The sequence below is a fragment of the Curtobacterium sp. 22159 genome (assembly GCF_052045775.1).
Taxonomy (GTDB): domain Bacteria; phylum Actinomycetota; class Actinomycetes; order Actinomycetales; family Microbacteriaceae; genus Curtobacterium.
This window is the reverse complement of record NZ_JBQEPN010000001.1, coordinates 154,885-211,196: the sequence shown is the minus strand read 5'-3', so window position 1 is coordinate 211,196 and position 56,312 is coordinate 154,885. Positions and strand designations below refer to the sequence as shown.

The 56,312-nt window shown below is 71.8% G+C and carries 52 protein-coding genes (1 of these 52 running past the window's edge); 22 read left to right on the top strand and 30 right to left on the bottom strand.

Features of this window, described 5'->3' with window-relative positions:
- The 7 genes from ACTJKO_RS01060 to ACTJKO_RS01030 form a co-directional block, all read left to right on the top strand.
- Positions 1–898, top strand: partial view of a zinc-binding dehydrogenase gene (locus tag ACTJKO_RS01060; RefSeq protein WP_440684784.1) — the 3' portion only. The gene continues 47 nt to the left of window position 1, outside the view; 898 of the gene's 945 nt are visible here — the last part of the coding sequence; the start codon falls outside the window, past its left edge; its stop codon occupies positions 896–898.
- A gap of 109 nt (positions 899–1,007) precedes the next feature.
- Positions 1,008–3,896 (top strand): Na+/H+ antiporter subunit A, encoded by a 2,889-nt coding sequence (locus ACTJKO_RS01055; protein WP_440684782.1) that lies wholly within the window; start codon positions 1,008–1,010, stop codon positions 3,894–3,896.
- Positions 3,893–4,351, top strand: a complete 459-nt coding sequence (locus ACTJKO_RS01050; RefSeq protein WP_440684780.1) for a Na(+)/H(+) antiporter subunit C — start codon at positions 3,893–3,895, stop codon at positions 4,349–4,351. The genes ACTJKO_RS01055 and ACTJKO_RS01050 overlap by 4 nt, the downstream gene beginning before the upstream one ends.
- On the top strand, positions 4,348–6,096 hold the full coding sequence (locus ACTJKO_RS01045) for a Na+/H+ antiporter subunit D (protein WP_440684778.1): 1,749 nt from the start codon (positions 4,348–4,350) through the stop codon (positions 6,094–6,096). Before ACTJKO_RS01050 ends, ACTJKO_RS01045 begins: the two co-directional genes overlap by 4 nt.
- Positions 6,093–6,680, top strand: coding sequence for a Na+/H+ antiporter subunit E (locus ACTJKO_RS01040; RefSeq protein ID WP_440684776.1), 588 nt, complete (start codon positions 6,093–6,095; stop codon positions 6,678–6,680). The genes ACTJKO_RS01045 and ACTJKO_RS01040 overlap by 4 nt, the downstream gene beginning before the upstream one ends.
- Positions 6,677–7,018 carry a monovalent cation/H+ antiporter complex subunit F gene (locus tag ACTJKO_RS01035; protein ID WP_440684774.1) on the top strand — a complete coding sequence of 114 codons (342 nt, stop codon included), beginning with the start codon at positions 6,677–6,679 and terminating at the stop codon, positions 7,016–7,018. The genes ACTJKO_RS01040 and ACTJKO_RS01035 overlap by 4 nt, the downstream gene beginning before the upstream one ends.
- The gene (locus ACTJKO_RS01030) at positions 7,015–7,371 is read left to right on the top strand and encodes a cation:proton antiporter (RefSeq protein ID WP_440684772.1); all 357 of its coding nucleotides are present in this window, start codon (positions 7,015–7,017) and stop codon (positions 7,369–7,371) included. Before ACTJKO_RS01035 ends, ACTJKO_RS01030 begins: the two co-directional genes overlap by 4 nt.
- A gap of 55 nt (positions 7,372–7,426) precedes the next feature.
- Here ACTJKO_RS01030 and ACTJKO_RS01025 read toward each other — a convergent pair whose 3' ends face one another.
- Positions 7,427–8,668 (bottom strand): MFS transporter, encoded by a 1,242-nt coding sequence (locus ACTJKO_RS01025; protein ID WP_440684769.1) that lies wholly within the window; start codon positions 8,666–8,668, stop codon positions 7,427–7,429.
- A gap of 188 nt (positions 8,669–8,856) precedes the next feature.
- Between ACTJKO_RS01025 and ACTJKO_RS01020 the strand changes: the two genes are divergently transcribed.
- Positions 8,857–9,885 (top strand): aldo/keto reductase, encoded by a 1,029-nt coding sequence (locus ACTJKO_RS01020; RefSeq protein WP_440684767.1) that lies wholly within the window; start codon positions 8,857–8,859, stop codon positions 9,883–9,885.
- Positions 9,886–9,922: 37 nt separating this feature from the next.
- Here the strand turns inward: ACTJKO_RS01020 and ACTJKO_RS01015 are convergent, their stop codons facing one another.
- Positions 9,923–10,474, bottom strand: coding sequence for a GNAT family N-acetyltransferase (locus ACTJKO_RS01015; RefSeq protein ID WP_440684765.1), 552 nt, complete (start codon positions 10,472–10,474; stop codon positions 9,923–9,925).
- A 33-nt stretch (positions 10,475–10,507) separates the two neighbouring features.
- On the opposite strand from ACTJKO_RS01015, the gene soxR reads away from it, so the two are divergent.
- Positions 10,508–11,035, top strand: coding sequence for a redox-sensitive transcriptional activator SoxR (gene soxR / locus ACTJKO_RS01010; protein ID WP_440684763.1), 528 nt, complete (start codon positions 10,508–10,510; stop codon positions 11,033–11,035).
- On the opposite strand, the gene ACTJKO_RS01005 is transcribed toward soxR, so the two are convergent.
- A complete protein-coding gene (locus ACTJKO_RS01005; RefSeq protein ID WP_440684761.1) occupies positions 10,986–11,696 on the bottom strand; it encodes a phosphatase PAP2 family protein in 711 nt (236 codons plus the stop codon). The two genes, soxR and ACTJKO_RS01005, sit on opposite strands and share 50 nt — an antisense overlap.
- A gap of 111 nt (positions 11,697–11,807) precedes the next feature.
- Between ACTJKO_RS01005 and poxB the strand changes: the two genes are divergently transcribed.
- Complete coding sequence (gene poxB, locus ACTJKO_RS01000) at positions 11,808–13,532, top strand: ubiquinone-dependent pyruvate dehydrogenase (RefSeq protein WP_440684759.1); 1,725 nt, start codon at positions 11,808–11,810, stop codon at positions 13,530–13,532.
- Between the two features lie 43 nt (positions 13,533–13,575).
- Here poxB and pcp read toward each other — a convergent pair whose 3' ends face one another.
- Both pcp and ACTJKO_RS00990 read right to left on the bottom strand, forming a co-directional pair.
- The gene (gene pcp, locus ACTJKO_RS00995; protein ID WP_440684757.1) at positions 13,576–14,223 is read right to left on the bottom strand and encodes a pyroglutamyl-peptidase I; all 648 of its coding nucleotides are present in this window, start codon (positions 14,221–14,223) and stop codon (positions 13,576–13,578) included.
- A 73-nt stretch (positions 14,224–14,296) separates the two neighbouring features.
- Positions 14,297–14,995 carry an SDR family NAD(P)-dependent oxidoreductase gene (locus tag ACTJKO_RS00990; protein WP_440684755.1) on the bottom strand — a complete coding sequence of 233 codons (699 nt, stop codon included), beginning with the start codon at positions 14,993–14,995 and terminating at the stop codon, positions 14,297–14,299.
- A gap of 101 nt (positions 14,996–15,096) precedes the next feature.
- Here ACTJKO_RS00990 and ACTJKO_RS00985 point away from each other — a divergent pair, with 101 nt between their 5' ends.
- Positions 15,097–15,942: a helix-turn-helix transcriptional regulator gene (locus ACTJKO_RS00985; protein ID WP_440684753.1), complete on the top strand. Its 846-nt coding sequence runs from the start codon at positions 15,097–15,099 to the stop codon at positions 15,940–15,942.
- Between the two features lie 75 nt (positions 15,943–16,017).
- Entirely contained in the window at positions 16,018–16,725 is a 708-nt protein-coding gene (locus ACTJKO_RS00980; RefSeq protein ID WP_440684751.1) for a DUF3800 domain-containing protein, read from the top strand.
- Between the two features lie 107 nt (positions 16,726–16,832).
- Here the strand turns inward: ACTJKO_RS00980 and ACTJKO_RS00975 are convergent, their stop codons facing one another.
- Complete coding sequence (locus ACTJKO_RS00975; protein WP_440684749.1) at positions 16,833–17,129, bottom strand: Dabb family protein; 297 nt, start codon at positions 17,127–17,129, stop codon at positions 16,833–16,835.
- Complete coding sequence (locus ACTJKO_RS00970; RefSeq protein ID WP_440684747.1) at positions 17,129–18,016, bottom strand: SDR family oxidoreductase; 888 nt, start codon at positions 18,014–18,016, stop codon at positions 17,129–17,131. The genes ACTJKO_RS00975 and ACTJKO_RS00970 overlap by 1 nt, the downstream gene beginning before the upstream one ends.
- A gap of 168 nt (positions 18,017–18,184) precedes the next feature.
- On the opposite strand from ACTJKO_RS00970, the gene ACTJKO_RS00965 reads away from it, so the two are divergent.
- Positions 18,185–18,643 carry a DUF4383 domain-containing protein gene (locus tag ACTJKO_RS00965; protein WP_440684745.1) on the top strand — a complete coding sequence of 153 codons (459 nt, stop codon included), beginning with the start codon at positions 18,185–18,187 and terminating at the stop codon, positions 18,641–18,643.
- Positions 18,644–18,733: 90 nt separating this feature from the next.
- Here ACTJKO_RS00965 and ACTJKO_RS00960 read toward each other — a convergent pair whose 3' ends face one another.
- The 5 genes from ACTJKO_RS00960 to ACTJKO_RS00940 form a co-directional block, all read right to left on the bottom strand.
- Positions 18,734–19,690, bottom strand: a complete 957-nt coding sequence (locus tag ACTJKO_RS00960) for an ROK family protein (RefSeq protein ID WP_440684743.1) — start codon at positions 19,688–19,690, stop codon at positions 18,734–18,736.
- On the bottom strand, positions 19,687–21,375 hold the full coding sequence (locus ACTJKO_RS00955) for a dipeptide ABC transporter ATP-binding protein (protein WP_440684741.1): 1,689 nt from the start codon (positions 21,373–21,375) through the stop codon (positions 19,687–19,689). Before ACTJKO_RS00955 ends, ACTJKO_RS00960 begins: the two co-directional genes overlap by 4 nt.
- On the bottom strand, positions 21,375–22,268 hold the full coding sequence (locus tag ACTJKO_RS00950) for an ABC transporter permease (protein WP_440684739.1): 894 nt from the start codon (positions 22,266–22,268) through the stop codon (positions 21,375–21,377). Before ACTJKO_RS00950 ends, ACTJKO_RS00955 begins: the two co-directional genes overlap by 1 nt.
- Positions 22,265–23,224 carry an ABC transporter permease gene (locus tag ACTJKO_RS00945; RefSeq protein ID WP_440684737.1) on the bottom strand — a complete coding sequence of 320 codons (960 nt, stop codon included), beginning with the start codon at positions 23,222–23,224 and terminating at the stop codon, positions 22,265–22,267. The genes ACTJKO_RS00950 and ACTJKO_RS00945 overlap by 4 nt, the downstream gene beginning before the upstream one ends.
- A gap of 93 nt (positions 23,225–23,317) precedes the next feature.
- Entirely contained in the window at positions 23,318–25,108 is a 1,791-nt protein-coding gene (locus ACTJKO_RS00940) for a peptide ABC transporter substrate-binding protein (protein ID WP_440684735.1), read from the bottom strand.
- Positions 25,109–25,325: 217 nt separating this feature from the next.
- On the opposite strand from ACTJKO_RS00940, the gene ACTJKO_RS00935 reads away from it, so the two are divergent.
- Genes ACTJKO_RS00935 through ACTJKO_RS00920 form a run of 4 tightly spaced genes read left to right on the top strand, consistent with a single transcriptional unit; the run spans position 25,326 to position 30,067 of the window.
- A complete protein-coding gene (locus ACTJKO_RS00935) occupies positions 25,326–26,510 on the top strand; it encodes an ROK family protein (protein ID WP_440684733.1) in 1,185 nt (394 codons plus the stop codon).
- Positions 26,503–28,044 carry a M81 family metallopeptidase gene (locus ACTJKO_RS00930; RefSeq protein WP_440684731.1) on the top strand — a complete coding sequence of 514 codons (1,542 nt, stop codon included), beginning with the start codon at positions 26,503–26,505 and terminating at the stop codon, positions 28,042–28,044. The genes ACTJKO_RS00935 and ACTJKO_RS00930 overlap by 8 nt, the downstream gene beginning before the upstream one ends.
- On the top strand, positions 28,041–28,775 hold the full coding sequence (locus tag ACTJKO_RS00925) for a copper homeostasis protein CutC (protein ID WP_440684729.1): 735 nt from the start codon (positions 28,041–28,043) through the stop codon (positions 28,773–28,775). Before ACTJKO_RS00930 ends, ACTJKO_RS00925 begins: the two co-directional genes overlap by 4 nt.
- Before the next feature lie 59 nt (positions 28,776–28,834).
- Entirely contained in the window at positions 28,835–30,067 is a 1,233-nt protein-coding gene (locus ACTJKO_RS00920; protein WP_440684727.1) for an MFS transporter, read from the top strand.
- Between the two features lie 10 nt (positions 30,068–30,077).
- On the opposite strand, the gene ACTJKO_RS00915 is transcribed toward ACTJKO_RS00920, so the two are convergent.
- The 3 genes from ACTJKO_RS00915 to ACTJKO_RS00905 form a co-directional block, all read right to left on the bottom strand.
- Positions 30,078–30,932 carry a LamG domain-containing protein gene (locus ACTJKO_RS00915; protein WP_440684725.1) on the bottom strand — a complete coding sequence of 285 codons (855 nt, stop codon included), beginning with the start codon at positions 30,930–30,932 and terminating at the stop codon, positions 30,078–30,080.
- Positions 30,929–31,813 carry a S26 family signal peptidase gene (locus ACTJKO_RS00910; RefSeq protein ID WP_440684723.1) on the bottom strand — a complete coding sequence of 295 codons (885 nt, stop codon included), beginning with the start codon at positions 31,811–31,813 and terminating at the stop codon, positions 30,929–30,931. Before ACTJKO_RS00910 ends, ACTJKO_RS00915 begins: the two co-directional genes overlap by 4 nt.
- 133 nt (positions 31,814–31,946) lie before the next feature.
- Positions 31,947–32,600, bottom strand: coding sequence for a hypothetical protein (locus tag ACTJKO_RS00905; RefSeq protein ID WP_440684721.1), 654 nt, complete (start codon positions 32,598–32,600; stop codon positions 31,947–31,949).
- A gap of 133 nt (positions 32,601–32,733) precedes the next feature.
- Between ACTJKO_RS00905 and ACTJKO_RS00900 the strand changes: the two genes are divergently transcribed.
- From ACTJKO_RS00900 to msrA, 3 genes are all read left to right on the top strand, one after another.
- Entirely contained in the window at positions 32,734–33,180 is a 447-nt protein-coding gene (locus ACTJKO_RS00900; RefSeq protein WP_440684719.1) for a MarR family winged helix-turn-helix transcriptional regulator, read from the top strand.
- 39 nt (positions 33,181–33,219) lie between these two features.
- Positions 33,220–34,041 (top strand): aldo/keto reductase, encoded by an 822-nt coding sequence (locus ACTJKO_RS00895; protein WP_440684717.1) that lies wholly within the window; start codon positions 33,220–33,222, stop codon positions 34,039–34,041.
- Between the two features lie 94 nt (positions 34,042–34,135).
- Entirely contained in the window at positions 34,136–34,657 is a 522-nt protein-coding gene (gene msrA / locus ACTJKO_RS00890) for a peptide-methionine (S)-S-oxide reductase MsrA (RefSeq protein ID WP_440684715.1), read from the top strand.
- A 14-nt stretch (positions 34,658–34,671) separates the two neighbouring features.
- Here the strand turns inward: msrA and ACTJKO_RS00885 are convergent, their stop codons facing one another.
- Positions 34,672–35,031 carry a UBP-type zinc finger domain-containing protein gene (locus ACTJKO_RS00885; RefSeq protein ID WP_440684713.1) on the bottom strand — a complete coding sequence of 120 codons (360 nt, stop codon included), beginning with the start codon at positions 35,029–35,031 and terminating at the stop codon, positions 34,672–34,674.
- A gap of 102 nt (positions 35,032–35,133) precedes the next feature.
- The gene (locus ACTJKO_RS00880) at positions 35,134–36,246 is read right to left on the bottom strand and encodes a 5-methyltetrahydropteroyltriglutamate--homocysteine S-methyltransferase (protein WP_440684711.1); all 1,113 of its coding nucleotides are present in this window, start codon (positions 36,244–36,246) and stop codon (positions 35,134–35,136) included.
- Between the two features lie 85 nt (positions 36,247–36,331).
- Here ACTJKO_RS00880 and ACTJKO_RS00875 point away from each other — a divergent pair, with 85 nt between their 5' ends.
- Positions 36,332–37,351, top strand: coding sequence for a LacI family DNA-binding transcriptional regulator (locus ACTJKO_RS00875; protein ID WP_440684709.1), 1,020 nt, complete (start codon positions 36,332–36,334; stop codon positions 37,349–37,351).
- A gap of 10 nt (positions 37,352–37,361) precedes the next feature.
- Here the strand turns inward: ACTJKO_RS00875 and ACTJKO_RS00870 are convergent, their stop codons facing one another.
- The 5 genes from ACTJKO_RS00870 to ACTJKO_RS00850 all read right to left on the bottom strand — a co-directional run bounded on the left by ACTJKO_RS00870 (position 37,362) and on the right by ACTJKO_RS00850 (position 44,420).
- Complete coding sequence (locus ACTJKO_RS00870; protein WP_440684707.1) at positions 37,362–39,722, bottom strand: TIM-barrel domain-containing protein; 2,361 nt, start codon at positions 39,720–39,722, stop codon at positions 37,362–37,364.
- 8 nt (positions 39,723–39,730) lie between these two features.
- On the bottom strand, positions 39,731–40,642 hold the full coding sequence (locus ACTJKO_RS00865; protein ID WP_440684705.1) for a carbohydrate ABC transporter permease: 912 nt from the start codon (positions 40,640–40,642) through the stop codon (positions 39,731–39,733).
- Positions 40,639–41,595 (bottom strand): carbohydrate ABC transporter permease, encoded by a 957-nt coding sequence (locus ACTJKO_RS00860; RefSeq protein ID WP_440684703.1) that lies wholly within the window; start codon positions 41,593–41,595, stop codon positions 40,639–40,641. The genes ACTJKO_RS00865 and ACTJKO_RS00860 overlap by 4 nt, the downstream gene beginning before the upstream one ends.
- A gap of 28 nt (positions 41,596–41,623) precedes the next feature.
- Complete coding sequence (locus ACTJKO_RS00855) at positions 41,624–42,901, bottom strand: ABC transporter substrate-binding protein (protein WP_440684702.1); 1,278 nt, start codon at positions 42,899–42,901, stop codon at positions 41,624–41,626.
- 190 nt (positions 42,902–43,091) lie between these two features.
- Positions 43,092–44,420 carry an enolase C-terminal domain-like protein gene (locus ACTJKO_RS00850; RefSeq protein ID WP_440684700.1) on the bottom strand — a complete coding sequence of 443 codons (1,329 nt, stop codon included), beginning with the start codon at positions 44,418–44,420 and terminating at the stop codon, positions 43,092–43,094.
- A gap of 87 nt (positions 44,421–44,507) precedes the next feature.
- On the opposite strand from ACTJKO_RS00850, the gene ACTJKO_RS00845 reads away from it, so the two are divergent.
- Positions 44,508–45,521 carry a LacI family DNA-binding transcriptional regulator gene (locus ACTJKO_RS00845; protein WP_440684698.1) on the top strand — a complete coding sequence of 338 codons (1,014 nt, stop codon included), beginning with the start codon at positions 44,508–44,510 and terminating at the stop codon, positions 45,519–45,521.
- A gap of 91 nt (positions 45,522–45,612) precedes the next feature.
- Here ACTJKO_RS00845 and dgoD read toward each other — a convergent pair whose 3' ends face one another.
- The 8 genes from dgoD to ACTJKO_RS00805 form a co-directional block, all read right to left on the bottom strand.
- Positions 45,613–46,758, bottom strand: a complete 1,146-nt coding sequence (dgoD, locus tag ACTJKO_RS00840; RefSeq protein WP_440684696.1) for a galactonate dehydratase — start codon at positions 46,756–46,758, stop codon at positions 45,613–45,615.
- Positions 46,755–47,651, bottom strand: a complete 897-nt coding sequence (locus tag ACTJKO_RS00835; protein WP_440684694.1) for an NAD-dependent epimerase/dehydratase family protein — start codon at positions 47,649–47,651, stop codon at positions 46,755–46,757. The genes dgoD and ACTJKO_RS00835 overlap by 4 nt, the downstream gene beginning before the upstream one ends.
- Complete coding sequence (locus tag ACTJKO_RS00830) at positions 47,648–48,685, bottom strand: carbohydrate ABC transporter permease (RefSeq protein ID WP_440684692.1); 1,038 nt, start codon at positions 48,683–48,685, stop codon at positions 47,648–47,650. The genes ACTJKO_RS00835 and ACTJKO_RS00830 overlap by 4 nt, the downstream gene beginning before the upstream one ends.
- On the bottom strand, positions 48,685–49,635 hold the full coding sequence (locus ACTJKO_RS00825) for a carbohydrate ABC transporter permease (RefSeq protein WP_440684690.1): 951 nt from the start codon (positions 49,633–49,635) through the stop codon (positions 48,685–48,687). Before ACTJKO_RS00825 ends, ACTJKO_RS00830 begins: the two co-directional genes overlap by 1 nt.
- Positions 49,636–49,732: 97 nt before the next feature.
- Positions 49,733–51,103, bottom strand: coding sequence for an extracellular solute-binding protein (locus ACTJKO_RS00820; protein WP_440684688.1), 1,371 nt, complete (start codon positions 51,101–51,103; stop codon positions 49,733–49,735).
- Between the two features lie 104 nt (positions 51,104–51,207).
- A complete protein-coding gene (locus ACTJKO_RS00815) occupies positions 51,208–53,985 on the bottom strand; it encodes a sugar-binding protein (RefSeq protein ID WP_440684686.1) in 2,778 nt (925 codons plus the stop codon).
- A gap of 68 nt (positions 53,986–54,053) precedes the next feature.
- On the bottom strand, positions 54,054–55,091 hold the full coding sequence (locus ACTJKO_RS00810; protein ID WP_440684684.1) for a hypothetical protein: 1,038 nt from the start codon (positions 55,089–55,091) through the stop codon (positions 54,054–54,056).
- 123 nt (positions 55,092–55,214) lie between these two features.
- Positions 55,215–56,213, bottom strand: a complete 999-nt coding sequence (locus ACTJKO_RS00805; RefSeq protein ID WP_440684682.1) for a LacI family DNA-binding transcriptional regulator — start codon at positions 56,211–56,213, stop codon at positions 55,215–55,217.
- Between the last annotated feature and the right edge of the window lie 99 nt (positions 56,214–56,312).

The window sequence follows — 56,312 nt, the reverse complement described above, 5'->3', positions numbered from 1 at the left end:
GGAGTCCGACGAGCCGACGGCCGGCCCCGACGGGGTCGTGGTCGACGTCGTCGCGGCCGGTCTCCACCCGCGCGTCCGGTCACAGGCGGCCGGATCGCACTACACGAGCGAGGGAGCACTCCCGCTGATCCCCGGGGTCGACGGCGTCGCACGGTTCCCGGACGGCACCCTCCGCTACTTCGCGACGACGAGCGACACCCGCGGGAGCATGGCCGAACGCACCGCGGCCGACCCGCGCGCGAGCGTGGTGCTGCCGGGCGACGCAGACCCGATCGCGGTCGCCGCCGGCGCGAACCCGGTGATGTCGTCGTGGGTCGCACTCCGTCGTCGGATCACCTTCGCACCCGGCAGTCGCGTGCTCGTGCTCGGGGCGACCGGCGCCTCCGGCCGCGCCGCGGTGCAGGTCGCGAAGCACCTGGGCGCCGCGCACGTCGTCGCGAGCGGCCGCGACGAACGGCGGCTCGCGCGCCTGACCGACCTCGGCGCCGACGTCGTCGTCCCGCTCGACGACACGGAGGCCGTGGGCGCCGCAGCCGCCGACGCAGACGTCGTCATCGACTACGTCTGGGGGCAGCCCGCCGCCGACGTCGTCCGCGCGCTCGTCACCGCCCGGCCGGACCGCGGACGCCGCCTGGACTGGGTCGCGATCGGCTCGACCGCCGGCCAGGAGGCGCCGATCCCCTCCGCCGCGCTCCGCGCCTCGGGCCTCACCATCGTCGGCAGCGGGCAGGGCTCGGTGGGTCGTGCGGCGTTCGTCGCGGAGCTGCCGTCGATCGTGGCCGCCATCGCGGACGGCACGATCGACGTCGACGCGGTGGCCGTGCCGATGGCGGACGTCGAGCGCGCGTGGGCCGGACAGGCAGGGTCGGGCGCGAGCAGAGTGGTGCTCGAGGTCTGATCCTCGACCGGGGTCCCTGTCCGTCCACTCAGGGTCTCCACATCCCGGGCTCCGTAGCCTGTGAGGGCCCAGTGAGCCGGACTCCAGCCCGACCCCGAGGAGGTGCCCGATGGTCACCGTCCTCGTCGCGTTCGCGATCGTCGCCCTGATCGTCCCCGCCCTGACCCCCGTCCTCGGCCGCCGCGTCTTCTTCGTGGCGGCCCTCGCACCAGCAGCAGCCGCGGTCCTGACCCTCGCGATGACGGGCCCGGCGTTGCACGACGGCGTCACGGAACGGTTCGGGTGGATCCCGCAGCTCGACCTCGCGATCGCCCTGCGGATGGACGCCCTGTCCTGGGTGCTCGCGCTCGTGGTCTCCGTGGTCGGCGCCCTCGTGCTCGTCTACTGCGCCTCGTACTTCGACCACGACGAGCCCGGTCTCGGCCGGTTCGCGGGCGTCCTGACCGCCTTCGCCGGGTCGATGTACGGACTCGTGGTGGCCGACGACGTCATCGTGCTGTTCGTCCTCTGGGAAGCGACGACGGTCTTCTCCTACCTGCTCATCGGACACGACGCGGCGAAGCGGGCCAGTCGCGCGGCAGCGATGCAGGCGCTCGTCGTCACGACCGCCGGTGGCCTGGCGATGCTCGCCGGGCTCGTCCTGCTCTCAGTCGTCGCCGGCACGACGTCGCTCTCCGCGATCGTCGCCCACCCGCCCTCGGGCACGATCACCTCCGTCGCCGTCGTGCTCGTCCTGCTCGGCGCGCTCACCAAGTCCGCAATCGTCCCCTTCCACTTCTGGCTGCCCGCGGCGATGGCGGCACCCACGCCGGTGAGCGCCTACCTGCACGCCGCGGCGATGGTGAAGGCCGGCATCTACCTCGTCGCCCGGCTCGCTCCCGCCTTCGCGCTCCTCGACGGCTGGCGCGAGACGATCACGGTCCTCGGCGTCCTGGGCATGCTCGTCGGCGGCTACCGGGCGCTGCGGCAGACCGACATCAAGCTGCTGCTCGCCTACGGCACGGTCGCACAGCTCGGGTTCCTGGTGCTCGCGGCGGGCTGGGGAGCACCGGAGGTCGCCCTCGGCGGCATCGCGCTGCTCGTGGCGCACGCGACCTTCAAGTCGACGCTGTTCCTGGTCGTCGGGTCGATCGACCACGTGACGGGCACGCGGGACCTCGCCCGGCTGAGCGGACTCGGGCGGCGCATGCCGTGGCTCGCCACCGTGGCCGCCCTCGCGCTCCTGTCGATGGCCGGCATTCCGCCCACGATCGGGTTCGTCGCGAAGGAGGCCGTGCTCGCCGGGTTCGTCGAGACCCTGCACGGACCGGACGCGGGCTGGGCGTGGACCGCGCTCGTGGGGGTGACGCTCGGCTCCGTGCTGACGGTGGCGTACTCGCTGCGGTTCTTCTGGGGGGCGTTCGCCCGCAAGCCCGGCGTCCCGGCCACCGAACCGCACGCCCTGCACGGTCTCGGTGTCGTGCCGTCGGTCCTCGGGCTGACCGGGCTCGTGACGGGACTCGCGACGCCCCTCGTCGCGCACGGCCTCGAACCCGCGGCGAGCGCCGCCGCCAGCGGTTCCGGGGCCGTCCCCCACCTCGCGCTCTGGCACGGCCTCGAACCGGCGCTCGGCATCTCGGCGGTGACCCTCGCCGGCGGACTCGTGCTGTTCGCCCTGCGCCGTCCGGTCGAGGCGCTCCAGCACCGACTCGCCGGGTTCCCGAGCGCGTCGAGCATCTACCGGCACGTGATGCGCGGCCTCGACCGCGGGGCCACGGGCCTCACGGCGGCGCTGCAGCGTGGTTCGCTCCCCTACTACCTCACGGTGATCCTGTCCGTGTTCGTGGCCGGGGCGCTCGTCAACCTCGTCGTGGGCGGTCCGTGGGCGTTCCACGTCCGCTTCGCCGACTCGTGGGGTCAGATCCCCGTGGTCATCGTGATGTCGATCGCCGCGGTCGCCGTCCTCACCGCGAAGACCCGGTTCGCCGCCGCGGTGCTCGTCGGTGTCACCGGCTACGGCATGTCGGTGCTGTTCGTGCTGCACGGCGCGGTCGACCTCGCCCTCACCCAGATGGTGGTCGAGACCGTCACCCTCATCGCGTTCGTGCTGGTCCTCCGCAGGCTCCCCCCGCGCATCGCCACCACGAACCCATCGCGGTTCCGGGTCCTCCGGGCGCTGTTCGCGGGGCTCGCCGGCCTGACGCTCGCGGTCGTCGTGGTCGTCGCGGCCTCCGCCCGCACCACACGACCGCTCTGGCCCGACCTGCCGGCGCTGACGAGCTCGTTCGGGCACGGACTGAACGTGGTGAACGTGGCGCTGGTCGACCTCCGCGGCTGGGACACGCTCGGCGAGCTGACGGTCGTCGTGGCCGCGGCGACCGGTGTGGCGAGCCTCATCTTCGTGAACTCGCGTGAGGACACGCTCCCCCGTCTGCGGGACCTCCCGGCGACCGTGGCGAGCGACAAGCACCGCCCGGACGGCGAGCCCCGCGCGTGGCTGCCGACGAGCGCCGCGATCCCCACGGGGCGGTCGGCGCTGCTCGACGTCGTCGTGCGCCTCCTGTTCCACGGCCTCATCGTGCTGTCGGTGTACCTGCTGTTCGCCGGGCACAACGCGGCCGGCGGCGGGTTCGCGGGCGGTCTCGTCGCCGGCATCGCGCTGGCGGCCCGGTACCTCGCCGGGGGCCCGGCGGAACTCGGTGCGGCGGCACCGGTCCGCGCCGGCCGGTTGCTCGGCCTCGGCGTCGCGACCGCGGCGATCACGGCGCTGGTCCCGATGTTCTTCGGCAAGGACGCCCTGTACTCCGAGTTCTTCGAGGCGACCGTCCCGGTGCTCGGCCACGTGGAGTTCGTCACCGCCACGTTCTTCGACATCGGTGTGTACCTCGTGGTCGTCGGCCTCGTGCTCGACGTCCTCCGCAGCCTCGGGGCCGAGGTCGACCGGCAGCGGCTCGAGGACGCCTCGACGCCGTACCGCGACACGTTCGAGTCATCCACTCCGGAAGGGAGCGCCACGTGACCGTCACCCTGGTCCTCGTCATCGCGATGGCGGTGCTGTTCTCGTGCGGCGTGTACCTGCTGCTCGAGCGCTCGCTGACGCGGATGCTGCTCGGGTTCCTGCTGCTCGGCAACGCCCTCAACCTGCTGCTGCTCGTGATGTCGGGCGCCGCCGGGAAGCCGCCGATCGGTGCGTCGTCCGACGGCATCGCCGACCCGCTGCCGCAGGCGTTCGCCCTCACCGCGATCGTCATCACCTTCGCGGTGAGCGCGTTCCTGCTGGCGCTCATCCACCGCTCGTGGAAGCTCTCCCGCGCCGACGAGGTCGAGGTGGACGAGGCGGACGTCGCGATCGGCCGCGACCGCGCCGACGAGGACGACGACGACCCCGAGGCGGACTTCGACCCGAAGTCGCCGGAGGACGCCGACGACCCGCACGACCGCGCCGCCGACGCCGGGCAGGGGGCGACCCGATGACCTGGCTCGTCCCGCTCCTCGTCCTCGTCCCGCTCCTCGGCGCCGCGGGGGCGCTCGGACTCCTCCGACACCAGAAGCTGCAGCGTGCGATCACGGTCGTGGCGCTCGGCGTCGCGTTGGCGGTCGCGGTGACCCTCATGGTGCTCGTGGACCAGCACGGCACGATCGTCGTGCAGGTCGGCGGCTGGGACGCCCCGTACGGCATCTCGCTCGTCGTCGACCGGTTGAGCGCACTGCTCCTCACGGTGAGTGCGAGCGTGCTGCTCGTCGTGCTGCTGTTCTCGATCGGGCAGGGCCTCGCTCCGGACGACGGCGAGGCACCGGTCACGATCTACTACCCGACGTACCTGGTGCTGGCGGCGGGCGTGCTCGACTCGTTCATCGCCGGCGACCTCTTCAACCTCTACGTGGCGTTCGAGATGCTGCTCGTGGCGAGCTACGTGCTCATCACCCTGGGCGGCAGCGAGCAGCGCGTGCGGGCCGGCACCACGTACATCGTGACGAGTCTGATCGCGTCGGCGATCTTCCTCGCGGCCATCGGGCTCGTGTACGGCGCGACCGGCACCGTCAACATCGCGCAGATCAGCGAGCGGATGGCGGCACTGCCGGAGCACGTGCAGCTGCTGCTCCACACGATGCTGCTCATCGGCTTCGGGATCAAGGCGGCGGTGTTCCCGCTGGCGTTCTGGCTGCCGGACTCGTACCCGACCGCCCCCGCCCCGGTGACCGCCGTGTTCGCGGGCCTGCTGACGAAGGTCGGCATCTACGCGATCATCCGGCTCGAGACGATCATCTTCCCCAGACCCCAGCTCAACACGGCTCTGTTGATCGTGGCGATCCTGACGATGGTGGTCGGCGTGCTCGGTGCGGTGTCGCAGACGGACGTGAAGCGTCTGCTGTCCTTCACCCTGATCAGCCACATCGGGTTCATGGTGATGGGCGTCGGCCTGGGTTCCGTCGTCGGCACCGCTGCCGCGGTGTTCTACACGGTGCACCACATCGTCGTCCAGACGACCCTGTTCCTGGTGTCCGGCCTGATGGAACGGGTGGGCGGCACGACGTCGACGCGGTCGCTCGGCGGTCTGCTCAAGGCCGCCCCGTTGCTCGCCGCCCTCTACCTGGTCCCCGCGTTCAACCTCGGCGGGATCCCGCCGTTCTCCGGGTTCATCGGCAAGCTCGGACTGTTCCGTGCCGCCGCGATCGACGGATCACCCCTGGCGTACGCGACGATCGCCGCCGGGGTCGTGACGAGCCTCCTGACGCTGTACGCGCTCATGCGGGTCTGGGACGCCGCGTTCTGGCGGCCGAAGCCCGCCGCCGAGGCGGCCGCGCCGCACGCGAGCGTCGCAGAACCGCACGAGCACCTGCGGTCGCCGGAACCCGCTCCGCTCACCGTGTCCGAGGAGTCCGGCGACGTGCAGCGGCCCGCCGCGCTGCCCGACGGGGCGGCCGGCAGCCGGTCGGCCGCCCCGGTCAGTGGAGGCGCGGCACCCGTGACCGAAGCGCCGGACGTGACCCGCGCCTCCCGTCCCGCCGCACCGGCCACCGCGCAGGAGGGCATCGGGGACGCGCCGGAGAAGGTGCGTCTGCCGCGCATGCTCGTCGGCGTGACCACCGTCGCCGTCCTCGGCTCCGTCGCGCTGACCGTCGTCGCCGGTCCGCTCTACGGCTACGCGACCCGCGCCGCCGAGTCCCTGGAGTCCCCCGACCGCTACGTCCAGGCCGTGCTGGGAGGGACGCGATGAAGGCCGACAGCACCCGGCGCATCACGAACGCCCGGAGGATCGCCGTCGCGTGGCGCTACGACGTGCCGCTGGTGGCGGGCCTGACCGTGCTCTGGGCACTGCTGTGGGGTTCGTGGTCACCGCTGACGCTGCTGTGCGGCGTCGTCGTCGCGCTCCTCGTGACCCAGGCGCTGCCGCTCCCGCCGGTACCGCTGTCCGCCCGGTTCTCGATCCCGCAATTCGTGTGGTTCCTGCTGGTGTGGTCCGGGCTCGTGGTGATCGCGTCGTTCCGGGTCGCCTGGGTCGCCCTGCGTCCGCGCGGAGTCCGGCGCAGCTCGCTCACCCTCGTGCAACTGCACACCACCTCCGAGATGACCTTCACGCTGGCCACGCTCGCGATCTCGCTCGTGCCCGGGTCCTACGTCGCCGACGTCGACCTGCGCCGACGGCGCCTGCTGCTGCACGTGCTCGACACCGAGCGCGTCGAACAGGTGGACGCGGCACGACGCGAGGCCCTCGGCATCGAGACGCTGGTCATCCGGGCCCTGGGCTCCCGCCAGGACGTCTCCGAACTGTCCGAACCACTGCCGGAGGTCACCCGATGAGCGCCGCCGTCGTCGTCATGGGGGTCGGGATCGCCCTCGTGCTCGCGCTCCTCGGAGCAACCCTCGCGCTCGCGGTGTTCCGGATCGTCCGGGGCCCGACGATCCTCGACCGCGTGATCGGGTCCGACATGGTGCTCACGACGGCGCTCGTCGTGATCGGTGCCGCGATGGTCGTCCGGCAGGACCTCACCGCCGTCCCCGTCCTGGTGGTCATCGCGGCGACGAGCGTGTTCGCGACGATCGCCGTCGCCCGCGCCGTCACCCCGTCGTCTGACCCGTCCGACGAAGGACTCACCGCGACGACGCCGGAGCACGCCACGGAAGAGGAGCGCTCGTGACCGAGATCATCCAGTCATTCCTCGACGGCGCGGGCGTCCGCGCCTGGGTCGCCCTCGGTCTGCTGCTGGTCGGCGCCCTGCTCTCGCTCGGCGCCGGTGTGGGGATCGTGCGCTTCCCCGACCCGCTGGTGCGGCTGCACGCCATGGCGAAGCCGCAGGTGCTCGGGTTGGCGTTCGCGCTGGCCGCGATCGTCGTCGCGGTGTGGACGTGGACGGCGCTGTGGGTCGTGCTGCCGATCATGGTGTTCCAGCTGTTCCTCGTGCCCGTCTCGACGCACATGATCTCCCGCGCCGGACTGCGGTCGAACGACTACCGACACGAGGACCTGCTGGTCGACGACACGGAGTCCTGACCCCGAGACGGACGGGAGGCGCGGTGCGGGGCCGCACCGCGCCTCCCGTCCGCCTTCAGTCGCGCTGGCGACGCGACAAGACCAGGTTCGCCACGGCCGCCAGCACGACGACCGCCGCCGCGGCGGCCGGCAGGAGCATCGCGGCCGCGGCGCCGTGCTGCTCCGCGACGTCACCGGTGATCGCCGACGAGACCGACTGCCCGACGATCACCGCGGAGCCGAGGATCGTCATGGTGGTCGCCGAACGGCCCCGCGGCGACCGGTCCGAGCCGAGGCTGTACTGCGCCACGAGGGTCGGGCCGATGCCGATGCCCATCACCGCGAGGACGACACCCACGGCCACGACGGACCCGGCCTGGGAGAACGCGACCGCACCGCCGAGCAGGACCACGCCGAACACCAGCCACCGCCACCCGAGCGCGAACCCGCGCGGGAACACGGCCGAACCGAGCGCCAGACCAGCGGAGCCGATGCCCATGAGGCCGTAGAGCAGTCCGGCCTGCGACGCCTCCCCGTGGATCTCCATGAACGCCGTCAGTGAGGTCAGGGTCGCGCCGAAGAACAGGCCGACACCGAGGATCCCGACCACCACGACGACGAGCCGCGGCCGGAGCAGTTCGGTGGCCGGCGCCTGCACGAGCTCCTCGTGCCGCCCGAGCACGAGCTTCCCGGTGGGGTGCAGGGCGAACGCGGTGACGAACACGAACGTCAGCGCCGAGGCCCCGGCGACCGCCACCCACGGCGCGATCGCGCTCGCGAGGACCCCCACGAGGAACGGTCCGATGATGAAGACGGTCTCGTCCGCTGCCGACTCGTAGGCCATGGTGCCGCTGAGGACCCGGTCGCGACGTGCCGGCGGTGTGCGCTGCCCGATGATCGCCACGAGTCGCGTCCGGGACATCGGGGCGACCTGCGGCGCCGATGCACCGATGAAGAACGCCATCGCCAACACGGCGAGGTCGGGCGCGGAGCCCTGGACCACGAGCGGGAACAGTCCGAGCAGCAGGGCGTTCACCAGGCCTACCGGCACGAGGACGTTCCGCTGCCCGAACCGGTCCGCAGCCGCGCCGACCAGCGGTCCGAACACCGCGGCGCCGATGCCGACGGACGCGGAGTTCACGCCGCCGAGGGCGACCGAGTCGCGCGCGGACACGACGAGCGTCAGCACCCCGACCACCATCATCGCGAAGGGGAGCCGGGCGACGAACGCGACGGGGAAGTACCACCGTCCGGTGTGTGCGACGAGGGATCGGTCGTCGGTGGTGGGGGTGGACGGGGTGGTACTGGTCTGGAGCATTGGAGGTGTGCCTTCTCGGCCCGGCCCGGGAGCGGTCGGGCGGACCCATCGGGTGCCGCCGCTGTCCGCCGGAGAGCCGGCGGCCGGTAGATACACACTGCGTGTTGGTGGAGCCCGGCCAGGGTACCAGCGGTAACGGTTCGTCACCCCGGCACCGCCACGGCGGAGCCCCTCCTATGGTGGCGCGCATGGAACAGCGACGCATGGGGCGGACGGGGGCTCCCGTCAGCGCGCTGACCCTCGGGACCCGGGCGCTCGCGGCGATCGCCGAGCAGGACGTCGACGGCGCGGTCCGGCTCGTGGACGAGACGCTGGGGCGAGGGGTGACCGCGGTGGACGTGTCGGACGCCGACGGGGGCGGCCTCACGGAGAACGTCGTCGGCGCGGCCCTCGGGCACCGACGCGAGGACGTGTTCCTGTCGGTCCGGTTCGGCGACCCCGTCGACCACGACCCGGCACACCACGGCAACGGTCGACGCTGGATGTTCCGCGCCGTGGAGCGGAGCCTCACCCGTCTCGGCACCGACGTCATCGACCTCTACCAGCCGGCGCACCCCGACCCGACGACGGCGCTCGACGAGACCCTCGACGCCCTGGCGGACCTCGTGACCCAGGGGAAGATCCGCGCGTTCGGGATCCCGGGGTTCCCCGCGGAGGAACTCGTCGAGGCGCAGTGGCTGCGGGCCGGCGGCAAGAGCGTCACGGCGACGCACGTGCCGTACTCGATCCTCACCCGGACGGCGGAGCGGACCACGTTGCCGGTCGCACGTCGGTTCGGCCTCGGTGTGCTCGCCGCCGCGCCGCTCGCCGGCGGATGGCTCGCCGGCGCCTACCGGAGCGGGACCGGACAGCCACGGTCTCCCCGGGCCGCGGAGCAGCCGCACGCGTACGACGTCACCGCCGCCGCGAACCGCGGGAAGCTCGACGCCGCCGATCGACTCGGACGGCTCGCCGACGACGCCGGCCTCACGCTGCTCGAACTCGCCGTCGGCTTCGCGTTGACCCACCCGGACGTGTCCTCCGTGGTGGTCGGCCCGCGGACGGTGTCGCACGTCGACGCGTACGTGCAGGCCGCGGAGGTGGCGCTCGACGACGGGGTGCTCGACGCCGTCGACGCGATCGTGCCGCCGGGGACGCACGTGCTCGAGCGTGACACCGGGGTGGCGCTGCCGGCGCTCAGCGAGGAACGGTTGCGCGGCCGCGTCCTCGCCCGCTGACGGCCGAACGACGGGTCACGTCCTCGCCCGCTGGGGATCAGACGCGCGGCCACTCCGCCCCGAGGACCGCCCACGAGTCGACGGTCGTCCACTCGCCGCCGAACCAGTCCGCCTCGACGGCGCGCCCCTCGTGGCGGAACCCGAGCCGACGGAACAGCCGGGCGACGGGTTCGTTCCGCGCGTCCGTCAGCGCGGTCAGCCGGTGTGCGCCGAGTCCCCCGACGAGCGCGTCGGCCAGGGCACGGAGCGCCTCGGTGGCGTACCCGTGCCCCTGTGCCGCCGAGCCGAGGGTCACGCCGAGCTCGTACGTGTCCGGCTGCTCGGCGAGCGCGTGCACGGCGACGTCGCCGAGCAGCGTGCCGTCGGTGCGCGCACGAACGCCGACCTGCAACCAGTCGCCGGAGCCCGGCACGACCGTGGCGGGCTGGGCGGCGAGGAGCCGATCGGCGTCGGCCGTGGAGTAGTCCGTCGTCCAGGACTGCCACCGCGCGACGTCCGGCTCGCGACGGTAGGCCACGAAGGCGTCGCGGTCGGTGGCGTCCAGCGGGGTGAGGTCGAGCCGCTCGGTCCGGAGGGGGAAGGTCAGCACCACCGCACCATAGCGGCCCGTAGGATCTCCACCATGGTCGAGATCCAGCGTCCGAGTCCGACCGACCTCCTCACGATCGGCGAGGTCGTCGCACGGACCGGGGTCGCAGCGTCCGCACTGCACTTCTACGAACGCAAGGGCCTCATCCACCCCGAGCGCAGCGCCGGCGGCACGCGGCTCTACCCCCGGCACACGGAACGCCGCATCGCGATCATCCAGGTCGCCAAACGGCTCGGCATCCCGCTCAGCGAGGTCGCCGAGCAGTTCGAGACCCTGCCGAGGGACCGGATGCCCTCACTGCGGGACTGGAACCGGCTCAACGAACGGTGGCGGGCCAGGCTGCGCGCTCGTCAGCTCGAGCTCGAGCGCCTCCAGCAGGAGATGACCCAGTGCATCGGCTGCGGGTGCGTGTCGCTCAACGCGTGCCTCGTGATGAACCCCGGCGACCAGCTCGCGGCCGAGGGGCACGGGGCCCGGCGGCTCCTGCCGATCGAGGACGAGGCACCGGACGTCAGCGGACCCGGAGCCCCCGCGGACGCAGGAACGGGATCCTCGGCATGAGCCAGTCCACCCACACCACCCGCACCCCGGGCGCGACGGCGAGGGACCACAGGATCGACGCCGCGGCGTCCGTGGGGTAGTGGACCGCGTCGATCGCGACCGCGAAGAACACGACGACGATGGCCACGATCCCGAGCGTCACCGCGAGGTGGTGCCAGCGTGAGTCCCGCAGCACCCAGACGAGGGCGATCACGAACGCCGTGATGTAGACGGTGTGCCCGCTCGGGTAGCTCGGGTCGGGCTGCACCGGGAACGGGTGCGGGAGCACGCTCACGTCCGGCCGCGCCCGGTGCACGAGCTCCTTCACGACCGCGGAGGGCACCCACGTGATGGCGATCGTGCCGCCGAAGGCGAGCGCCGGCCGCAGGTCCCGGGCCCGCCACCAGATCACGCCCACGACGACGACCGTGATCCCGATCGCCGGACCCGGACTGATCACGTGGTAGACCGCCGTCGTGAAGGCTCCGAGCGCGCCGGTGTGCAGCTCGTTGAGGGCCTTCGCCAGGCCGAGGTCGACCGAGCCGAGCGTGAAGCCGACGACCGTGATGACGACGACCGCGGCCACGGCGAGCGCGACGGAGGCGAGCGGGTACCGGCTCGGATCGAGGATGCCGTTCACCTCGGACTCGCGTCGGTGCGGGCGGAGCGCTGCGTCGGACATCCGTCCATCGTCGCAGGTCCCGGGCGTCCGCCGGCCCCGAGTCGCGTGTCCGTCGATCAGAGGTCGTTCAGCGAACGGCAAGGACCAGGCACCAGGACTAGACACGAGGGCATGACAACCGTTGCCGAGAACATCGTCGCCACGCTCCGCGAGAACCACGTCGAACGCGTCTACGGTCTCCCCGGGGACTCCCTCAACGGCTTCACCGACGCGCTCCGGAAGGACGGCACGATCCGGTGGGAGCACGTCCGGCACGAGGAGGCCGCGGCGTTCGCTGCCTCCGCCGAGGCCGCGCTGACCGGGGAGCTCGCCGTCTGCGCCGGCAGCTGCGGACCGGGCAACCTGCACCTCATCAACGGGCTGTACGACGCGAACCGGTCCCGCGTCCCGGTGCTGGCGATCGCCGCGCACATCCCGACGGCCGAGATCGGGACGGGGTACTTCCAGGAGACGCACCCCCAGGAGCTCTTCCGCGAGTGCTCCGTGTACGTCGAGTACGTCGCCGACCCGTCGCAGATGCCCCGGCTGCTCGAGATCGCGATGCGCGCCGCGGTCGAGAAGCGCGGGGTGGCGGTGCTCGTCATCCCCGGCGACGTGCTCCTCGCCGAGGCCGTCGCACCCCGGGTCACCCGGATCGAACGCACGGAACCGCGCATCGTCCCGGCAGAGGCCGAACTCCGTCGCACCGCGGATCTGCTCAACGGTGCGGACCGGGTGACGATCCTCGCGGGAGCGGGGGTCGCCGGCGCCCACGACGAGGTGCTCGCCCTCGCGGAACGGCTCCAGGCCCCGATCGTGCACGCCCTCCGCGGCAAGGAGCACATCGAGTGGGACAACCCGTACGACGTCGGCATGACCGGGCTCCTCGGCTTCGCGTCCGGGTACCGCGCGATGGAGGACGCCGACGTGGTGCTCATGCTCGGGACGGACTTCCCGTACCAGCAGTTCTTCCCCGCGAAGGCGAAGCACGTGCAGGTCGACGTCCGCGGCGAGCAGCTCGGGCGGCGGCACCCCGTCGACATCGGGCTGGTCGGCACGGTCAAGGACACGGCGCTCGCCCTCATCCCGCTGCTCACCCGCTCGCACCCGACGAAGCACCTCGAGGACGCCCGGAAGCACTACGCGAAGACCCGCGCGAAGCTCGACGACCTGGCCGTACCCGCCGGTCGGCACAAGCCGCTGCACCCGCAGTACGTGGCGCGTGTGCTCGACCGACTCGCAGCGCGGGACGCGGTGTTCATCCCCGACGTCGGTTCCCCCGTCGTGTGGGCGTCGCGGTACCTCACCATGAACGGCGAACGGCGGCTCATCGGATCGTTCGTGCACGGCACGATGGCGAACGCGGTGCCGCAGGCGATCGGTGCCCAAGCGGCGTTCCCCGAGCGGCAGGTGGTCGCCCTGGCCGGTGACGGCGGACTGACCATGCTGCTCGGCGAGCTGATCACGATCGTCCAGAACGCGTTGCCGGTGAAGATCGTCGTGTTCGACAACTCGTCGCTGAACTTCGTGGAGCTGGAGATGAAGGCCGCCGGGTTCGTCACCTACGGCACCGACCTCCGGAACCCCGACTTCGCCGCGGTGGCCGAGGCGATCGGCATCACGAGCTTCCGCGTCGACGAGTCCGACCAGCTCGAGGACGCCCTGGCCGCGGCGCTCGCCCACGACGGGCCCGCGCTCGTCTCCGTCCGGGCCGACCGCCAGGAGCTCTCGATGCCGCCGGCCGTGACGCTCGAGCAGGCGAAGGGCTTCACGCTCTACGCGATCCGCACCGTGCTGTCCGGGCGCGGGGACGAGCTGCTCGACCTCGCCTCGACGAACTTCCGGCAGTTCATCTGACGCCGACCGGGGACGGCTCGGAGGATCGTGTCGGCAGGGCGGCTCAGGCCTCGGCGCCGCCCTGCTCGACGATGTCGGGCGTCGGGTCGAGCGCGGCGCGGACGACGGCGTCGAGGGCGGTGACGATCTGGTCGAGTGCGAGCGAGGGGCCGTCCCCGGCGATGTCCGGGGTCGCGGGCACGTGCACGAACCCCGCGCGGAACCCGTCCCGCGCGGCGAAGGACATGAGCTCGTAGAACACCTGGTTGCAGGTGAACGTGCCCGCCGTGTTCGACACGGACGCCGGGACGCCGGCGGCACGGACGTCACGCACGATCCGCTTGATCGGAAGCGTGCTGAAGGCCGCCGGGGCCCCGTGGGCGTCGATCGGTTCGTCCACGGGCTGCGCGCCCGCGTTGTCCGGGATCCGGGCGTCCATGACGTTGATCGCGACCCGTTCCGGCGTCACCGCAGTGCGTCCGGCGGCGAGGCCCGTGGCGACCACGACGGCCGGGCGGTGCTGGGCGAGCAGGGCGGCGAGCCGCGGACGCTCCTCCGCGAACACGACGGGGAGCTGCTCGACGACGAGGGTCGCCGGGCCGTCCCACGTCGCCGCGAGCCGCTGGGCGGCTTCCCACGACGGGTTCACGGCGTCCCCGCCGAAGGGCTCGAAGGCGGTCAGCAGGACGGTCGGTTCGGTCGCGTCGGCCACGTGACCAGCGTAGGGACTGGAGGCGCGGTGCGGGGCAGCACCGCGCCTCCAGTCCGACGTGTTCTGCGGATCGTCACCAACCGAGCGGTCGACCGTCCTCCAGGAACACGCCGGTCGGCCCGTCGGGTCCGGCTGCTGCCGCCGCGGCGACCGTCGCCGCGCTGACCTCGACGGGGCGGCCGTGCGGGTTCGCGACGCCGCCGAACTCCGTGGCGGTGTAGCCGGGCTCGATCGCGACGAAGCGCACCTCGGGCACCGCGCGGGCGTACTGCACGGTCAGCATCGAGACGGCGGCCTTGCTCGCGCCGTAGACGATCGCCTGGTACTGCGACGCCGGCTTCTCCGGGTCGTGGTTCGCAGCGAAGGACCCGAGGGCGCTCGAGATGTTCACGACGACCGGGTTCGCGGACCGGCGGAGCAGCGGCAGGGCGGCCTCGGTCGTGCGGACGACGCTGACGGCGTTCGTGTCGAACACCTCGAGCGCCTCCGGGCCGTTCAGGGCGACCTTGCCGATGCCGGCGTTGTTCACCAGCACGTCGAGTCCGCCGGCCGCATCGATCGCGGCGAAAGCTGCCGCGACCGACGCGTCGTCCGTGACGTCGAGCTGCACGGCCCGGGCCGGGTTCGACGCGGTGCTGATCTGCCGGGCGACCTCCCGGCCGGTGTCGAGGTCGCGGGCGCCGACCCAGACGGTGTGTCCGGCGGCGACGAGCTGGTGGGCGGTCTCCCTGCCGAGGCCGCGTGTGGCCCCGGTGACGAGTGTCGTTGTCATGCCGTCAGCATCGGAGGGCCGAGGCGAGGATGGCAGTCGTCCCGTCGTCGTAGGACCACCGGACCCAGGACAACGGCCGACGCGGGTCGCACACTGGGGACGTGGAACACTCCGAGTTCGGACGGACGCTCCGGCGACTGCGGGACCACGTCCCGCCGGACGCCGTCGGCGTGGTCCCCGGCAGTCGTCGGCGCGCGGTCGGCCTCCGACGCGAGGAGCTCGCGGCGTTGGCGGGCATCTCCGCGGACTACCTCACCCGCCTCGAGCAGGGACGGGCGACGTCGCCGTCCGCCCAGGTCGTCGAGGCCCTCGCCCGGGCCCTCCGGGTCGCGGACACCGAGCGTGCGCTGCTGTTCCGGCTCGCCGGCCACGCCGCCCCCGGCCCGGACGTCGTGCCGTCCCGGATCCCGCCGAGCGTGCAACGGCTGCTCGACCGGTTGTCGGACACCCCCGTCGCCGTGCTCGACGCAGCGGGCACCATCCTCACCGCGAACGCGCCGTACGACGCGCTCATGGGGCCGGTCGGGGCGCTCCGGGGACACGAGCGGAACACCGCGTGGCGGCACCTCGTCGGACCGGGGAGCCGCGCCGTGCACTCCCCTGCCGAGCAGGAGGCGTTCGAGGCCACCGTCGTCGCGGCGCTCCGGCGCACGGCCTCGCGGTACCCGCTGGACCGCGGTGTGCGGCAACTCGTCCGGGACCTCCGGGCCGCGAGCCCCCGCTTCGTCGAGCTGTGGGAGTCCGGGGACGGCGCGGAGCCTCGGGACACCGGCCGCCGGAAGACGATCGAGCACCCTGCCGTGGGACGGATCGTGCTCGACTGCGACACCCTGCAGATCGCCACCGACGACCTCACCGTGCTGGCGTACACGGCGGAGCCGGGCACCGAGGACGCGGAGCGGCTGGCGCTCGCGGTCGTCCTCGGCACGCAGTCGTTGGTCGGCTGACCCGCCCGGAACGGGTCCCACGTCGTGTATCCACAGCCCTCCGCGAGATGCCGTCGGCTGTGGAACGCTTGCCGGATGCTCATCGCCTACGTCGATGAATCGTACGATCGCGACCACTACTTCATCGGCGCGGCGCTCGCCACGTTCGAGCAGTGGGAGGCTGTCTCGGAACGGTTCGCGACCATCCGCCAGCGGACCGCGCGCGAGCACGGGACATCCGAGCAGATCGAGTTCCACGGCCACGAGCTGATGGGCGGCACCGGTCCGTGGCGGAACCTCCGCGGCCGACACCGGGAAGCCGCGGGCGTGTCCACCGCGGTGCTGGGCGCCGCCGCCGAGGTCGGGGTCCGCTACATCTTCCGCGGGGTGGACGTTGCACGCTTGAAGGCACGGTTCCGGTACCCACGGACGCCGCACTCGGTCGTCTTCGGACACCTGCTGGAACAGATCGACGGATACGTCGCCGTCAACGATCCGGACGAACAAGCGATCGTCGTCGCCGACGAGATCGCGACCCAAGCGGAGCACCAGCGGGCCTTCGCGGGCTACCAGGAGTTCGGCACGACGAGTGAGCGGCCGTCCCGACTCGCGCACATCTCCGCTCCGATCAACTTCGCGTCGTCCCGACTCAGCGACGGGCTGCAGTCCGTCGACATGGCGGTGTACGTGCACTTCCGGCGTCAGCGGGTCCAGAACCCGCATCCGGCCGCACGGAGGACGCTCGAGCGGCAGTGGAGGTTGATCGCACCGGCGGTGGCGCACGACGAGCACTGGGTGCCGTGACAAGCGGACCCCGGGAAGAACGAAGGCCCCGCGAACGGGGCCTCCGGCTGGCGACGTTCCGGGAACCGGCCCGTCGTCACTCCATGATAGGCGACCGGCGGGACCGGTCAGTCGTCGATGTCGAAGACCACCACGCGGGCGCTCGCGCCCTGGATGAACGTCGCGACGGGCTGGTGCTCCGGGTGCGGGAGGTACGCCTCGAGCGCCGCCCGGTCCCGGAAGCGGACCACCAGCATCCAGTCGAACCCGCCCTCGAGCCCCTCGGTGCTGACGCTCTCGCCGGAGCGCACCGACTCCACGCCCTCGATCCGCGTCAGGTGCTCACGGGCGAGCGCGTCCGCGGACGCCGATCGTCCGTCCGTCCGGTCCCACTCCACGAGGACCACGTGCGTCGTGCCCGCCATCAGAAGGCCGGGGTCCCGCCGGCGACCGTGACGGTCGACCCGGACTGGTAGCTCGACTCGGGGCTGACGAGGTGCACGTAGGCGGCCGCGAGCTCGGCGGGCTGGCCGGGGCGTCCGAACGGCGACCCCTCGCCGAAGTGCGACACGGTCTCGGCGTCGTCGGAGCCCGGCTGCAGCGGCGTCCACACCGGGCCGGGTGCGACCGAGTTCACGCGGATGCCCTTCGGCGCGAGCTGCTGGGCGACGGCCTCGGTGAAGGTCTTCACGGCGCTCTTCGACACGGCGTAGTCGATCTTGTCCGGGGACGGCGTGCTCGCCTGGATCGAGCCGGTCGTGACGATCGAGGAGCCGGGCTCGAGGTGCGGCACGGCGGCCTTCGTGAGCCAGAACAGCGAGTAGATGTTCGTCTTGAACGTGGAGTCGAAGTGCTCGGTGTCGAGGGTGAGGAGGTCGTCGTTGCTGTCCATCCGACCGGCCACCATGACGAGGGCGTCCAGGCCGCCGAACTCGTCGACCGCCTTCTGCACGAGGTCCGAGCAGTACTGCTCGTCCGAGATGTCGCCCGGGAAGAGCACGGCACGGCGCCCTTCGCCCTCGAGCAGGTCCCGCACCTGCTCGGCGTCCTCCTGCTCGTCGGGGAGGTACGACAGGACGAGGTCGGCACCCTCACGCGAGAGCGCGATGGCGGCCGCACGGCCGATGCCCGAGTCGGCGCCGGTGACGATGCCTCGGTAGCCGGTCAGCCGGTCCTTGCCGACGTAGCTCTGCTCGCCGTGGTCCGGCTCCGGGTCCATCTTCCACGCCGCACCCGGCAGCGACTGCTCCTGCTCCGGGAACGGCGGCGCCGGGTAGAGGGTGTTCGGGTCGCGCTTGTCGTACTGGCTCATGCCGTCCACGATGCCCGCGGTCCGCTCCGTGCGGGCACAGTCCGCTGAACGCGGACGACGCACCGGCGCAAACCGCTCGGACATCCGCTCCGAACGAGCGATGGGCGTCATGAGCGCCCGGACCGGTCGCAGCGGAGCGCCGGACCACCGCGAGAGAGAGGTCACAGCATGACCAGCAACGCAGCATCCAACCGGGTCGGGTACGGCTCGACGTGGACCCAGAAGGGCGCGTTCGTCTTCGGGGTCGTCTTCCTCATCGTCGGCATCGCCGGCTTCATCCCGGGCCTGACGATGGACATGGGCACGATGTCCATGGCCGGGCACGGCTCGATGGCGCTCCTGCTCGGGCTCTTCCAGGTCTCGGTCCTGCACAACATCGTGCACCTGCTGTTCGGCGTCGTCGGGCTCCTGGCGGCGCGGAGCGCACGCGGCGCACGGCTCTACCTGGTCGTCGGCGGCATCGTCTACGCGGTGCTGTTCGTCTACGGCCTCTTCACGGCGGGCATGGCCGGCGGCGCGAACTTCGTGCCGCTGAACAGCGCCGACAACGTGCTGCACCTGATCCTGGCCGTGGCGATGATCGTCCTCGGGCTGCTCCTGCCGCGGGTGGGGGCACGCCGGGCCTGACCTGCGTGCGGCACGAACGGGGCCGGCCCGAACCACGTGATCAGGTGGTTCGGGCCGGCTTCTGTGTGCGCTGGCACCGCGCCGCCGCGCTCAGACCGTCGCAGCCTCGCCGAGCACGAGGTCGCGGACCTGCGCGGCGGCACCGAGCGCGACGGCGTCCGACCCCAGCGTCGACTGCGCCAGGCGGATCGGCGCGCCGCTGACGGGCGGCTCCGCGGCGATGGCAGCGGTGATCGCGGGCTCGAGCAGGTCCCACGACCGGGCGATCCCCCCGCCGATGACGACGGTCGTCACGTCCAGGATCCCCGCCGTGAGCAGCGCCGCACGCGCGAGACCCCATCCGGCCGTGTCGAACACGGCGGACGCGTCCGGGTCGCCGGCACGGGCGGCATCGGCCACCTCGCGGGCGGACAGCCGACGCCCGGACCGTTCGGCGAACCGGTCGGCGATGCCCCGCGCACCCGCGATCGTCTCGAGGTGCCCGACCTGGCCGCAGGTGCAGAGCGCGTCGCCGAACCCGGGTACGTGTCCGATCTCCCCCGCGGCGCCGCGCGGCCCGGCGAACAGGGAACCGCCCAGGACGAGCGCTCCGCCGACACCGGTCCCGAGGGTCATGCCGAGCACGTCGCACTCACCGGCGACGGCGCCCGTGGCGACCTCGCCGAGCAGGAACGCGTTCACGTCGTTGTCGAGCGTCGCCGGGACGCCGAGCGCCGTGGTGACCGCGTCGGTGACGCCGTACCCGGCCCACCCGGTGAACGAGTTGCCGGTGACGAGGACGGTCCCCGTGGTCGCGTCGACCACGCCGGCGGCGCCCACCCCGACACCGGCCAGGGAGGCGCGGTGCCGGTCGAGTAGGTCGGTCACCGCACCGACGGCGGCGGTCACGATCGCGGCACCGCCCGCGTGTGCGGGGGTCGGCAGGTCGATGCGGTCGATCACGTCGAGGGCCGGCGTCGCCAGGAGGACCTTCGTGTTCGTCCCCCCGACGTCGACACCCGCGACGACCGCTCCCGAGGCGAGGGCACCCGGCTCCCCGGCGATCACGCGGTCACCGCCGCGAGGATCGCGAGCCGCTCGGCACGGCGCTGCCGTTGCACGATCGGGTCGGGCACGGGAACGGCGGCGAGCAACCGCCGGGTGTAGTCGGTGGTGGGGTGCACGAGCGTCGTGTCCGTCGTGCCCTGCTCCTCGACGACGCCCTGGCGCATCACGACGACCCGCTCGGCGAACTGCTGCACGACGGCGAGGTCGTGCGAGACGAACAGGCAGGCGAAGCCGAGGTCGCCCTGCAGCTCGCGCAGCACCTCGAGCACGGTCTCCTGCACGCTGACGTCGAGCGCGCTGGTGGGTTCGTCGGCGACGAGCAGCCGTGGGGAGAGCACGAGGGCACGGGCGAGCGAGACGCGCTGCCGTTGGCCGCCGGAGAGCTCCCGGGGCGCACGCGACGCGAGGGTCCGCGGCAGCCGGACGGCGTCGAGCACCTCGTCGATGCGCTTCCGCCGCTCGGCCGAGCCCATCCGACGGCGGTGCACGGCGAGCGGTTCCGCGATGCACTCGGCGACGGACATCCGGGCGTCGAGCGACGCCACGGGATCCTGCAGCACGACCCCGATGCCGGACCGGAGCGCCGTGCGGTCACGTGCCCTGGTGGATCCCAGGTCGGATCCGAACAGGTGCACGCTGCCCGACGTCGGCTTCACGAGACCGAGTGCGACGCGGGCCGCGGTGGACTTGCCCGAGCCGGACTCCCCCACCAGGCCGACGGTCTCGCCGGCGTGCACGGCGATGTCGATGCCGCGCAGGGCGTGGACCGCGCGCGCACCGCGCCCGAACGTCACCGAGACGTCACGCAGGTCGACCACCGGGGCCGCGTCGCGCCTCCCGTCAGCGGACGAGGAGGAGGACGACGGAACGGCCGAGGCCGCCGGCGCTGCGGGCGCTCCCGCCACCGCGAGCCGCGGCACCGCCGCGAGCAGCCGCTTCGTGTAGTCGTGCTGCGGACGGAGCAGCACGTCCTCGACGGTTCCCGTCTCGACGATCTCGCCCTGCAGCATGACCGCGACCCGGTCCGCGAAGTCCGCGACCACGCCCATGTTGTGCGTGACGAGCAGGACGCCGGTGCCCGTGTCGGCGGCGAGCGCCCGGAGGAGCTCGAGGATCTCGGCCTGCACCGTCACGTCGAGCGCCGTTGTCGGCTCGTCCGCGATGAGGAGCTTCGGCGAGTTCGCGATCGCCATGGCGATGACCACGCGTTGCCGCTGGCCGCCCGAGAGCTGGAACGGGTACGCCCGCGCCCTGGCGGCCGGGTCGGGGATGCCCACCCGGTCGAGCAGGTCCACGGCGCGTGCCGCGGCCTCGGAGGCGGAGACGTCGCCGTGGTTCCGGACGACCTCGGCGATCTGCGCACCGACGCGGGTGAGCGGGTCGAGGGCGGTCGCGGGCTCCTGGAAGACCATCGAGACGGTCGAGCCGCGGAGCGACCGGAGCGACGGTTCGGCCGCGCCGACGACCTCGTGTCCGTCGACGACGGCGCTCCCGGTCGCGGTGGCGTTGCCGGAGAGCAGCCCCATCGCGGCGAGCGCCACGGTGGACTTGCCGGAACCGGACTCGCCGACGAGCGCCAGGGTCTCCCCCGGTTCGACGTGCAGGCTCACCTCGCGGACCGCGTCGACGGTGCCGGACTCGGTGCGGAAGGTGACCCCGAGGTCGGTGGTGGTCAGGATGGACATCAACGGCCCCTCACGTCGAAGGCGTCCCGGAGCCCGTCGCCGACCGCGTTGAACGCGCAGACGACGAGGATCACGGCGAGACCCGGCGGCACGATGAGCCACCAGCGTCCCGAGTAGGCGGCGGTGAGTCCCGCCGAGAGCATGCCGCCCCAGTCCGTCGCGGGTGCCTGCACGCCGAGGCCGAGGTAGGAGACGTAGGCGACGAGGAGGATCGCGTCGGCGACCTGGAACGTGGCGGCGACGACGATCGTGGACACCGAGTTCGGCAGGAGGTGCCGGCCGATCGCCCGGGCGTGCGAACCACCGATCGCGCGGAGGGTGAGCACGTAGTCGCGGTTCTTCAGCGTCAGGGTCTCGGCACGGATGAGGCGGGAGGGCACCAGCCACGACACGAGGCCGAGGATCACGATGAGGCCCCACACGCCGGGGGTCGTGATCGCCGAGATGACGAGCAGGATGAACAGCGCGGGGATCGCGATGCCGGCGTCGACCACGCGCATCATGACGGCGTCCACCCAGCCGCCGACGTAGCCGGCGACGGAGCCCCAGAGGGTGCCGACGACCGTCGCGAGGATGCCGGCGGCGATGCCGACCATCAGCGAGACCTTGCCGCCGTACATCAGGCGGCCGAGGACGTCGTGGCCGACGGCGTCCGTGCCGAGCAGGTGGCCGGCGCTCGGCGCGAGGTTCGCCTGGGACAGCTGCGTGTGCGTCTGGTCGGTCGGGTACAGGAACGGGCCGACGAAGCAGAACAGCACGATGACGACGATGACGACGAGGCCGATCACCGCGAGGGTGTTGTGGCGGAAGCGCCGGACGGCGAGGCGCCACCCGGTCGATGCGACGGTGATCGGGGCTCCCGGTGCCTCCGGGACCATCTGGACGGCGGTCATGCGCGGCCTGCCTTCACTCGGGGGTCGATGAGCGACTGCGCGACGTCGGCGAGGAGGGTGCCGACGACCGTCGCGATCGAGATGACGAGGACGCACCCGAGCAGGGTCGGGTAGTCCGACGACTGCGCGGCGTTCCAGAACAGGAGCCCCATGCCGGGGTAGTTGAAGAGCTGCTCGGTGACGAGGGCTCCGCCGAACAGCACCGGCAGGTAGTAGCCGAGCATCGCCACCACCGGGGTGAGCGAGTTCCGGAACACGTGCCGCCGCAGGATCGTCACGGTCGAGGCGCCGCCGGCCCGGGCGGTGCGGACGTAGTCCTCCTGCAGGTTCTCCAGCGTCGCCGCGCGCATGTACCGGCTGAACACGGCGATCATCGCGAGGGCGCCGGTGACGACGGGGAGCACGAGCCCGGCGGGGTCCTGGAAGACCTCGGCGAGCGTGTTCCCGCTCGGTGCCTGCGACGGCAGCCAGGGCAGCTGCTGGCTGAACACGATGATGAGCACCAGGCCGAGGAAGAACGCGGGCGTCGAGTAGAACACGAACGCGAGCGCCGTGGCCGCGTAGTCGACCGCGCCGTTGCGTCGGACCGCCTGCCACATGCCGACCGGGATCGCGACGACGAGCCCGAGCACGGCGGACATCCCGGTGAGGACGAGCGTCTTCGGCAGGCGCTCGGCGATGAGCTGCGAGACGGGCTCGTTGAGCGTGTACGAGGTGCCGAGGTCGCCGGTCAGGAGCCGCCCGAGGAACCGGAGGTACTGCACGGGCAGCGGCTGGTCGAGGCCCTGGGACTGGTTGAACGCGGTGATCTGCGCGGGCGTCGCGGAGACACCGAGCACGCCGCGTGCGGGGCCGCCGGGCAGCGCGTGCAGGAGGCAGAACACGACGATCGTCACGATGAGGACCACCGCGAGTGCCTGGAGCACCCGTCTGGTGAGGTAGAGGGCAGTGTTCATGCTGCTTCCGTCGTCTGGTTGCGTGGGGTGGTGCGGACGGGAGGCGCGGTGCGCGTCGGACGCACACCGCGCCTCCCGTCACTGGTCACGTGGCTACTTGCTCCACTTCCACTGGGCGGGGTGGAAGTTCGCGAGCGAGTCCTGGTCGAACCCGGTCAGGCCCTTCTTGACGACCGAGATCTGGTAGTCGGGGCTCGGGAGCCAGATCACCGGCAGGTCCTTCGCGACCGCTGCGCTGTAGTCCTGCACGGCGGTGGCGTCGGGCGACGTGGTCGTCGCGTCGATGAGCTGGTCGACCTGCTCGTCGGAGTAGCTGCCGAAGTTCGCCGAGCCGCCGGTCTGGAAGAGCGCCTCGCCGGTCGGGTAGGCCGGGAAGTACCAGCTGCCGGCGGTGCCGAAGAACGACAGGTCCCACTTGCAGCTCGCCTCGTCCGAGGTGCACGTCGGGGTCTGCGAGAGGACGCTCGACACGGGCGCCGTCTTGATGGTGAACCCGATGCCGGTCTTCGCGAGCGAGGACTGGATGGCGCTCATCATGTTGTCCGTGACCGTCGAGCCGGACTGCGAGAGCACCTGCATGGTGAACTTCGTGCCCTGCGCCACGCCCTCGCCGCACTGGCTGTCGGACGTGCCCGGGTCGGTGCAGACCATGGTGCCGCCCTTCTCGGTCCAGCCGTGGCTGGTGAGGAGGTCCTTGGCCTTCGAGGTGCTGAACGGGTAGGGGTTCGACTTCTGCACGTCGGAGACGTAGTCGGACTCCTGTGCCTGCGGGACCGGGCCGTAGGTCGGCGTCGCAGTGCCGTTGAAGACGACCTTCGACAGCGACTCCTGGTCGATCGACATCTGCACCGCCTGGCGGGCGTACAGCTGCTTGAAGACCGCGCCCATGGTCGGGTTGTTGAAGTTGTACGGCATGTACGTGATCGCCCAGCCGGTCCACGGCTGCACCTCGTAGCCCTTCGAGGTGAAGGACGACTTCTGGTCCATGTCGGTGGCGTTGATGTAGCCGTAGTCGACCTCGCCGGAGCGGACCGCGTTCACCTCGGCGTCGGACGTGGTGAACGGCAGCAGGTTGACCGTCGTGATGGACGGCTTCTCACCGCCGTCGTACTTCTTGTTGGCCGTGAGCGTGACCTTGCCGGCGGTGCTGAACGACGAGACGCCGTACGGACCGGAGATCGTCTTCCACAGGTCGTCCGAGGCGTAGTCGGAGATCTTCCCGGCGGCGGTGTTGAGGTACTTCCACACCTGCTTGGCACCCGCGGCGGTCCGGTCGGCGTCGGACACCTTCGCATCGGCGCTCGTCTTGTCCCAGGTGTGCTGGGGCAGCGGGATGATGTGGCTCAGCTGGTTGGCGAGCATCCAGTCGGGGTTGTACGCCTTGTCGAACGTGATGGTGAAGTGCGTGTCGTCGACGGCCTTGAAGGCGGTCCAGTCGTCCGGCGCCTTGCCCTCGGAGTACGAGCCCCACTGGTCCTTGTTCGCCTTGATGAGGTTGAACCAGAACTCGACGTCCCGGCTCGTGATCGGCTTGCCGTCGGACCAGTGCCGGTCGCCCAGCGTGATCGTGGCGCTCTTGGCGTCGGAGGCGAAGGAGACGTCGGTGGCGACCGACCCGGCCTTGTTCCACGCGATCTTGCCGGTCGACCCGTCGTAGGCGACGAGCGGCTCGTACAGCGCCTGGGCGATCGAGCCGTTGTTCGTGTTGAGGTGGGCCGCGGTGCCGATCGGGAGGATCCAGTTCGGCGTGAAGTTGGCGGGCAGCGCGTAGTTGATCTCGTCGGTCTTCGACGAGGCGTTGCCGCCCGAGGAACAGCCGGCGAGCAGGGCGCTCGCGGCGACCACTGCTCCGGTGAGGAGCGCCCAGCGACGGGGCTTGGACATGCGGTGTCTCCTTGTGCGAGGGACTTCGGGGAGGTGGAGCACGCGTGCCGGTCGGCACAGGGCACAGTCAATGGCCAAACCGGTTGGAAAAACAAACATCTCGATGTAAAAACTGCGTTACTGCGGAACCGACGAAAGGGTCTCCGGACCGTTCCGCCCCGTAGGCTCGCGGCAGATCGGGCCTCCCGGTCCCCTTCCGCCCGGATTGGAGAAAGTCGTGCCGGACCTCAGCGCCCGCGTCCTCGAGCTCGTCGCCTCGGGACAGGCATCCAGCCGGACCGCGATCGCGAACGTCCTCGGCGCGGCTCCCTCGACCGTGTCGCACGTGGTCGCGCAGCTGCTCGAGCACGGCATCCTCGCCGAGGAGGGCACCGACGTCTCGACAGGCGGTCGCCCCCGGAAGGTGCTCCGGATCGGCGGAGTCGACGAGTACGCCGTCGCCGCGGACGTCGGTGGCGGGCACGCGCGGATCGGCATCGTCCTGCCGGGAGGCGCGCTCGAGTCGGTCGCCAACGTCCCGTTCGCGCTCTCCGACGGCCCGACCGCCGGGCTGCAGCGCCTGGCCGACCTGCTCGAGCACCTCGTCGACGAACGGGGCCGCGCCGGGCTCCGCGGCGTCGGGCTGAGCCTGCCCGGCCCGGTCGACGTCGAGGCGGGCGTCGTCGACCTGCCGAGTCGCATGCCCGGCTGGAACGGGTTCCCCGTTGCGGCGTGGCTCGCCGACCGGTTCGGCCTGCCCGCGATCGTCGACAACGACGCGAACTGCATGGCTGCCGGCGAGCAGACCGTGCAGGACCCGGCGCGTCGGCAGACCATCACGATCAAGGCGGGTTCGGCGATCGGTGCCGGGATCGTCATCGACGGACGCCTCTACCGCGGCTCCACCGGCGCGGCCGGGGACATCACGCACGTGCGCATCGACGCGGCCGGGGACACCCCGTGCTCGTGCGGCAACACCGGGTGCCTCGAGACCGTGGCGTCGGGCGCCGCCCTCGTCCGGATCCTCTCCGGTGCCGGCGTCGCGGTGTCGTCCACGGCCGACGTCGTCCGCCTGGCGTCGGATGCCCACCCCGAGGCCACCCGGGCCGTGCGACTGGCCGGGCGGTACCTCGGCGAGGTGCTCGCGGCGAACGTCAACTTCTTCAACCCGGACGCCGTGTACCTCGGCGGCATCCTCTCCACCCTCGACCCGTTCATCGCCGCGGTGCGCAGCCAGCTGTACGAGAGCTGCCACCCGCTCATGACGCAGCACCTCGCGATCGAGCCCGTGTCGCTCGGCGCCGACGCGGGGCTCGTGGGCGCCGGGCAGTTCGCGCTGCAGCGGGGCCTCGCCGCGTCGCTCGAGGAACGATCCGCCCCCATCCCCCAGTCGACCACCAGGAACAGGAGCGTCCGTGTCTGACCACGCGTCCGCAGCACCCACCCGTCGTCCCGTCATCGCCATCGCCGGGCTCGCGATCGAGACGTCGACGTTCACGCCGACGAGGACCCTCGCACCGGCGTTCCACCCGGATCGCGGCGACGAGGTCGTGGCCAGGTACCCGTTCCTCGCGCCGCTGTCGGAGCGGGCGGAGTTCCGCGGGGCGCTCATCGGGCACGCACTGCCCGGCGGGGTCGTCGAGCGCGCCTCGTACGAGGAACTCGCGGACGAGATCGTCGCACGGCTGGGCGCGATCGTGGACGCCGGACCCGTCGACGGGCTCTGGTACGACATCCACGGTGCGATGGTCGTCGAGGGCCTGGACGACGCCGAGTCCGACCTGCTCGGACGCATCCGCGCCGTGGTCGGGCCGGACGTGATCGTCTCCGCGTCGATGGACCTGCACGGCAACGTCACGGCCGAGCTCGCCCACCAGGTCGACCTCGTCACCTGCTACCGGATGGCCCCGCACGAGGACGCGCTCGAGACGAAGGAGCGCGCCGTCCGGCACCTCGTCGACGTGCTCACCACCCGACCGGCGGGGCAGCAGCGTCCGGTCAAGGCGTGGGTCCCGATCCCCGTGCTCCTGCCCGGCGAGCAGACGTCCACGCGCATCGAGCCCGCCGCGTCGCTGTACGCGCAGGTGCCCGAGGTCGAGCGGACCGAGGGCGTCCTCGACGCCGCGATCTGGGTCGGGTACGCCTGGGCGGACCAGCCGCGCGACCGCGCCGTCACGGTGGTCACCGGGTGGGACGAAGCCGCCGTCGCGGCTGGGGCGGAACGGCTGGCACGGGCGTTCTGGGACGTGCGCGAGGACTTCGTGTTCGTCGCACCGACCGGCTCGTTCGACGAGTGCCTCGCCGCAGCCCTCGCCCCCGGAGCCGCGCGGCCGTACTTCATCTCGGACTCGGGCGACAACCCGACCGCGGGCGGCTCGGGCGACATGACCTGGGGGCTCACGCAGGTGCTCGCACGGCCGGAGTTCCGCGACGGCTCGGGTCCGGTCGTGATCTACGCCAGCGTGCCCGGGCCGGACGCCGTCGCGACCGCCGTCGCCGCCGGTGTCGGCGCCACCGTCACGGTGACCGCGGGCGCCGAGGTGGACGACGTGCACGCGGGGCCGATCACGATGACCGGGCGCGTCCACGCCGTCAAGCACGGTGACCGGGACGCGGAGACCGAGGTCGTCCTGCAGGTCGGCAGCGTCTTCGCGATCCTCACGAAGCTGCGGAAGCCGTACCACCACGAGCACGACTTCACCGACCTCGACCTCGCCCCGCGGGAGGCCGACATCGTCATCGTGAAGATCGGCTACCTCGAACCGGAGCTGTTCGACATGTCCGCCGACTGGATGCTGGCGCTGACGCCGGGCGGGGTGGACCAGGACCTCGAACGGCTCGGGCACCACAGGATCGCGCGCCCGATGTTCCCCTACGATCGAGTGTTCCCCGAGGCGCCGGACCTGACCGCCAGGATCATCCCCGCCTCGGACCAGCCCCTCGGAGCCGTTCGATGACCGTTGCCGCACTCGAGATCGCCGTCACCTCCCCCGCGGGGGCGATCGTCGCGAGGGACGGCGGCGCCGACCGGGTGGAGCTCTGCGTCGGCCTCGAGCTCGGTGGCCTCACCCCGTCGCAGGCGCTCGTCGAGATGACGCACGAGACGGGCATCCCCGCACACGCGCTGGTGCGATGCCGGCCCGGCGGCTTCGTCCACGACCGCGACGAGGTCGAGCTGATGGAACGGGAGGTCCGCACGGTCCTCCGCTCCGGTGCCGCCGGCGTCGTGGTGGGTGCCCTCCGTCCGGACCACACCCTCGACGAGGACGTCCTCCGTCGGTTCGTGGACGCCGCCCGCTCGGTGAGCGCCGTCGCCGAGGTCACGCTGCACCGAGCGATCGACCACGCCGCCGACCCCGTCGCGGCCGCGGCCTCGCTCGCTGCGCTCGGGTTCACCCGCGTCCTGACCTCGGGCGGGGCCCCCACCGCGGTGGCGGGTGCCGACACGATCGCCCGCATGGCCGCCGCTGCGGGTCCCGTGCAGGTCATGGCGGGCGCGGGCGTCACCCCCGCCGACGTCCGGACGCTCATCGCCACCGGAGCGACCGCCGTGCACCTCTCCGCGAAGCGTCCCGCGGCGGACAGCGCACACGCCGGTGTGCCGATGGGCGGCTCGGACGACGGTTCGGCACACTTCGTGACCGACGCCGAGGTCGTCGCCGCCGCACGACGCGCCCTCGACGACTGACCGCGGTCCCGCCGTCGTCACGCGGGAATGGACGGCGCTGACACGTGCTTGACGACCGCATGACATCGTCAGACCAGCGCCGCGGGTGGCTCAGCGTCGCGTCCGTCGCGCTCGGGTCCTTCGTCCTCGTCCTGTCCGAGTTCCTCCCCATCGGCCTCCTGCCGGCGATCGCCTCCGACCTCCGCGTCGGCATCGGGACAGCGGGGCTCATGGTCGTCGCCACCGGGCTCGTCGGCGCCGTCGCCGCACCCGTCGTGACCGTGTGGACCTCCCGTCTGGACCGCCGCGTCGTGCTCGTGTCGCTGACGATCCTGCTCGTGGTCGCCGACGGACTCGCCGCGGTCGCACCGTCGTTCTGGGTCCTCCTGGCCGCCCGGATGCTGCTCGGCGTCGGGATCGGCGGCTTCTGGGCCATCGGCGCGGGGATCGCCGGCCGACTCGTCCGTCCCGACGCGGTCATCCGCGCGACCTCGCTCATCACCGCCGGCGTCTCCGTGGCGACCGTGGTGAGCCTGCCGCTCGGCGCACTGGTGTCGTCCCTCGCCTCGTGGCGCCTCGCGTTCGTGATCGGCGGGGTCCTCGGGCTCGTCGCACTGGGCCTGCAGCTGGCGATGCTGCCCCGGATCCCCGCGCAGCAGCGCGTCCGGTTCGGCACCCTCGGATCGCTGCTCCGGGTACCGCGGGCACGCGTCGGCCTCATCGCGGCGGCGTTCCTGTTCGCCGCGCAGTTCGCCGCGTACACCTACATCGCGCCGTACCTGCAGCAGCTCGTCGGCGTCGGTCCGGACACCATCACGATCGCGCTCCTCGTGTTCGGGATCGCCGGCATCGTCGGGAACTTCGCGGCGGGCTTCACCCTCGGGCGGAGCGTCCTCGGCACGATCGGCTCCGCGAAGTTCGTGCTCGCCGGCGCGGTGGTCCTCCTCCCGCTGCTGGCGCACTCCGTGGTCGGGGTGTTCATCCTGCTCGTCGTGTGGGGACTGGTGTGGGGCGCGCTGCCGCTCGGCATGCAGACGTGGATGTCGACGGCCTCGCCGGGCGGATCGGAGACCGGCCTGGCACTCTTCGTCACCACGATCCAGCTCGCGATCGCCGCGGGGTCGGTCCTCGGCGGCGCGGCGGTGTCCTCGTTGGGCCTCGCCGCGGACTTCTGGCTGGCCGGGGCGGTCGCCGTCGTCGGGGCCGTCGTGCTCGTCGCGCTGGGTCTGCGCCGGTCGAACGCGGCACCCGTCGCCGACGCGCCGGTGACCGAGCAGACGCCCACCGGCTCCGCGGCCGTCGTGTGCCCCTGACGGTCGCTCGTCAGCGACCGGCCGCGGCGTGGTTCGCGACCTGCGTGGCGGACAGCACCGTGCTGTAGACCGCGGCGTACCGCATGGAGCCGGTGAACGCGAAGTTCGAGGGCTGCCCGGGCCACCCCGAGATGGTGTCGTACCCGATCCGGAAGTACCCGGTGAAGTTCTCGGCCGCCGTGTACGAGGCGTTGGACGCGACGAGGGACCCGTCGACGTACAGCCGCATCCCGGTGCTCGCCGACAACGTCGCCACCACGTGGTGCCACGCACCGTCCGTGTAGGTGTTCGGCGAGGTCACGACCTGCGTCGTGCCGTTGTAGGCGCCGAAGACGAGCTGCCCGGACGTGTTGAGGTAGATCTGCCGGTCGTGCTGACCCGAGGTCGCGACCTGGTTGCTGCCGAACCCGATGAGCATGCCGCCCGCGACGGTGGTCTTGAACCAGACCTCCTCGCTGAAGGTGCTGGGGTTCGTGTAGGACCGGGGCGTGGACACGAAGCTCGTCGACCCGTTCAGGACGTAGGAGCTCCCGGCGTCCCTCGGGCAGGCGTTCGGGCTCGGGGTCGCCGCCGTCATCGATCCCTGGTAGGTGCCGTTCAGCCCCTTGCCGGACCAGTCGGTCGCGGTCGTGGACCCCGACGCCTCACCGAGGCGGTAGGCGAACAGGGCGTTCGCCGTGTCGGCGCCGACCGCGCCGGAGCAGGTGAAGTACGGGGCGGTCGCGGCGCTGTTGCTGCTGTTCGTGACCGCGGCACTGTACGCCGAGAGCGTCGGTGCGAAGGCGTTCCAGAGACCGACGACGGCGACGGCGAGGACGAGGACGAGGGCGACGACCCGGCCGTCACGGAGGCGACGAAGACTCACGAGGCACGCACCGTCTCGACGCGACCGACCGCGAGGCAGAGCACGAGCGGGATCAGGCACGCGGCGATCAGCAGCGCCCAGCCCGCCGGCCCGAGGTCGATGTTGGACGTCAACTGGTAGTGGCCGTTCCGGGTGAGCTCGTGGATGACCACGTGCCCGACCTGGCCGTCGACCAGGTGCACGGGCGTGGCTCCGTGGGCCTCGACCCGGACCGGGAACATCCCGGACGAGACGACGGTGGCCTCGACGCCGGTGGGCGTGGACGTGTTCGTCATGGTCGTGACGTTCACGAACGGCTTGAGGATGAACGCGGCGTACGCGGTGGTCAGCGCACCGCCGGCGATCCGCAGGCAACTGCGGGTCACCCTGTCCGTGAAGACGCTCGTGAGCGTCCAGATGACGAGCGTCCCGATGAGCAGGACCGGGGCGGCGCGGAACAGCCACCCGAGGTGCGGGACGACCAGGACGGGCGTACCGATGACGTCGGCCTGCGTGAGCGTCCACGGGTCGGTCGCTCCGTTGATGTCGCCCCGGGTGTGCAGCCCGCCGTCGGCGTCGACGGCGATGATGCGGTGCGTGTAGACGACCCCCGGGTTCGCCGGCGTGGCGAAGGAGACGACCTCGCCGACGTGGAGGTCCGAGACGTCGGCCGGCAGGTCGAGGACGAGCGTGCCGACCGGGGCGGCTTCGCCCATCGACGGGGTCTCGACGACGAACCAGCGGCCCCCGGCGGAGAGGAAGAACACGGCGCCGGCGAGGAGCACGGCGGCGATCGCGGCGACGGACCAGGCGAGGACGGTCTCGGTGCGGGTCGCGGTGTGACCGCCGAGCAGCGGGCGGTCGAGGATGCCGCTCAGCGGGACGGCTGCGGTCTGGCTCATGTGCTGCTCCGGTCCTGTGCTGGGTGGCTGGTGGTGCGAGAGGGGTGGTGCGGGAGGGGTGGTGCGGGTGGTGGTGCGGCGACGCTCGGCCGCGGGGGATGGGGGGGTCGGCCGAGCGTCGCCGGTCTGGGGGCTAGGCGGTGAAGGTCCAGGTCATCGGCACCGAGGCGGCGAGGCCCTGGTAGGTGTTGCCGGCCGAGGAGTCGAGCGTCACGGCGAAGTTGAACGGGACGCTCGCACCGGCGGCGGGGGCGGCCGGCATGGTGAAGGCCGAGGCCGCCGCGCCCTTGAAGCTGGCGAGGGTGCCGCTGAAGACGGTCGTCGAACCCGAGGTGATGACGAGGTTCATCTTGGCGCAGAGGTCGGTGGCGGTGCCGTTCGCGGTGCCGTTCGCCGACTGCGTGCAGGTGGAGCCGGGCGTGAGCGTGAAGGTGCCGGCGTTCGCGGTGCCGGTGTTCTTGATCGAGATCGCGGTGTTGACGGTGTTGCCGGGCGTCATCGTGGTGCTGCCGCCGAACTTGTTGATCGTCGAGCAGGTCGCCGCGTTCGTCGACACCGAGCCGCCGTCGGTGCTGCTGCACGTGACGGTGCCGCCGGCGTTCTGCTCCTGCATGATCAGCGTGCCGCTGGCGGCGGTGTTGCTGCTGTTGGTGATGCTCGCGGCGAACCCGGAGAGGGTGCCGGTGAGCGAGAGGGAGAGCAGGACGGCCGCGAAGATGCCCGCGAGGAGCGCGACGGGGGCGAAGCGGATCCGCTTCAGTGCGGAGGTGCGGAGCTTGTCGGACACGGGATACCTCTTCGGGTGTGGTGGTCAGGGAGTGTGGAGCAAGTGGTTCGGGCTCATTTGCTTCAATGATCAAGATAGTCAGTCATTCATCAAGTTGACCACTCGTATACTGTCCCCAAAGAGAGGGGCACCCGTGACCCGGCCCGGAATGTCCGACACCGCCGACCTGATGGCGGCCTTCGACGCCGTCGTGCGCGCGAACGCGAGCCTCGTGAGCCAGCTGAGCGCCCGAGCGGGTGTGCACGAGAACGCCCTGCGTGCCCTCGTGCTCATCAGCGACACCGGGTACTCGACTCCGACGGAGGTCGCGGGGTACCTCGGGCTCACCTCCGGCGCGGTGACGAACATGATCGACCGGATGACGGCGGCCGACCTCGTCGAGCGCGCGCCGAACCCGAACGACCGCCGCGGGTCCCTGCTCCGTCTGCGTCCGGAGGGCGAGACCGTGGTGGCGGACTACCGGCGGCGGTACGGCGACATGCTCCGGGCCGTCGACACCGCACACGGGGGCGATCTCCTCGCCGTCCTCAGCGACCTGGCGACGAGCCTGTACGAGCAGGCCGGCGAAGCGCTGCCCTGACCGACCTGACGGACACACCGGAGGGGTAGTGTCCGGCGCATGCCCGCTCTCATCGACACGTTCACCCTGTCCAACGGCCTGCACATCCCGAAGATCGGCTTCGGCACCTGGCAGATCCCGTCCGGCGGCGACGCCTACGACGCCACGAAGACCGCGCTCGACCTCGGCTACCGGCACATCGACACCGCGCTCGCGTACGGGAACGAGGCGAGCGTCGGCAAGGCCGTCCGGGACAGCGGTGTCCCCCGTGACGAGGTGTTCGTCACCACGAAGCTCCCCGCCGAGATCAAGACCGCCCAGGGCGCCCGCGACGCCTTCGCCGAGTCCAGCCGCAACCTCGACCTCGGGCACGTCGACCTCTACCTGATCCACGCGCCGTGGCCCTGGAGCGACATGGGCTCCGACCACCGTGACGGCAACGTCGAGGTGTGGAAGGTGTTCGAGGAGCTCTACGACGCCGGGCACACGCGCTCGATCGGCGTCTCGAACTTCGACGTCGCCGACCTCGAGCACCTGCTCGGCAACACCGACGTCGTCCCCCACGCCAACCAGATCCGTTGGTTCATCGGCAACACGCAGGACGCGACCACCGCCTTCGACCGCGAGCACGACATCCTCACCGAGGGGTACTCGCCGCTCGCCACCGGTGGCCTGCTCGAGAACGCCGAGATCCGCGACATCGCGGCGAAGTACGGCAAGTCCGTCGCACAGGTCGCGATCCGCTACCTCCTCGAGAAGGACGTGCTGCCGCTGCCCAAGTCGACGACGCCGTCGCGCATCGCCGAGAACGCCGACGTGGACTTCGTCCTCTCCCCCGAGGACGTCGCCGCGCTGGACGCCCTGCAGGACACCGCGAACTGACGCCGCGACGACCGGCGGCGGGAACAGATCGGGCCCGTCGCCGGTTGTCGTCCACGGTGCCGCAGCCAGCGGTACACCGATCAAGGAGGCCGACATGACCACCACCGAGACCGCCATCCTCGCCGGCGGCTGCTTCTGGGGAGCGCAGCAGCTCCTCCGGCGTCGCCCGGGCGTCATCAGCACCCGCGTCGGGTACTCCGGCGGCGACACCCCGAACGCCACCTACCGCAACCACGGCGACCACGCCGAGTCGGTCGAGATCGTGTTCGACCCGTCGCAGATCTCCTACCGCGACCTGCTGGAGTTCTTCTTCCAGATCCACGACCCGTCCACGAAGGACCGTCAGGGCAACGACGTCGGCCGGTCCTACCGCTCGGCGGTCTTCTTCACCACGCCGGAGCAGGAGCGCATCGCCCGCGACACCATCGCCGACGTCGACGCCTCCGGGATCTGGCCTGGCAAGGTCGTCACCGAGGTCGAGCCCGCGGGCGACTTCTGGGAGGCCGAGGAGGAGCACCAGGACTACCTCGAGAAGCACCCGCACGGGTACACGTGCCACTTCGTTCGCCCCGGCTGGAAGCTCCCGCACCGCGACGAGGCGGTCAGCGCGAGCTGATCACCCGCGGCGGATCAGCGCGATCCGCCGAGCAGTTCCAACCAGTCCCCGGGCAGGCGATCAGCCGGCCCGGGGACCGTCTGCGTCACGGGGTGACTGGTCGGCGGCGCGAGTTCCACACCCTCGAAGGTGCTCGCGTCGCGGTAGTCGTACGACCACGTCTCGCCGGGCTCGTAGCTCTGGATGACGGCGTGCCCGGTCTGCTCCCAGTGCCGGGTCGCGTGCGTGTTGAGGGAGTCGTCGCAGCAGCCGACGTGGCCGCACGCAGCGCACCGGCGCAGGTGCACCCACCAGGAGCCGGTCGCGTCGCACTCGACGCAGCCGTCCCCACTCGGTGCGACGTCGGGGTCGATCATCTCGGCGTGGTCCGTCATGGTGCCATCATGGCCCGTCCCGGACGGATCCGACGCGGCCCGGTGGCGGACGGGAGGCGCGGTGCGGGCCCGCGCCGCGCCTCCCGTCCGTCCCGCCGGGTCTCAGGACCAGACGCGACCGGCGATCTCGACCACGCTGCGGACCTTCGCCCACTGTTCGTCCTCGGTGAGGACGTTGCCCTCCTCGGTCGAGGCGAACCCGCACTGCGGGCTCAGCGCGAGCTGCGCGAGGGGCACGTACGCCGCGGCGTCACGGATGCGCTGCTCGATCACGGCGGGGTCCTCGAGCTCCCCCGTCTTCGAGGTGACGAGGCCGAGCACGACGACCTGGTCGCCCTCGGGGAGGAACCGGAGCGGCTCGAAACCCCCGGCGCGGTCGCTGTCGTACTCCAGGAAGAACCCGTCGTAGCCGGTGTGCGCCAGCAGCTGCTCCGCGACCGGTTCGTAGCCGCCGGACGCGATCCACGTCGAGCGGAAGTTGCCACGGCACACGTGGGTGGTCACGACGAGGTCCTCCGGGCGGCCCTCCAGCACGCGCCGGATGACGGATGCGAACCGTTCCGCGATGCCGTCCGTGTCGATCCCACGGTCGCGCGCCTTGGCCATCTCGACGTCCGAGCAGGCGTACGCCCACGCGGTGTCGTCGAGCTGCAGGTACCGGACGCCCGCGGCGTACAACGCGGCGATCGCGTCGCGGTAGGCCTGCACGAGGTCGTCCGTGATGGCCGCACGGTCGGCGTAGTGGTCCGTGCGGATCTGGTCGGCGTCGAGGCGGAAGTCGAACACGGTCGGCGACGGGATCGTGAACTTCGCGGTGAGCCCGCGCTGGGTGGCCTCGTCCACGACGAACGCGGCGTCCCGCACGAACGGGTGGTCCGACGGGAACGACACCGGGCCCGTCACCCGCATGCCCTTGGGCGTGGTGGTGACCCCCTGGAACGCGATGCCGTGGTCGAGCTCGACGACCTCGACGCCGTCGAGTCCGCCCCAGAAGTCGAGGTGCCACCACGCACGGCGGGCCTCGCCGTCGGTGGCGAGCCGGAGGCCGGCGTCCCGCTGCGCGTCCACGAGACCGCGGATCGCGTCGTCCTCGACCGCGCGGAGTGCGGCGGCGTCGAGGTCGCCCGCGGCCGCGGCGGCGCGGGCCGCCTTCACGGTGTCGGGACGGAGGAAGCTGCCGACGACGTCGGCTCGGAACGGCGGGCGCGGGGACATGCACCGATGGTACCGGCCCGGAATCAGTCGTCACCGGCCGCGACGGCGCCGCCTCGCGGGCGGAGGGCGCCGGTACGGTGAGCGGATGGGCAAGGTCACGCTGCAGGACGTCGCGGTGCACGCCGGCGTCTCGATGAAGACCGTGTCCAACGTCGTGCGCGGCTACCGGCACGTCAGCGCGCCGATGCGGGACCGGGTGCAGGCCGCGATCGACGAACTGGGCTACCGGCCCAACGTGTCCGGTCGGACGCTCGCGACCGGCCGCTCGAACATGCTCGCGTTCGCGTTCCCCGATCTGCGGCGCCCCTACTTCGCCGAACTGGCGCACGTGTTCTCACGGGTGTGCGCCGAACGGGGGTACCAGCTCCTGTTGGAGGAGACCGGCGACTCCGCGGAGGGCGAGCGCTCCGCGGTGCGAGGACGCGAGGCGGGCGTCGTCGACGGCGTGGTGATCCACCCGCAGATCCTCTCGCCCGAGGCCATCGACGCCATCCGGGGTGACACGGCGGTGGTGTTCCTCGGTGAGGACGTCCGACCGGAGTCGTCCGACCAGGTCGCCATCGACAACGCCGGCGCCGCGGCCGAGGCCGTCGCGCACCTCGCTGCCCTGGGCTGCCGGCGCATCGGGTTCTTCGGGCACGAGACGGGCCCCGAGTCGCGGACCTCGAGCTTCCGACTCGACGGCTACCGCGCGGGGCTCGCCGCGGCCGGGCTCACCACGGAGTTCCTCGTCCCCCGTGAGGTCGGGGACGCCGTCGGCGCGGAGGCCGCGTTCGGCCGCGCGCTCGACGAGGGGCTCGACGTCGACGGGCTGCTGTGCCGGGACGACCTCGCCGCCGTCGGCGTGCTCCGGGCGATGCGCCTGCGCGGGCTCGAGGCCCCGCGGGACATCGCGGTCGTCGGGTGGGACGCCATCGACCTCGGCTCGAGCCTCGCCCCGAGCCTCACGAGCGTCGCCCCGGACACCGTCGCACTCGCCGAGACGGCGCTCGACCTGCTGGCGGAGCGGATGGACGGGGTCGCCCGGCCGGGCCGCTACGTGACCGTGGGGCACCGCCTGCGTGTCGGCGAGAGCGCGCCGTACCCGGACGGGTCGGTGGGCTGAGGGCTCCGTCTCACCGCTCGCCGGGGTGCACGCTGCCGAGGAGTTCGACGATCACGTCCCGGAGCGACGCCGTCAGGCCCACGGTCCCGAGTTCGACGATCCGGTCGGCGCGCGCCGAGTCCTTCGACACGACCTCCCAGGCCTCGAGCTTCTCGGGGTTGCCGGACTGCGCACGTTCGAGGACGCCGCGGATCGCTTCCCGGGCGTCGACACCGACGACCGGGGCGCCGGCGAGCGCCAGCACGGCCCCCGTCGCCGCATCGGCCGCGAGGTCGACCGAGAACCGGTCGGACGCACGCGCGTCGACCCGCTGCCCCTCGGCGGGCGCGGCGAGGAACGTGATCCGCCAGCGGCGGTGCGACGGGATCGCGTCGAGCGCTCCCACGGCACCGTGCACGCGGAACTCGGAACGGTCGTGATCCCACTCCAGCCGGGTCTCGACGGTGCGCCCCTCGGCTCCTTCCCGGTCCTCGACGAGGGTGAACGAGCCGGAGGTGTCCGGCGCGACGAGCACCTCGAACGCCGTGGGGTTGGCCGTGGCGTCGAGTTCGTCGGGTGCGGCGAGGGGCAGGACCCCGCCGCCACGGAGCAGGACCGGCACGGAGTCCAGGGTGCGGTGCAGGTCGACGAACCGGTCGCCGGCGTACACGGTGCCGGTGAAGACGTCCGTCCAGGTCCCCGGCGGCAGCCAGGCGCGAGCCACACCGTGCAGGGAGACGGGGTCGCGGGGCGCGACGATCGGTGCGACGAGCAACTCGGTGCCGAACAGGTACGTGTTCGGCACCCGGTACGCCTCGTCCCGGCGGGGCTCGAGGTGGTGGAGCGGCCGGACGAGCGCGCTCCCCCGGGCGACCCGGTGGTTCTCGGTGTGCAGGTAGGGGGCCATCCGGTGGCGGAAGCGCAGCGCTTCCCCCATCGCCGCCCGGGCCTCCGCGGGGAAGACCCACGGCTCCTTCCGGATGAACGGGTTGTTCGCCGAGTGCAGGCGCATGATCGGCGAGAAGACGCCGAACTGCACCCACCGCGTGGCGAGTTCGTCGTCGCGGACCCCGCGGGTGTGCCCGCCGATGTCGTGACTCCACCAGGGGTACCCGATGTTCGCGGCGGTCGCCGTGAACTCCGGTTGGAACGCCAGCGAGGCCCAGGAGACCACCGCGTCACCGGAGAACCCGACGCCGTACCGGTGGCTGCCCGGTCCGGCGTAGCGCGAGAACGTCATCCCGGCACCGCCGTCCCTGGCCGAGTCGAGCAGGTGGAAGTGGTTGAGCAGCCAGAGCGGGTCCACCCCGGGCAGGTTCGTCGTGCGGCCCTGCTGCCAGTCGATCCACCAGAAGTCGACGCCCTGCTCCTCGAGGGGGTGGTGCAGCAGCTCGAAGTACGCCTGCAGGAACCGCCGGTCGGTCAGGTCGAACGGGATCGGCTGCTCGCCCTCGGGGTCCACACCCATGAAGGCCGCGACCGCCGGGTAGGCGTCCTCGAACGCCCGGACGCCGTCGGCGGGGTGCAGGTTCAGCGTGGTGCGCATGCCCCGGCGGTGCAGCTCGGCGAGGAACCCGGCCGGATCCGGGAACAGCATCGGCTCCCACGAGTACCCCGTCCAGCCGTTGCCGAACCGCTCCGGGACGGAATCGACGCGGTGCCAGTCCATGTCGATGACGGCCACCGAGAACGGGAGCCGCTCTTCGGCGAACCGGTCCAGGAGCGCGAGGTAGGACGTGTCGCTGTAGGGGTGGTAGCGACTCCACCAGTTGCCGAGGGCCCAGCGCGGCACGAGCGACGGCGGGCCGGACACCGCGTGGTAGGAGCGGAGCGCGGCCTCGAAGTCGCGGCCGAACGCGAAGACGGTGACGTCGCGGCGCCCCGGCATGCGGGTGCCGATCCAGCCGTCGTCCTCGAACAGGAAGGACTCGCTGTCGTCGAGCACGGTGATGCCGTCGCGTGCGATGATCCCCGGCTCGAGCGGCATGCGGCCGTCGACGTCGTCGAGCGTCCGTGCGGTGCCGCCGAGGTCACGCGGTTCCTGCCCCCAGCGCCACCGGTTCGCGTCCGGCCCGATCGTCTCGACGACGAGGCCGCTCGGGGAGAACGGCCGGCCGTCGTACCGCAGGCGCGCTCGCGCGGTGGTGATGAGGATCCCGTCGCCCGTGCGCTCGACGCGGTACTCGGGCACCGGCAGGCGTCGGCGGATCGCGAAGGTCGAGGCGCGGTCCTCGAACCCGCCGTCGTCGCTCCACTCGACGCGGAACGTTCCCTCGTCGAGCACCGTCACCCGCCAGCGCTCCCCGACGACCACCGCGGCGGGGTCGGCGACCGGGTCGGACCCGGGGTACGGACGGACGGTGGGCAGCGTCGTGGGCGACGTCGTGGTCACGGGGGCTCCTAGCTCTTGACCGCGCCCTGCGTCACACCGCTGATGACCCAGCGCTGTGCGAACAGGTAGACGATGATCGTCGGCGCCATCGCCATCAGGTAGGACGCGAAGGCGACGTTGTAGTTCGTGCCGAACTTGCTCTGGAAGATGTTCTGGACGACCGGCAGGGTCTGCAGCGCCGGGTCTGCGGTGATGAGCGAGGGCATCATGAAGTCGTTCCAGGACGCCAGGAACGCGAAGATGCCGACCGTGGCGTTCATCGGACCGAGCAGCGGCAGGATGATGCGCCAGAAGATCTGCCACGTCGACGCGCCGTCGATCCGGGCGCTCTCCTCGAGCTCGACGGGGATCGAGCGGAGGTACGCCGAGTAGAGCAGCACGCTGAAGGACAGTTGGAACATGGCGTGCAGGAGCCCGACACCGACGGGGTTGTCCAACCCGACCTCGGCCGTGAGCTTGATCTGCGGCAGCGCGACGACGGGGAACGGCAGGAACATCGCGGCGAGCAGGTAGACGAACGACCAGCGGAAGAACCGCTTGTGCCAGTTCCGGACGATGGCGTACGACGCGAACGAGCTGAGCAGGAGCGTCGCGGCCACGGTCAGGGCGGCCACCCCGAGCGACACCGAGAAGGAGACGGGGAACCGGGTCAGCTGCCACGCCTCGGCGAACGAGCCGGGGTTGAACGGGAAGGGCAGGGAGAGCGCGTTGCCGTCCACCGACTGCTTGCTCGTCTTGAACGCCATCGCGACCGTGACGTAGAGGGGGACGAGCACGGTGAGCGACGCGAGCCCGAGGAGGACGGTGAGCGTCCGGTTCGTGCCGCCGAGCCGACGGCGGTGGCCCGAGCCGGAGCGGCGCGGGCCGCCGGTCGTCACCGCTCGGGTGTCGGTCGGGGGTCGGGTGTCGATGGCGGTCATGCGAGTCGCAGGTTCCTTCCGCGGGTCGCCGCGAGCTGCAGCACGGAGATGAGGACGGTGATGACGAAGAACACGGTCGCGTTCGCCATCTGGTAGGCGTAGTCGCCACCGGTGAAGCCGCCGAAGATGGTCATCGCGACGCTGCTCGTCGCGGTGCCCGGGCCACCGTTGGTGAGGCCCACGATGACGTCGTACGCACCGAGGTAGCCCTTCACGCCGAGCACGGTGTTGATGACGACGAAGCCGCCGAGCAGCGGGAGCGTGATCGCGCGGAGCTGCTTCCAGCCGGTCGCACCGTCGAGGGAACTCGCCTCGTACAGCTCCTCCGGGATGGACGTGAGCCCGGCCGTGTAGATGAGCAGCGCGCCCGGAACGGTCTGCCACGCGGACACGATCACGATCGCGAGCCAGGCGAGGTTCGGGTCGCCGAGGATGCTCTGCTCGAGCGGCCCGAACCCGACGCTGGTGGCCAGCGCGGGGACCGTGTTCGAGAACAGGAAGTTGAACACGTAGGCGACGATGATGCCGGAGATGACCATCGGGATCACGAACACCGACCGCAGCCCGGCGGCGAACCGGATCCGCTTGGACAGCGCGATCGCGAGCGCCAAGGCGATGACCTGCGTGACGATGACGGTGACGACCGCGAAGCCGAGTGTGAACCCGTACGACGACAGGATCGACGGGTCGGACACGAGCGCGCGGTAGTTCTCGATGCCGAGGAAGTGCCACGCACCGAACCCGAGGTAGTCCGTGAAGCTGTAGAAGATGCCGACGCAGGCGGGAGCCACCACGAAGGCGGTGAACAGCACGAGCGCCGGGACGAGGAACAGGTAGTACATGCCCTCCGTCCGGTGGAGGGAGCCCACCCGCCGGTGGACTCGGGTCGCCGCGGTCGCCGGTCCGGACGTCGCCGGGTCGGTGTCGCGGGACAGCGGGGTCTGCATGGTCATGATCGCTCCTGGATCGTCCTGGTCCGGCTCAGACCGTCGCGGACCGACCGGCGAGACGCCGCCAGTCCGCGTCGAGCCGCTGCAGCATCGAGGTGAAGTCCCCGCTCCGGATGGCGGACTGCAGGTAGTTGCCGAGCGGGATGGAGGTGGGGATGAACGTCCCGGCGCCCTGGTAGAACGCAGCGTCGTCCACGTACTGCTGCAGGCCGGCGAGCCGTTCGTCGCGCTGCGGCGGGGCGTCCTTCGTGGTCGAGTAGGCGAGGTTGTCGCGGTTGTACGCGTCGATGACCTCGGGCTGCATGAGGAACTCGACCAGTTCACGGGCCTCGTCGAGGTGTTCGGTCGTGGTCGGGATCCACAGGCCGAGGTCGATGTTGACCCGGGCCTTGCGGTCGCCGGGGTCGTTCGTGACCGGCAGCGCGAAGGTGCCGACCTCGAGCTTGTCGTCGATGAGGGCGATCTGCCCGAGTGCCCACGGCCCCTGCAGGTACATCGCTGCCTTGCCCTGCCCGAAGGCCAGGTTGCCGTCCGCGTACGCACGGGTGGCGTGGTCGGGGTTGAAGAACGACGAGATGGTCTTCGCGCGCTCCATCGGGACCGCGAAGTCCTTCTCGAACGAGACCTCGGCGTCCGGGCCGACGTCCGTGCCGAGCGCCTTCATCTTCCGGAAGAAGGTGCCCGTGTCGACCAGGCTGCCGACCGAGTAGTCGAACAGGCCCTGCCAGAGCGTCCAGGTGTCGCGGTCCGTGGCGTAGATCGGCGTGGTGCCGGCCTTCTGCAGCGTCCGGCAGACCTCGACGAAGTCGTCCCAGGTGGTGGGCACCGGCAGACCGTGGTCGGCGAAGATCCGCTTGTTGTAGATCACGCCTGCCGCGGCGAGCGAGTAGGGCAGGACGCTCGTCCGGCCCGGGTACGTGGCGTACTGGTTGGTCAGTCCGTCGATGCTCGGGCGGATCCGCTTCGCCGACGGCAGGTCTCCGAGGTCCCGGAGCACGCCGCGCGAGATGTACCGCGCGAGTTCCAGGTTGTCGTTGAAGCACCCGACGTCGGCCGGCTCGCCGCGGACGAACTGCGGTGCGATCGCGCCGGAGCTGTCGTGGACCACCGAGATGCCGGCGTGCTTCCGCTCGAACTTCCGGAGCAGGTCGTCGAAGTAGGCGATCACCTCCTGCTTCTGCTCGTAGAAGCGGATCGTCGTCGTGCCGCCGGCGCCGGCCGTGGACCGGGGTGCCGCGCACCCCGCGAGTGCCATGGTGCCGAGTGCGACGCCACCCGCCGCGCCGGCGAGGAACCCCCGTCGGCTCACGGCCGCGGTTCTTCCGGTCCTGCTTCCCACCATCGGGTCTCTCCCTCGTGCGCGTCGTCGCGCTGTTCCTGTTTACAGCGCTGTAAACAGGAAGTCAACGTTGTAATCCAACCGGCTCCCACCGACGGACGGGAGGCGCGGCACCATCCGGCACCGCGCCTCCCGTCCCGAACGGACCCGTCCCACCCCCCTAGGGTGCGATGAGCCCGCCGTCCAGACCGCGGACGCCGGCCGCCCACGCGTCGTGGCCGGACAACGCCGCCGGGTACGCCCGAGCAGCCCGCTCGTCGATGTCGATCCCGAAGCCGGGGGCCTCGTTCGGCGTCAACCAGCCCTGCTCGATGGTGAGCGTCCCGGGGAACACCTCGTGCACGGCGTCGGCGTACACGTGTCCCTCCTGGATCCCGAACGCGGGAGACGTCACGTCCAGGGCGACGTTGGCCGCGGCCGCGATCGGCGAGGTGTCCCCCGGGGCGTGCCACGCGGTGCGGACGCCGGAGAACTCGGCGAGGACCGCGATCTTCCTGGCCGCCGTCAGGCCGCCGATCGCGGAGATGTGCGACCGGATGAGGTCGACCCCGCGGCCGGTGACCAGGCGGGCGGCGTCCTGCAGCGACGTCGTGAGCTCCCCGACCGCGATCGGGACCGGGGAGGCGCCGCGGACCTCCGGCAGGTGGTCCCAGTCCTCGGGGGCGACGACGTCCTCGAGGAAGAACGGCCGGTACGGCTCGAGCGCCCGGGCGAGCACCACCGCCTGCTTCGGGCTCAGTCGGGAGTGCACGTCGTGCAGGAGCTCGGGTCCGTCGCCGAAGCGCTCCCGGGCAGCCCGGAAGAGCTCGACGGTGTTCCGGTGGTACTCCCCGTGCCGCCAGCCCAGGGGGTACGGGGCTCCGGGGTGCGGGTCGAGCGACCCGGGGGCCGCGCCGTACGTGCCGATCGCGTTCTGCCCCACCTGCAGTCGCACGTGCCGCCACCCGGCGTCGAGGTACGCGGCCGCCTCGTCGAGCGTCTCGTCCACGGTCCGGCCGCCGGCGTGGATGTACGTGTCCGCCGCGGCCCGCACCTTGCCGCCGAGCAGCTCGTGCACGGGGAGCCCGGCCCGCTTGCCGGCGATGTCCCAGAGCGCCATGTCGAGGCCCGAGACCGCGTTGTTCGTGACGGGCCCCTCGCGCCAGTACCCGGAGAACCGGGCGAGCCGGACGAGGTCCTCGATGTCGCCCGGGTACCGGCCGACGACCAGCCGGGCGAGGTGTTCCTCGACGAACGAGACGACGGCGTGCCACCGCTGCGTGTACGTGGCGCACCCGAGCCCGTACAGTCCGTCGACGTTCGTGTCGACCCGCACGACGACGAGCGCGATGCCCTCGGGCGCGGTGGTGATCGCCCGGACGCCGGTGATCCGGACGTCGTCCCGCGTGGACCACGGTTGCTCGAAGGTCTCGGGACGGGCGGTGGCGATGGTCATGGAGGACTCCCGGTGTTCGTCGCTGAACAAGCGCTTGCTCACTGCTTCGAGCATGCACGATCCGACGGGCGGGGTCAACCAGTACGATCAACCGAACCGGCGGAAGGACGTGGGGTGCCCAAGGCAGTGACCCTCAGTGACGTGGCGAGGGAAGCAGGTGTCGACCTGTCCACGGCGTCACGCGTGCTGCGCGGCACCGGTCGTGTCTCCGAGACGACGCGCCAGCGCATCCGCGACGCCGCGGAGCGCCTCGACTTCCGGCCGAACGCGCAGGCGCAGTTCCTCGCCACAGGCATCAGCAAGACCGTCGGGGTCCTGACGATCAACGGGTACGGCACCTTCACCCTGCCCGTGCTCGCCGGTCTCACGAGCACGCTCGGGCAACAGGACGTGGCGACCCTCCTCTACGACGTCCGCGAGGACCCGGAGATCCTGCACGAGAGCGTCAAGAAGTTCCGCGCCCGCCAGATCGACGGGCTGCTCGTCCTCGGCGACGGCCTGCAGGCACCACTGCACTCGGTCACCGCGAACCTGCAGGTGCCGGTCGTGTACGCGTTCGCCACCTCGGACTCCCCGGACGACTCGTGCTTCATGCCGGACGGCGAGATGGCCGGGCGCATCGCCGCCGCGCACCTGCTCGGACTCGGCCGTCGGCGCATCGCAACGGTGACCGCTGCCGACGACATCGCCGCCGCCGACCGGACCCGCGGGCTCGTCGAGACGATCCGCTCCGCCGGCGGCACACTCGCGCTCGACGGACCGCTCGAACGGGACTGGACCCGGCGCTGGGGTGCCGAGGCGGCCGAACGGATCGCGGAGCGGATCGACGAGGTCGACGCCGTGTTCTGCGGCAACGACCAGATCGCGCTGGGGATGCTCGGTGTGCTCCGCGCCCGCGGGATCCGGGTGCCCGAGGACGTCGCCCTGATCGGGTACGACAACTGGGAGGGCATGGTCGGGCAGGGCGACAACCTGCTCACGACGGTCGACCCGCGACTGAGCGAGGTCGGCGCGACCGCGGCCCGTGCGCTCGTCCGCGCGATCGACGGCGCCCCCGCGCCCGGCGCCCACCACGTGCCGTGCGGCCTCGTGACGGGCGAGTCGACGCTCGGTGTCGGCGCTGCGGGCCCGCGGGACGCCACGACCTACCGCTGATCACGACGGAGCGCGCGTCCGGTCGGACGGGAGGCGCGTGACGGCGCCGCCACGCGCCTCCCGTCCGACACGGCCCGGCCACCGAGCCGCGTCACCACTCCGCGAAGGACCCGTCCGGCGCGGACCAGACCGGCGAGCCGGGCGCGAGCACACCGGTGTCCACCGCGTCGCGCACCGCGTCCTCGTCGACCTCGATCCCGAGGCCGGGCCCGGTCAGCCGCTCGACGAACCCGTCCCGCACGGCGAGCACCTCCGGGTTGCGCACCAGCTCGATGCCGGTGCCGGTGCCGTACTCGGGTGTCACCACCATCTCCTGCGCGAGGACGTTCGGCAGGGCGAGGTCGAGCTGCAGGCACGCGGCCAGGGCGACCGGGCCGAGTGGGCAGTGCGGCGCGACGAGCACGTCGTAGGACTCGGCCATCGTCCCGATCCGGAAGCACTCCGTGATCCCCCCGGCGTGGGACAGGTCCGGCTGGGCGACCGCGATGCCCTGCTCGAGCACGGGTCGGAACTCCTCGCGCGAGTACAACCGCTCGCCCACCGCGATCGGGATGGTCGTCGACCGCACGACGTCGCCGATGCGCGCGGAGTGTTCCGGGCGCAGCGGCTCCTCGACGAACACCGGTGCGACGTCGTCGAGCCGAGCGAGCAACCGCCGCGAGTTCGCCATCGACGACCGGCCGTGCAGGTCGATCGCGACGTCGACCTCGGGCCCCACCGCGTCCCGCAGCTCCTCGAGCTCCCGCACGGCCTGCTCCAGCCCTGCCGGGCGGTCGATCGGGTCGAGCCGCCCCGGCGGGGCGCACTTCACCATCGTGAACCCGTCCGCCACGAGCCGCCGTGCCCGGTCCGGCGAACCGAACCGGTCCTCGGCGCTCGCGTGCGCGTACACGCGGACGCGGTCCCGGGTGGCGCCCCCGAGCAGTTCGTGCACCGGGACGCCGAGCCACCGGCCCTTGAGGTCCCAGAGCGCCTGGTCGACGCCGGCGACCGCTGACGCGAGGACCGCGCCGCCCCGGTAGAAGCCGCCCCGCGCCATGACCTGCCACAGGTGCGTGATCCGCAGCGGGTCCGTCCCGACCAGGTGCTCGGCGAGCCGGTCGACCGCCGCAGCCGTGGTGCGCGCCCAGTTCTCCAGCACGGGCTCCCCCCAGCCGGCCACGCCCTCGTCCGTGCCGATGCGGACCAGTGCCCGACGGTTCGACAGCACGAAGGTCTCGACGGTCGTGATCCTCATGCGACCTCGGCCCGGACCTCCGCGGAGGGCGGCACGTCCTGGCCGAGCGTGTGCTCCGGTCGGAAGCCGAGGAGCCGTTCGGCGCGCGCCGTGTCGACCGCCGCCGAGCGTCCCGGCAGCGGCGACCGGATCGGCACGCCCGGCGCCCAGCGGGCCAGCAGCTCCTCGGTCGGCCCGGGCAGGAGCGTGTCCGGCGCCGCGAGCCCCACCACGTGCGCACCCTCGACACGGGCGACGAGTGCCGCGTGCACGGCTCGGGCGGCGTCCCGCACGTCGAGGTACGCCCACCCCTCGCGCACGGTCGCGCCCGGGTCGAGGGCGGCCTGCCCGGCGGCGGCCATCAGGGTGTCGTGGTCCTTGACGAGTGGGAAGCGGAACGCGACGACGTCGATCCCCCACATCCGGTGCGCTGCCCGCGCGGACGTCTCGTCGACGGTCTTCGACAACGAGTACGCGTCACCGAGGTCGACGGGGAGGTCCTCGTCGATCGGGTAGTACGCGGGCATGACGCGGTGCGGGTTGAAGGGCACGCCCGAGGCGTTCACGCTGGACGCGACGACGGCCCGCCGGATGCCCCGCGCGCCGGCTTCCGAGAGCACCGCGAAGGTCGCCGAGACGTTGGTGCTGAACACCTCCCAGGGCGTCCCGAGCGTCGGGTGCGGGATCGCCGCGAGGTGCACGACCCCGTCGGCGTCCTCGAGCGCGGCGCCCACCACGGCCGGGTCCGTCGCGTCCCCGTGCACATGGCGGTCGGCCGCCTCGGGCAGGTCCCCGTCGCGGTCGAGCGCCGTCACCGCGATGCCGTGGGACACCAGGTGGGCGGTGGTGACCGCGCCGATGCCGCCGGAGGCACCGGTCACCAGGACACGTCGGGGAACGGTCGTGGCCCTCATCCCTTCACCCCGCCGGACATCCCGACCCCGCGCAGGAACTGGCGTTGGAACGCCAGGAACAGGACCACCGGCACGATGAGCGCGAGGAACAGCGCCGCCATCTGGATGCTCAGCTGCGACTGCTTCGTCACGGCCGGCAACGCCACCGAGATCGGCTGGAGCTCGGGGTCCTGCAGCACGAGCAGCGGCCACAGGAAGTCCTTCCACGAGGACATCACCGTGAGCAGGGCGACGACGCCGATGATCGGCCGGGACAACGGCAGCACCACGGACCACAGCACCCGGTACGGCCCGGCGCCGTCGATGCGCGCCGCCTCGAACAGGTCGCGCGGGACCCCGTCGAAGAACCGCTTCACCACGAGGATGTTGAACGCGTTCGCCGCCCCGGGCAGCCACACCGCGAGGTAGTTGTCCATGAGGCTGCCGCCCGTGACCGGCAGGTGCACGATCGTCAGGTACAGCGGGACGAGCACGACGATGCCGGGCACGAACAGGGTCGCGAGGATACCACCGGAGACGATCGGCCCCCACTTCGGACGCAGCACGCTGAGCACGTACGCGATGCTGACCGTCACGACGAGCGAGATCACGAGCTGGCCGCCGGCGACGACCGCGGTCGTGGCGAGGTAGTGGCCGATGCGGGCGTTCGTCCAGGCCTGCCAGAGGTTGCCCCACTGCACGCCGGACGGGAAGAGCGCGAACGGCTGCCGGAGGATGTCCTGCGACGTCGAGAACGCCGACTTGAGGAGCCACAGCAGCGGACCGAGCCCCGACACGACCAGCCCCACGAGGATGAGCGCCTGCACGCCGAACAGGGTCCGCCGGACGCCCGGACGCTTGCGGTCCGCGTCCGAGATGACGCTGCGCTCCGGTTGCTCGACCTCGCGGAGGCCACGGCTCCACGGCAGACGCCGAGGCCCTCGGACGCCGCCGGTCTCGGCACCCGCTGGGCCGGGCAGCCCGTCCGGGGGCGCCGTCGCGAGCGGCGGTTCGGTGGCGGCGCCGGAGGGCACCACCGGGGTCGTCGTGGCCATCAGTCGGTCCCCCACTTCCGGGTCAGCCATTGGTACGCGAAGGAGAACAGTGCGAGGACGACCGCCAGCAGCACGCTGAGCGCGGTCGCCGCACCGTAGTCGCTGTTCACGAAGGCGTAGTCGTAGATCATCAGCAGGACGGTCAACGTCGAGTTCTGCGGTCCGCCGCCGGTGAAGATGTACGGCTCGGTGAAGATCTGCATCGTGCCGATGATCTGCAGCAGCAGCATGATGAGGATCACGCCGCGCATCTGCGGCAGGGTGATGTGCCAGATCCGCGACCAGATCCCCGAGCCGTCGAGCTCGGCGGCCTCGTACAGCTCGGTCCGGACCCCGGCGAGCGCGGCGAGGTAGATGATCACCGCCGTCCCCGCGGAGGCCCACGTCGACTCGAGGACGATCGACGGGATCGCACTGTGCACCGAGTTGAGCCAGGGCCAGGGTCCGACGCCGAACCAGCCGAGCACCGTGTTGAACGTGCCGGAGCTGCCCGGGTCGTAGAACGTCTTCCAGAGCAGGATCGACACGACCGGGGGCACGACGACCGGCAGGTACGCCAGCGCGCTGAACACCCAGCTGCGCTTCCGGACCTCGGCGATGAACACCGCCAGCAGGATCGGCAGCGGGAAGCCGAACAGGAACGCCAGGAACGCGTACCAGAGCGTGTTCACGATCGCCTGCGGGAGCAGTGGGTCGGCGAGGACGTAGGTGAAGTTGCTGAGGCCGACCCACAGCGAGGGCCCGACCAGGTTCGTCTTCTCGAAGCTCATGAGGACCGCCCGGACGATGGGGCCCCACGCGAAGTACAGGAAGACGAGGAACGCGGGCAGCGCGAGGACGACCGCCGCGGGACCACCGCGGGACCGCCAGCGGGCGAACGAGGCGCGTCGGCGGACCGGCGGCGTGGCACGGCGCGCGGTGGCGGGTGCCGGGGATGACGTCGTCGTCATGAGGACCTCCATCGGACCGGTGTGGGCGGGGTGACCGACGGCCGCCCCGGTGTGGGCGGGGCGACCGACGGCCGCTCCGCCCACGTGGGTCACTCGATCAGCGCGTCAGCTTGGCGTCGACGGCCGTCTTGGCCTTCGAGAGCTCCGCGGCGGGGTCGAAGGACTTCTCGGTGAGTGCCGCCTGCATCACGGTGTCCAGTGCGGCGTACACCTCCTGCGCGTCGTTCGACGGTTCGGGGATGATCGGGATCGTCGACTGCGTCTTCACGTACGACGCGAAGTTCGCCTGCGGCACGTTGACCTGGTCCTTGATCCAGGTGTTGTACTGGTCGTACGTCGAGGAGTTCACCACGCTGAGCGCGGGGACGCCGACGGGGTTGCCGGACGCGGCGGTGGCCTTGGCGACCGCGACCGCCGCCGACTCGCTCTGGTACTGGCGCAGGTAGTGGAACGCGATCCACTTCACCGCCGCGGACTTCTGCGCGTCGCTCACCTTCGGGCTGACGATCTGGATCGAACCACCGGTCAGGGTCCCCTGGTCGTCGGACGATCCCGGGCCCATCGGCATGCCGCCGACGCCGAACGACTTCGGGTCCATGCCGTCGTTCTGGACCGCCGTGTTGTACGCGTCCGGCGCCGCCGGCATCATGGCGACCTTCCCCGCGGCGAAGTCCTTGTACAGGGTGTCCTGCGTGTACAGCGAGTTCGGGGCGACCGAGCCGTCCTGGAACTTCATCTCGTTGACGGTCTTGAGCGCCTCCTCGGAGTGCGCGTTGTCGAACGACGCCTTCTTGCCGTTCTCGCTCTCCACGCGTCCGCCGTAGCTGTAGGTCATCGCCGTGAACATCCAGCCGCCCTGGTTCTGCGAGGCGAACTGCGCGTAGCCCGGCACACCCGTGGCGTCCTTGATCTTCTTCGCGTCGGCGCGGACCTCGTCCCACGTCGTCGGCGGCGCGTCCGGGTCGAGGCCCGCCTTCGTGAACAGGTCACGGTTGTAGACGAGCCCGATCGAGTACGCCGTCGTCGGGACCGCGTACACGTGGCCGCTGTCGTCGGTGACGAGCTTCTTCGTCGACTCGCCCATGATCTTGTCCACGCCGGTCGACCGGAGCGTGTCGGTGAGGTCCGCGACCTGCTTGTTCGCGATGAGGGACTTCGCCTCGGTGAACGCGACGGACAACACGTCGGGCAGGCTCCCGCCGGCGAGTTGCGCGTCGAACGTCGTCGGGTCCCAGGTGACGGTCTTCGGCTGCAGTGTGATCTTCGGGTTGGCCTTCTCGAACGCCGCGATGTCGGCGTTGTACTGCGCGAGCGCGGCCTTCTGGTCCTTGGTGGGGCGGTCGCCGACGGTGATGGTGACCTTCTGGTCCGTCGCGGCCTGGCCGCCGGACGAGCACGCCGCGAGGCCGGCGGCCAGTACCGCGACGGTGCCGAGGGCGGCCGCGGTCCGGAGAGCGGTTCTCTTCATCGAGAACTCCTTCGTCATGAGTCGGTGCGCTCGGCGTCCGAGTTGGACAAGCGCTTGTTCAAAGGATGCGGCGCGGAGGCCGTCTTGTCAATGACCGTCCGTGGTCAGGCGTCGAGCACGAAGCCGCGGAACAGCGCCGAGTCCTTGCCGTTCCCGATGCCCGACGCCCACTCGATGTAGCCCTTGCGTCCGGCACCGTCGTTGTCGTTCACGACCATCGAGAAGCTGACCAAGCCGCCGGAGGGGTCGATGCCGAGGTCGGCCCACGACATCTCCGCCTCGTAGGTGGTGACGGTCCCGGCCCGGCTGATCGCCACCGCGCCGTCCGGGAGCGGTCCGACCGCCGGACCCGACCACCGCCACGTCGCCACGTCCGTCCCGACCAGGGAGGCGCCGATCTCGTCCCAGCTGGACGCCTCGCCGGGCGTGCCGGCGCTGACGGCGTACTGGACCGAGTCGTTCTGCCAGATCTGGTCCGCCGTCGCCGTCGCGTGGTGGACGTCGTCCGTGACGGCGACGGTGAGGTAGAGCCGGTCGTCGTCGTGCGTCAGCCAGAAGTCGCCGGACAGGTCGGCCGCCCCGCCGTACCCGGTGATCACGACCCTGGTGTTCGCGTCGGTCAGGGTCCCGGTGGGGGTCGTCCCCGCCAGCTCGGGCACGCCGTCGACCGTGATGGTGCGTCGGGGGACGTGCAGCAGGTCGGCGGCGGGCACGACGACGATCGAGCCGGTGGCGGTCAGCGCCGAGCCGTCCGCGGACTTCGCCGACACCGTGTAGGCGGTCTTCGTCGTGAGGGCCGAGACGTCCACGAGCTGGTCGCTGCTCGCGCCGGGTGCCACGACGACCTCCGGCACACTCCCCGTGGTGTCGCCGATCGTCCACGTGAGCGCGGTGATCGTCTGCGCGGTGGTGCTGGCGTTCGTCAGGCGGACGCGCAGCCGGTCCCCGTCGTCGGTCAGCACGTGCAGGGCCGACAGCGTCACGGGCTCGGTCACCTCGTACTCGGCGAGCAGTTCCGCCACGGTCCCGCGCGGTTCGACCACGCTCGCGTGCACGGTCCGTCGGCCGACGGTCGCGGCTGGTCCGAACGCGACCTCCTCGTGCACCGTCGCTCCGCCGGGCACGGTGACGGCGGCCACCTGCTTCCCGGCCACCACGAGCCGAGCCCGGGCGGGACCTCGCCCGTCGTTGCGGATCGTCCACGTCGCGCCGAGCGGGTCGCCACGCTTGGCGTCGTGAGCGGCGAGCGTGTGCCGCACCGCGCTCCGGACGGTCAACGGTCGGGTCGACGACACGTAGACGGGCTCGGGCCCCACCGTGAGCGAGACCACCCCGTCTGCGGGCAGGAGCGTCGTCGTGGCACCGTACGTGTCCGTGTGGTCGACGCGACCGGACGCCCCGACACCGACCGCGGTGGGAGTCCCCGCCCAGAGCACCCACGCGGAACGCCCCGCGCCCGGGAGTGCGACGCGGGACACCCCGGGGACGGGCGAGTCCTGGAGCAGACCGGTGAGCGTACCCGGAGGACGTCCGGCGGCGAGCTGCCGGGCCAGGGTCGCGTAGGCGACGTAGGCGGGCTTCGGCCGGGTGCTCCCGTCGGCGACCGTCGCGACCATGCCGAAGTTGTCCTCGGTCTCACCCGGGGCGGTGCCGTCGTTCATGAAGTCGTACCAGAAGAAGTCCCGGGCGCCCGCGGCGTACGCGGTCGTCGCGCCCTGCACCGCGTACGACGCCTGGGCCCGTGCGTCGACGGACAGTTGCGTGTCGGCGCTCGTCCACCCCAGCTCGGTGATCCAGACGTCGCGCTGCTTGCCGTACCCGGCGATGAGCTGCTGCACCTGCGACACCTGCTGCGCGAGTTGGTCCGGGGCGGCCGGGTAGCAGTACGGGTGGATGGACACCGCGTCGAGGTAGTCGAGACCGCCGCGGTCGAACACGTCCTTGAGCCAGTCGATCGGGACGCCCGAGGTCGCCGGTGCGACGTACTTGAGTCTCGGGTAGTGCTTCCGCAACTCGGTCACGGTCGCCTGGAGCAGCAGGAAGTAGTAGTCGGACCGGCAGTCGGCGGGACCGTTCCCCCGATCCCCGAACGTCGGGCTGTTCCACTCGTTGAACACCTCGACGTACTCGACGTGCGGGTTCTGCTCGACGAGGTGCACCGCGTACTGGGCGAACCCGGCGCGACCGGCGTCGGTGTACGGCGTCGCGCCCCCGTCGTAGGCCGCGTTGTTGAAGCTCAGCACCGGCAGGTCGGTGAGGCCGTTGCGGACGAGCACCTGCCGGTACGTGCGGTAGTCGGTGAAGTCGTAGACCCCCTTCGTCGGTTCGGCCCCGCCCCACTCCTGGGTGTCCCGCACGGTCGCGATCCCGGCGGCGGCGACGAGCGGTGCCAGGACGCCGGGCTGCCAGGCGCTGCCGGTGAACCCGAAGTGCGTGTTCACGCCGAGCCCGGGGACCGTTCGTTCGATCCGGCCGAGCACGCAGAAGGAGTCGGACGCGGTGACGGTCCCGGAGCCACGGGCGATCGAGTACGCGACGTCGTAGTACCCGCGTCCGACCGGGACGCGAACCTCGGCGTGCTTCGCGCTCGCGATGCGGGTCGTCCCCTTCCACGCGACGTCCCCTCCGGGCACGGTGATCGTCACGGTGACGACGTCTCCCGCCTGGGCTCCGGGGACGGGCAGCCGTGGCGGTTCGGGCTCGACGAACACGTTCGAGGCGGAGACCGGCGTGTCCGGCGAGGTCGCCGAGCCCGCGCCGTGCGGAGCGGATGCCGAGGCGGCGGCGACCGCCCCCAGCGCGGGCGCCCCCTCCACGAGGCCCGGCGCGATGACGAGGCCGGCGGTCGCGGCCGATGCGGACAGGAAGGTCCTGCGTTTCATGGTTGCTCCTGTGCTCGCGGGCGCCGTCGCCCGCGGTCCGGTGGGGATGGGGAGTGCTCCGAGCGCGGTCAGCCGGCGTGGATGATGCCGCTGTAGGTCGCGAAGGCCTGCTTGTGCGCGCCCCAGGTGCCGTCCGCGGCCACGTCGACGAGCCCGTAGTGGCGCTGCGAGTCGGTGGTGCGGTCCGGCTGGTCGAGCAGCTCGTAGACGTACACGCCGTGCACCTTCGACGGGGCCGAGGACCGCAGGGCGGAGACCGCGGACGAGATGTAGTCCGCCTGGGCCGCCTCGCTCGCCGACTGCGTGCCCCCGTCGACGTCGAGCTCGGTGACGAGGATCTCGTCCTGCTCGAACCCGTTCATCGTGCCGAGCACCGACAGCATGTCCGCGGTCGACCAGTACCAGTCCAGTCCCATCACGTCGTGGCCGAACCCGTCGCTCCGGAGTCGTTCGAGGAACCCGGTGTGCTTCCACGTGATGTTCACGACCGTGCGGGCGTGGGAGTCCGCGGCCCGGACGCCGGCCTGCACGGTCCGCATCCGGGTGAGCACCGGCTGGTACTTGGCGTCCGGGTACTGGCTCGCCAGCGACCCGTCCACGTCGGAGCCGCTGATCGCCGAACCGTCGCACTCGTTGAGGATCTGGTAGTAGGGGATCCGCCCCGCGTACCGGGAAACGAGCAGCGAGGTCCGGTCCTGCCACCACGACTCGGACTGCTGGACGGACGAGTCGCGGGTGAGCACCGCCATCAGCTCGATGCCGAGGCCGATCGCGGTCGAGACGACGGTGTCGTACCAGCTCCAGTCGATGCTCGTGGTGTCGCTCTGGGTGGGGATCCTCCAGTCGACGCGGTAGTCGGTCGCCCCGAGGGTCGCGGCGAGCCGGAGTTGGGCGGCCGCGGACGACGACGGGTACGACGTCGAGTCGATGAAGGGGGCGTGGCCGCACACGCCCCACCTGCTGATGTTCGCCGCCGCCGCAGCCCTGCCCGCGGGTCCGAGCGTCCACGGCACGGCTGCCGCGAGGGCGATGCCGCCAGCGCCGACGAGGAAGCCCCGGCGCCCGATGCCGCGTGCGGTGACGCGGTCCCCTGCTTCGTCTGTCACGTCGATCTCCCTTGATCGAACCTGCCGGTCGCACCCGAGTGCGAAACCGGTTTCGCTGATTGGCAGCGAGGAAACCACGAGGAGCGAACGCGTGTCAAGGAGCCGGTGCCGCCCTGCAGAACGTCAGCGCGTCGAGCCGCCCGCGACGAGCCGCACGGGCGCCAGGCGCTCCCCCGGCTCCCGCGCCGGGTCCACGAGGTCTGCCGCGCCGAGACGCCCCAGCTGCATGAGACCGAAGTCGACCGAGGTGAGCTCCCGCCGACGCTCGAGGCCCTCCATCGCGACCTCCTCCCAGTTGTCCGCACCGACGAGCTGGACGTCCTCCGGCACGCGCACCCCGGCGGCCGCGAGCACCCCGAGCACACCGAACGCGATGTGGTCGTTGCCGCAGACCACTCCGTCGAAGGCGACGCCGGCGTCGAGCAGGTCGCGTGCGGCCGCCGCGCCCCACGCACGGCTCCAGTCGCCGCGCCGGACCGGGGCGACGAGCGCCGCGGGACCGAGCGCATCGAGCATGCCCACCTCCCGTCGTTGCACCGCGATGCTGTCCGCCGGGCCGGTGACGTGCACGATCCGCCGAGCGCCCCGCTCGACGAGGTGGCCCGTCGCGAGCGCGCCCGCGCCGTGGTTGTCGGGGAGCCACATCACGTCGTCCGGATCGTCGGAGGCCGCGAAGACGTACGTCACCGGGACGTCGAAGTGCGCGGTGACCGACGGCGTCTCCTGCTCGTGGCCGTCGCCGATCACGAGCAGTCCGTCGATGCGGCGCGCCTGCAGCTCGCGGATGCTCTCACGCATCGCCCCGCTCGTCGCCACGTCACCGTCGTACACGAGCGCCGCCCGGTGCTGGTCGCCGAGCTGCAGGACGGCGCCGATCGTGACGGGCCGGGCGAAGGTGTTCGTGGCTCGACGCGTGAGGACGCCGACGATCCCGCTCCGCCCCTCCGCGAACGACCGGGCGAGCGCGTCCGGTCGGAAGTCGAGCCGGGCGGCGGCGGCACGCACGCGGTCGCGCGTCGCGTCGGAGATCCGGCCGCCACCGCGGAGCGCCTTCGACGCCGTCGACAGCGACACACCGGCTTCGCGAGCGACGTCGCTCAGGCGGGCACTCGTGCGGCTCACGGTGGTGAGCCTAGTGCGGGCGAGCGGGACGCCAACCGGACGGTTCGCGGCTCCGGGGCCGCCCCGGACCGGACGGGAGGCGCGGTGCGGGCCCGCACC

Coding starts and splice junctions, on each gene's coding strand:
- ACTJKO_RS00865 (WP_440684705.1), bottom strand. CDS start 40,642: ATGACCGCCATCGACACCCGACCCCCGACCGACACCCGAGCGGTGACG.
- ACTJKO_RS01040 (WP_440684776.1), top strand. CDS start 6,093: ATGAAGGCCGACAGCACCCGGCGCATCACGAACGCCCGGAGGATCGCC.
- ACTJKO_RS00945 (WP_440684737.1), bottom strand. CDS start 23,224: ATGAACACTGCCCTCTACCTCACCAGACGGGTGCTCCAGGCACTCGCG.
- ACTJKO_RS01025 (WP_440684769.1), bottom strand. CDS start 8,668: ATGCTCCAGACCAGTACCACCCCGTCCACCCCCACCACCGACGACCGA.
- ACTJKO_RS00860 (WP_440684703.1), bottom strand. CDS start 41,595: ATGACCATGCAGACCCCGCTGTCCCGCGACACCGACCCGGCGACGTCC.
- ACTJKO_RS00875 (WP_440684709.1), top strand. CDS start 36,332: ATGGGCAAGGTCACGCTGCAGGACGTCGCGGTGCACGCCGGCGTCTCG.
- ACTJKO_RS00815 (WP_440684686.1), bottom strand. CDS start 53,985: ATGAAACGCAGGACCTTCCTGTCCGCATCGGCCGCGACCGCCGGCCTC.
- ACTJKO_RS00825 (WP_440684690.1), bottom strand. CDS start 49,635: ATGACGACGACGTCATCCCCGGCACCCGCCACCGCGCGCCGTGCCACG.
- ACTJKO_RS01035 (WP_440684774.1), top strand. CDS start 6,677: ATGAGCGCCGCCGTCGTCGTCATGGGGGTCGGGATCGCCCTCGTGCTC.
- ACTJKO_RS00895 (WP_440684717.1), top strand. CDS start 33,220: ATGCCCGCTCTCATCGACACGTTCACCCTGTCCAACGGCCTGCACATC.
- ACTJKO_RS00830 (WP_440684692.1), bottom strand. CDS start 48,685: ATGGCCACGACGACCCCGGTGGTGCCCTCCGGCGCCGCCACCGAACCG.
- ACTJKO_RS00970 (WP_440684747.1), bottom strand. CDS start 18,016: ATGAGCCAGTACGACAAGCGCGACCCGAACACCCTCTACCCGGCGCCG.
- ACTJKO_RS00880 (WP_440684711.1), bottom strand. CDS start 36,246: ATGTCCCCGCGCCCGCCGTTCCGAGCCGACGTCGTCGGCAGCTTCCTC.
- ACTJKO_RS00920 (WP_440684727.1), top strand. CDS start 28,835: ATGACATCGTCAGACCAGCGCCGCGGGTGGCTCAGCGTCGCGTCCGTC.
- soxR (WP_440684763.1), top strand. CDS start 10,508: ATGGTCGAGATCCAGCGTCCGAGTCCGACCGACCTCCTCACGATCGGC.
- ACTJKO_RS00975 (WP_440684749.1), bottom strand. CDS start 17,129: ATGGCGGGCACGACGCACGTGGTCCTCGTGGAGTGGGACCGGACGGAC.
- ACTJKO_RS00940 (WP_440684735.1), bottom strand. CDS start 25,108: ATGTCCAAGCCCCGTCGCTGGGCGCTCCTCACCGGAGCAGTGGTCGCC.
- ACTJKO_RS00850 (WP_440684700.1), bottom strand. CDS start 44,420: ATGCTCGAAGCAGTGAGCAAGCGCTTGTTCAGCGACGAACACCGGGAG.
- ACTJKO_RS00820 (WP_440684688.1), bottom strand. CDS start 51,103: ATGAAGAGAACCGCTCTCCGGACCGCGGCCGCCCTCGGCACCGTCGCG.
- ACTJKO_RS00990 (WP_440684755.1), bottom strand. CDS start 14,995: ATGACAACGACACTCGTCACCGGGGCCACACGCGGCCTCGGCAGGGAG.
- ACTJKO_RS00950 (WP_440684739.1), bottom strand. CDS start 22,268: ATGACCGCCGTCCAGATGGTCCCGGAGGCACCGGGAGCCCCGATCACC.
- ACTJKO_RS00965 (WP_440684745.1), top strand. CDS start 18,185: ATGACCAGCAACGCAGCATCCAACCGGGTCGGGTACGGCTCGACGTGG.
- ACTJKO_RS00925 (WP_440684729.1), top strand. CDS start 28,041: ATGACCGTTGCCGCACTCGAGATCGCCGTCACCTCCCCCGCGGGGGCG.
- ACTJKO_RS01045 (WP_440684778.1), top strand. CDS start 4,348: ATGACCTGGCTCGTCCCGCTCCTCGTCCTCGTCCCGCTCCTCGGCGCC.
- poxB (WP_440684759.1), top strand. CDS start 11,808: ATGACAACCGTTGCCGAGAACATCGTCGCCACGCTCCGCGAGAACCAC.
- ACTJKO_RS00910 (WP_440684723.1), bottom strand. CDS start 31,813: ATGAGCCAGACCGCAGCCGTCCCGCTGAGCGGCATCCTCGACCGCCCG.
- ACTJKO_RS00885 (WP_440684713.1), bottom strand. CDS start 35,031: ATGACGGACCACGCCGAGATGATCGACCCCGACGTCGCACCGAGTGGG.
- ACTJKO_RS01020 (WP_440684767.1), top strand. CDS start 8,857: ATGGAACAGCGACGCATGGGGCGGACGGGGGCTCCCGTCAGCGCGCTG.
- ACTJKO_RS00835 (WP_440684694.1), bottom strand. CDS start 47,651: ATGAGGGCCACGACCGTTCCCCGACGTGTCCTGGTGACCGGTGCCTCC.
- ACTJKO_RS01055 (WP_440684782.1), top strand. CDS start 1,008: ATGGTCACCGTCCTCGTCGCGTTCGCGATCGTCGCCCTGATCGTCCCC.
- dgoD (WP_440684696.1), bottom strand. CDS start 46,758: ATGAGGATCACGACCGTCGAGACCTTCGTGCTGTCGAACCGTCGGGCA.
- ACTJKO_RS01005 (WP_440684761.1), bottom strand. CDS start 11,696: ATGTCCGACGCAGCGCTCCGCCCGCACCGACGCGAGTCCGAGGTGAAC.
- msrA (WP_440684715.1), top strand. CDS start 34,136: ATGACCACCACCGAGACCGCCATCCTCGCCGGCGGCTGCTTCTGGGGA.
- ACTJKO_RS00955 (WP_440684741.1), bottom strand. CDS start 21,375: ATGTCCATCCTGACCACCACCGACCTCGGGGTCACCTTCCGCACCGAG.
- ACTJKO_RS00980 (WP_440684751.1), top strand. CDS start 16,018: ATGCTCATCGCCTACGTCGATGAATCGTACGATCGCGACCACTACTTC.